At 60.4% G+C, this 57,671-nt stretch carries 49 protein-coding genes, 1 rRNA gene and 1 pseudogene (1 of these 51 running past the window's edge); 17 read left to right on the top strand and 34 right to left on the bottom strand.

What is annotated here, in order from left to right; genetic code table 11:
* Positions 1 to 228, top strand: partial view of a HopJ type III effector protein gene (locus tag HF257_RS31285; protein WP_185710368.1) — the 3' portion only. 114 nt of this gene lie to the left of the window's left edge; the window shows 228 of its 342 coding nt (coding positions 115-342); the start codon falls outside the window, past its left edge; it ends in the stop codon at positions 226 to 228.
* A gap of 181 nt (positions 229 to 409) precedes the next feature.
* Here HF257_RS31285 and trxB read toward each other — a convergent pair whose 3' ends face one another.
* Both trxB and HF257_RS31275 read right to left on the bottom strand, forming a co-directional pair.
* A complete protein-coding gene (gene trxB / locus HF257_RS31280) occupies positions 410 to 1,372 on the bottom strand; it encodes a thioredoxin-disulfide reductase (protein WP_185710369.1) in 963 nt (320 codons plus the stop codon).
* A gap of 128 nt (positions 1,373 to 1,500) precedes the next feature.
* A complete protein-coding gene (locus HF257_RS31275; RefSeq protein ID WP_185710370.1) occupies positions 1,501 to 1,656 on the bottom strand; it encodes a hypothetical protein in 156 nt (51 codons plus the stop codon).
* Between HF257_RS31275 and cysZ the strand changes: the two genes are divergently transcribed.
* Positions 1,655 to 2,419 carry a sulfate transporter CysZ gene (gene cysZ / locus HF257_RS31270; RefSeq protein ID WP_185710371.1) on the top strand — a complete coding sequence of 255 codons (765 nt, stop codon included), beginning with the start codon at positions 1,655 to 1,657 and terminating at the stop codon, positions 2,417 to 2,419. The two genes, HF257_RS31275 and cysZ, sit on opposite strands and share 2 nt — an antisense overlap.
* Positions 2,420 to 2,473: 54 nt before the next feature.
* Complete coding sequence (locus HF257_RS31265) at positions 2,474 to 3,676, top strand: glycosyltransferase family 4 protein (protein ID WP_185710372.1); 1,203 nt, start codon at positions 2,474 to 2,476, stop codon at positions 3,674 to 3,676.
* Here the strand turns inward: HF257_RS31265 and HF257_RS31260 are convergent.
* From HF257_RS31260 to rplU, 7 genes are all read right to left on the bottom strand, one after another.
* Positions 3,645 to 4,748, bottom strand: a complete 1,104-nt coding sequence (locus HF257_RS31260) for an NADH:flavin oxidoreductase (RefSeq protein WP_185710373.1) — start codon at positions 4,746 to 4,748, stop codon at positions 3,645 to 3,647. The two genes, HF257_RS31265 and HF257_RS31260, sit on opposite strands and share 32 nt — an antisense overlap.
* A 164-nt stretch (positions 4,749 to 4,912) precedes the next feature.
* Entirely contained in the window at positions 4,913 to 5,395 is a 483-nt protein-coding gene (locus HF257_RS31255; protein ID WP_185710374.1) for a glutathione peroxidase, read from the bottom strand.
* Positions 5,396 to 5,496: 101 nt separating this feature from the next.
* Entirely contained in the window at positions 5,497 to 5,961 is a 465-nt protein-coding gene (locus HF257_RS31250) for a CreA family protein (protein WP_185710375.1), read from the bottom strand.
* A 16-nt stretch (positions 5,962 to 5,977) separates the two neighbouring features.
* Positions 5,978 to 7,096, bottom strand: coding sequence for a glutamate 5-kinase (proB, locus tag HF257_RS31245; RefSeq protein WP_003176047.1), 1,119 nt, complete (start codon positions 7,094 to 7,096; stop codon positions 5,978 to 5,980).
* A 110-nt stretch (positions 7,097 to 7,206) separates the two neighbouring features.
* Positions 7,207 to 8,430, bottom strand: a complete 1,224-nt coding sequence (gene cgtA / locus HF257_RS31240; RefSeq protein ID WP_010206489.1) for an Obg family GTPase CgtA — start codon at positions 8,428 to 8,430, stop codon at positions 7,207 to 7,209.
* Between the two features lie 193 nt (positions 8,431 to 8,623).
* Entirely contained in the window at positions 8,624 to 8,881 is a 258-nt protein-coding gene (gene rpmA / locus HF257_RS31235) for a 50S ribosomal protein L27 (RefSeq protein WP_003176049.1), read from the bottom strand.
* Between the two features lie 34 nt (positions 8,882 to 8,915).
* Positions 8,916 to 9,230: a 50S ribosomal protein L21 gene (gene rplU / locus HF257_RS31230; protein ID WP_007950961.1), complete on the bottom strand. Its 315-nt coding sequence runs from the start codon at positions 9,228 to 9,230 to the stop codon at positions 8,916 to 8,918.
* 239 nt (positions 9,231 to 9,469) lie between these two features.
* Here rplU and HF257_RS31225 point away from each other — a divergent pair, with 239 nt between their 5' ends.
* From HF257_RS31225 to HF257_RS31215, 3 genes are all read left to right on the top strand, one after another.
* The gene (locus HF257_RS31225; RefSeq protein ID WP_185710376.1) at positions 9,470 to 10,438 is read left to right on the top strand and encodes a polyprenyl synthetase family protein; all 969 of its coding nucleotides are present in this window, start codon (positions 9,470 to 9,472) and stop codon (positions 10,436 to 10,438) included.
* Between the two features lie 117 nt (positions 10,439 to 10,555).
* Positions 10,556 to 10,897, top strand: coding sequence for a zinc ribbon domain-containing protein YjdM (locus HF257_RS31220; RefSeq protein WP_185710377.1), 342 nt, complete (start codon positions 10,556 to 10,558; stop codon positions 10,895 to 10,897).
* A gap of 161 nt (positions 10,898 to 11,058) precedes the next feature.
* Complete coding sequence (locus HF257_RS31215; protein WP_017735021.1) at positions 11,059 to 11,316, top strand: PA4570 family protein; 258 nt, start codon at positions 11,059 to 11,061, stop codon at positions 11,314 to 11,316.
* A 134-nt stretch (positions 11,317 to 11,450) separates the two neighbouring features.
* Here HF257_RS31215 and HF257_RS31210 read toward each other — a convergent pair whose 3' ends face one another.
* Positions 11,451 to 12,068: an FKBP-type peptidyl-prolyl cis-trans isomerase gene (locus HF257_RS31210; RefSeq protein ID WP_017477811.1), complete on the bottom strand. Its 618-nt coding sequence runs from the start codon at positions 12,066 to 12,068 to the stop codon at positions 11,451 to 11,453.
* Between the two features lie 177 nt (positions 12,069 to 12,245).
* Between HF257_RS31210 and HF257_RS31205 the strand changes: the two genes are divergently transcribed.
* The 3 genes and pseudogenes from HF257_RS31205 (at position 12,246) to HF257_RS33730 (ending at position 20,043) form a co-directional block, all read left to right on the top strand.
* Positions 12,246 to 17,957 (top strand): membrane-targeted effector domain-containing toxin, encoded by a 5,712-nt coding sequence (locus HF257_RS31205; RefSeq protein WP_185710378.1) that lies wholly within the window; start codon positions 12,246 to 12,248, stop codon positions 17,955 to 17,957.
* Positions 17,958 to 18,123: 166 nt separating this feature from the next.
* Positions 18,124 to 19,188: pseudogene (locus HF257_RS33735) on the top strand (methyl-accepting chemotaxis protein); the annotation flags it as partial.
* Positions 19,180 to 20,043, top strand: coding sequence for a methyl-accepting chemotaxis protein (locus tag HF257_RS33730; RefSeq protein ID WP_371923957.1), 864 nt, complete (start codon positions 19,180 to 19,182; stop codon positions 20,041 to 20,043). The pseudogene HF257_RS33735 and the gene HF257_RS33730, both read left to right, overlap by 9 nt.
* A gap of 52 nt (positions 20,044 to 20,095) precedes the next feature.
* On the opposite strand, the gene HF257_RS31195 is transcribed toward HF257_RS33730, so the two are convergent.
* The 4 genes from HF257_RS31195 to HF257_RS31180 are packed head-to-tail and all read right to left on the bottom strand — an operon-like array spanning position 20,096 to position 24,178.
* Positions 20,096 to 20,461 carry a glyoxalase superfamily protein gene (locus HF257_RS31195; RefSeq protein WP_185710380.1) on the bottom strand — a complete coding sequence of 122 codons (366 nt, stop codon included), beginning with the start codon at positions 20,459 to 20,461 and terminating at the stop codon, positions 20,096 to 20,098.
* A 29-nt stretch (positions 20,462 to 20,490) separates the two neighbouring features.
* Entirely contained in the window at positions 20,491 to 21,954 is a 1,464-nt protein-coding gene (locus HF257_RS31190) for an N-acyl-D-amino-acid deacylase family protein (RefSeq protein ID WP_185710381.1), read from the bottom strand.
* A gap of 1 nt (position 21,955) precedes the next feature.
* On the bottom strand, positions 21,956 to 22,816 hold the full coding sequence (locus HF257_RS31185) for a MurR/RpiR family transcriptional regulator (RefSeq protein WP_185710382.1): 861 nt from the start codon (positions 22,814 to 22,816) through the stop codon (positions 21,956 to 21,958).
* A gap of 12 nt (positions 22,817 to 22,828) precedes the next feature.
* Positions 22,829 to 24,178: a GntT/GntP/DsdX family permease gene (locus HF257_RS31180; protein ID WP_233081636.1), complete on the bottom strand. Its 1,350-nt coding sequence runs from the start codon at positions 24,176 to 24,178 to the stop codon at positions 22,829 to 22,831.
* 248 nt (positions 24,179 to 24,426) lie between these two features.
* Between HF257_RS31180 and HF257_RS31175 the strand changes: the two genes are divergently transcribed.
* On the top strand, positions 24,427 to 24,807 hold the full coding sequence (locus HF257_RS31175) for a lysozyme inhibitor LprI family protein (protein WP_185710384.1): 381 nt from the start codon (positions 24,427 to 24,429) through the stop codon (positions 24,805 to 24,807).
* A 4-nt stretch (positions 24,808 to 24,811) separates the two neighbouring features.
* On the opposite strand, the gene HF257_RS31170 is transcribed toward HF257_RS31175, so the two are convergent.
* The 5 genes from HF257_RS31170 to HF257_RS31150 all read right to left on the bottom strand — a co-directional run bounded on the left by HF257_RS31170 (position 24,812) and on the right by HF257_RS31150 (position 29,849).
* Positions 24,812 to 26,257, bottom strand: coding sequence for a SulP family inorganic anion transporter (locus HF257_RS31170; RefSeq protein WP_185710385.1), 1,446 nt, complete (start codon positions 26,255 to 26,257; stop codon positions 24,812 to 24,814).
* Between the two features lie 195 nt (positions 26,258 to 26,452).
* A complete protein-coding gene (locus tag HF257_RS31165; protein ID WP_185710386.1) occupies positions 26,453 to 27,346 on the bottom strand; it encodes an NAD-dependent epimerase/dehydratase family protein in 894 nt (297 codons plus the stop codon).
* A 103-nt stretch (positions 27,347 to 27,449) separates the two neighbouring features.
* Entirely contained in the window at positions 27,450 to 28,346 is an 897-nt protein-coding gene (locus tag HF257_RS31160; protein ID WP_185710387.1) for a LysR substrate-binding domain-containing protein, read from the bottom strand.
* A 30-nt stretch (positions 28,347 to 28,376) separates the two neighbouring features.
* The gene (locus HF257_RS31155; protein ID WP_185710388.1) at positions 28,377 to 28,967 is read right to left on the bottom strand and encodes an NAD(P)H-dependent oxidoreductase; all 591 of its coding nucleotides are present in this window, start codon (positions 28,965 to 28,967) and stop codon (positions 28,377 to 28,379) included.
* Positions 28,968 to 29,084: 117 nt separating this feature from the next.
* Positions 29,085 to 29,849, bottom strand: coding sequence for a sulfite exporter TauE/SafE family protein (locus HF257_RS31150; protein WP_185710389.1), 765 nt, complete (start codon positions 29,847 to 29,849; stop codon positions 29,085 to 29,087).
* Between the two features lie 188 nt (positions 29,850 to 30,037).
* Here HF257_RS31150 and HF257_RS31145 point away from each other — a divergent pair, with 188 nt between their 5' ends.
* A complete protein-coding gene (locus HF257_RS31145) occupies positions 30,038 to 30,934 on the top strand; it encodes a LysR family transcriptional regulator (protein WP_185710390.1) in 897 nt (298 codons plus the stop codon).
* Here the strand turns inward: HF257_RS31145 and HF257_RS31140 are convergent.
* Positions 30,880 to 32,286 carry an amino acid permease gene (locus HF257_RS31140; RefSeq protein WP_185710391.1) on the bottom strand — a complete coding sequence of 469 codons (1,407 nt, stop codon included), beginning with the start codon at positions 32,284 to 32,286 and terminating at the stop codon, positions 30,880 to 30,882. The genes HF257_RS31145 and HF257_RS31140 overlap by 55 nt on opposite strands.
* Before the next feature lie 165 nt (positions 32,287 to 32,451).
* Positions 32,452 to 33,702 carry a kynureninase gene (kynU, locus tag HF257_RS31135; protein ID WP_185710392.1) on the bottom strand — a complete coding sequence of 417 codons (1,251 nt, stop codon included), beginning with the start codon at positions 33,700 to 33,702 and terminating at the stop codon, positions 32,452 to 32,454.
* 144 nt (positions 33,703 to 33,846) lie between these two features.
* Here kynU and HF257_RS31130 point away from each other — a divergent pair, with 144 nt between their 5' ends.
* Positions 33,847 to 34,320, top strand: a complete 474-nt coding sequence (locus HF257_RS31130) for an Lrp/AsnC family transcriptional regulator (RefSeq protein ID WP_003176072.1) — start codon at positions 33,847 to 33,849, stop codon at positions 34,318 to 34,320.
* Positions 34,321 to 34,456: 136 nt separating this feature from the next.
* Entirely contained in the window at positions 34,457 to 35,857 is a 1,401-nt protein-coding gene (locus tag HF257_RS31125; protein ID WP_185710393.1) for an amino acid permease, read from the top strand.
* An 82-nt stretch (positions 35,858 to 35,939) separates the two neighbouring features.
* On the opposite strand, the gene kynA is transcribed toward HF257_RS31125, so the two are convergent.
* Both kynA and kynB read right to left on the bottom strand, forming a co-directional pair.
* Positions 35,940 to 36,797 (bottom strand): tryptophan 2,3-dioxygenase, encoded by an 858-nt coding sequence (gene kynA, locus HF257_RS31120; protein ID WP_185710394.1) that lies wholly within the window; start codon positions 36,795 to 36,797, stop codon positions 35,940 to 35,942.
* Positions 36,794 to 37,444 carry an arylformamidase gene (kynB, locus tag HF257_RS31115; protein WP_185710395.1) on the bottom strand — a complete coding sequence of 217 codons (651 nt, stop codon included), beginning with the start codon at positions 37,442 to 37,444 and terminating at the stop codon, positions 36,794 to 36,796. The genes kynA and kynB overlap by 4 nt, the downstream gene beginning before the upstream one ends.
* 295 nt (positions 37,445 to 37,739) lie before the next feature.
* On the opposite strand from kynB, the gene HF257_RS31110 reads away from it, so the two are divergent.
* Both HF257_RS31110 and HF257_RS31105 read left to right on the top strand, forming a co-directional pair.
* A complete protein-coding gene (locus tag HF257_RS31110) occupies positions 37,740 to 38,084 on the top strand; it encodes a cupin domain-containing protein (protein WP_010206533.1) in 345 nt (114 codons plus the stop codon).
* 143 nt (positions 38,085 to 38,227) lie between these two features.
* Entirely contained in the window at positions 38,228 to 38,911 is a 684-nt protein-coding gene (locus HF257_RS31105; RefSeq protein WP_185710396.1) for a hypothetical protein, read from the top strand.
* 72 nt (positions 38,912 to 38,983) lie between these two features.
* Here HF257_RS31105 and mmsB read toward each other — a convergent pair whose 3' ends face one another.
* Positions 38,984 to 39,871: a 3-hydroxyisobutyrate dehydrogenase gene (gene mmsB, locus HF257_RS31100; RefSeq protein ID WP_185710397.1), complete on the bottom strand. Its 888-nt coding sequence runs from the start codon at positions 39,869 to 39,871 to the stop codon at positions 38,984 to 38,986.
* A gap of 15 nt (positions 39,872 to 39,886) precedes the next feature.
* On the bottom strand, positions 39,887 to 41,404 hold the full coding sequence (locus HF257_RS31095) for a CoA-acylating methylmalonate-semialdehyde dehydrogenase (RefSeq protein ID WP_185710398.1): 1,518 nt from the start codon (positions 41,402 to 41,404) through the stop codon (positions 39,887 to 39,889).
* Positions 41,405 to 41,537: 133 nt separating this feature from the next.
* On the opposite strand from HF257_RS31095, the gene HF257_RS31090 reads away from it, so the two are divergent.
* The gene (locus tag HF257_RS31090; RefSeq protein ID WP_185710399.1) at positions 41,538 to 42,485 is read left to right on the top strand and encodes a LysR family transcriptional regulator; all 948 of its coding nucleotides are present in this window, start codon (positions 41,538 to 41,540) and stop codon (positions 42,483 to 42,485) included.
* Positions 42,486 to 42,799: 314 nt separating this feature from the next.
* On the top strand, positions 42,800 to 43,090 hold the full coding sequence (locus HF257_RS31085; RefSeq protein ID WP_025859400.1) for a DUF3077 domain-containing protein: 291 nt from the start codon (positions 42,800 to 42,802) through the stop codon (positions 43,088 to 43,090).
* A 45-nt stretch (positions 43,091 to 43,135) separates the two neighbouring features.
* Here the strand turns inward: HF257_RS31085 and HF257_RS31080 are convergent, their stop codons facing one another.
* The 9 genes from HF257_RS31080 to rrf form a co-directional block, all read right to left on the bottom strand.
* Entirely contained in the window at positions 43,136 to 44,083 is a 948-nt protein-coding gene (locus HF257_RS31080) for a LysR substrate-binding domain-containing protein (protein ID WP_185710400.1), read from the bottom strand.
* Complete coding sequence (locus tag HF257_RS31075) at positions 44,083 to 44,931, bottom strand: EamA family transporter (protein WP_185710401.1); 849 nt, start codon at positions 44,929 to 44,931, stop codon at positions 44,083 to 44,085. Before HF257_RS31075 ends, HF257_RS31080 begins: the two co-directional genes overlap by 1 nt.
* An 869-nt stretch (positions 44,932 to 45,800) precedes the next feature.
* The gene (locus HF257_RS31070) at positions 45,801 to 46,292 is read right to left on the bottom strand and encodes an OmpA family protein (protein ID WP_185710402.1); all 492 of its coding nucleotides are present in this window, start codon (positions 46,290 to 46,292) and stop codon (positions 45,801 to 45,803) included.
* Between the two features lie 4 nt (positions 46,293 to 46,296).
* Positions 46,297 to 47,559: a diguanylate cyclase domain-containing protein gene (locus tag HF257_RS31065; RefSeq protein WP_185710403.1), complete on the bottom strand. Its 1,263-nt coding sequence runs from the start codon at positions 47,557 to 47,559 to the stop codon at positions 46,297 to 46,299.
* Positions 47,556 to 48,122, bottom strand: coding sequence for a YfiR family protein (locus HF257_RS31060; RefSeq protein ID WP_185710404.1), 567 nt, complete (start codon positions 48,120 to 48,122; stop codon positions 47,556 to 47,558). The genes HF257_RS31065 and HF257_RS31060 overlap by 4 nt, the downstream gene beginning before the upstream one ends.
* A gap of 142 nt (positions 48,123 to 48,264) precedes the next feature.
* Positions 48,265 to 50,334, bottom strand: coding sequence for an exodeoxyribonuclease V subunit alpha (recD, locus tag HF257_RS31055; protein ID WP_185710405.1), 2,070 nt, complete (start codon positions 50,332 to 50,334; stop codon positions 48,265 to 48,267).
* The gene (recB, locus tag HF257_RS31050) at positions 50,331 to 54,005 is read right to left on the bottom strand and encodes an exodeoxyribonuclease V subunit beta (RefSeq protein ID WP_185710406.1); all 3,675 of its coding nucleotides are present in this window, start codon (positions 54,003 to 54,005) and stop codon (positions 50,331 to 50,333) included. The genes recD and recB overlap by 4 nt, the downstream gene beginning before the upstream one ends.
* Positions 54,002 to 57,454: an exodeoxyribonuclease V subunit gamma gene (recC, locus tag HF257_RS31045; protein ID WP_185712147.1), complete on the bottom strand. Its 3,453-nt coding sequence runs from the start codon at positions 57,452 to 57,454 to the stop codon at positions 54,002 to 54,004. Before recC ends, recB begins: the two co-directional genes overlap by 4 nt.
* A gap of 137 nt (positions 57,455 to 57,591) precedes the next feature.
* Positions 57,592 to 57,671 (bottom strand): 5S ribosomal RNA (gene rrf, locus HF257_RS33815); the annotation flags it as partial.

The following is a 57,671-nucleotide window of genomic DNA, read 5'->3' as shown; positions in this document are numbered from 1 at the left end:
GGCGACGTGAAAAACGCCGCCGGGCAGAATGAAGGCTCGTGCAAGACGTTGGGTTTGGCGTTGCTGGAAGGCTTGACTGACCAGGAAGCGTTGCTGGCGTTTGGCGAGCATTACCGTTCGGTGGTGGCGACGCCTGAGGGGAGTGACCATGGCAATATCCGTGCGTTGATTGCGCATGGTCTGGCCGGGGTGAAGTTCACGGCACAACCCCTGACCCGCAAGTCTTAAGTCGAACCTAAATCAAAATGTGGGAGCGGGCTTGCTCGCGAAAGCGGTGTGTCAGTCAATGAATTGGGCGACTGAACCACCGCTTTCGCGAGCAAGCCCGCTCCCACATTTGTTCTGCGGTGTTGCTGGAACCGTGGGCATAAAAAAACCGGCTTTCGCCGGTTTTTTTAGTTCAACAGGTTTAGAACGCAGCGTCCTTCAAACCGTCGAGGTAACGCTCGGCATCCAGTGCCGCCATGCAACCGGCGCCAGCCGAGGTGATGGCCTGGCGGTACACGTGGTCAGCCACGTCACCGGCAGCGAAAATACCTTCCAGGTTGGTCGCAGTGGCATTGCCTTCACGACCGCCCTGCACCACCAGGTAACCATCCTTGGCTTCGAGCACGCCTTCGAACAGCGAAGTGTTCGGGGTATGGCCGATGGCGATGAATACGCCGTCGACTGTCAGCTCGTCGAAGCTGCCGTCGTTGTTTTTCAGGCGGGCGCCGGTCACGCCCATGTTGTCGCCCAGGACTTCGTCCAGGGTGGCGTTGAGCTTGAGGATGATCTTGCCTTCAGCGACACGGGCGTGCAGCTTGTCAATCAGGATCTTCTCGGCGCGGAAGGTCTCGCGGCGGTGAACCAGGGTCACGGTGCTGGCGATGTTGGCCAGGTACAGCGCCTCTTCCACGGCGGTATTACCACCACCGACCACGGCGACCGGCTTGTTGCGATAGAAGAAACCGTCGCAGGTAGCGCAGGCGGAAACACCTTTGCCCATGAACGCTTCTTCCGATGGCAGGCCCAGGTAACGGGCGCTGGCGCCGGTGGCGATGATCAGCGCGTCACAGGTGTAAACACCGCTGTCGCCAGTCAGGCTGTAAGGCTTCTTGGAGAAGTCGACCTTGTTGATATGGTCGAAAACGATCTCGGTTTCAAAGCGCTCGGCGTGCTCTTTCATGCGCTCCATCAGCACCGGGCCGGTCAGGCCGTGGACGTCGCCCGGCCAGTTGTCGACTTCGGTGGTGGTGGTCAGTTGACCGCCCGCCTGCATGCCGGTGATCAGCAGCGGCTTGAGGTTGGCCCGGGCAGCGTAGACCGCAGCGCTGTAACCGGCAGGGCCGGAACCGAGAATAATCACTCGCGAATGACGGGTATCAGACATGACTCACTCCTATCGACCACCCGGACAACAAGGCGGCTGGAATAAAAAAGGACCGCGAAGCACTTGGGGAAGGCTTGAACTCGCACGTCCTGAAAAATAATGGGTGCAGCGTATAGAGGGGGGCAAGATTAAGGAAATACGGAATAACAATCCAGCTCATAGGTGGTCTCTATGCAGTCGAGTCGGTTGATCGACGCGTTTGTTACAGCTGATGTCGCCGCTTTCGCCTGTGTGGCAAAGCCGGTAAGGTCGGCGCGTTCGCCCCTTTGCTCGGAGTTTTCCATGCCCGCCCCTGCTCTTTCCGGCCCGCAATATCTGCGTGAAGGCCTCAAACTGGTGTTGAGCCCAGGCTTGCGGCTGTTTGTGTTGCTGCCGCTGGCGATCAACTTGGTGCTGTTCGTCGGCTTGATCTATTTCGCCGGCCATCAGTTCAGCCTGTGGGTCGATACCCTGATGCCGACGTTGCCGAGTTGGCTGAGCTTTTTGAATTACCTGCTGTGGCCGTTGTTCGTGGTGCTGGTGGTGCTGATGGTTTTTTTCACCTTCACCATGCTTGCCAACATCATCGCCGCACCGTTCAACGGCTTTCTCTCGGAGAAAGTCGAAGTGGTGGTGCGAGGCACCGATGACTTCCCGGCTTTCAGCTGGGGCGAGCTGATTGCCATGGTGCCGCGTACCCTGGCGCGCGAAATGCGCAAGCTGGGCTACTTCCTGCCCCGGGCCATCGGCCTGTTTATCCTGTCGTTCATTCCGGTGGTCAACCTGGTCGCAGCGCCGTTGTGGCTGCTATTTGGCGTTTGGATGATGGCTATCCAATACATCGACTACCCGGCGGACAACCACAAGCTGGGCTGGAACGAAATGCTCGCCTGGCTGCGCCAGAAACGCTGGCAGAGCATGAGCTTCGGCGGCATCGTTTACCTGGTGTTGCTGGTGCCGGTGCTCAACCTGCTGATGATGCCGGCGGCAGTGGCCGGGGCGACGTTGTTCTGGGTGCGTGAGCAAGGCGCCGAGGCGATGGCACGGCAGAATGTAGCCAAGTCATAAATCCATCATCCCAATGACACAATGACGACATGGCCCACGGTGACACTGTGGGTCATGACGACAGCCTCGCTTCACATCACTCTGATTACCGAAACCTTCCCGCCGGAGATCAACGGGGTGGCCAATACCCTTGGCCGTCTGTGCGAGGGGTTACGCGCACGCGGCCATCAGGTCGAGCTGGTGCGCCCGCGACAGGGCAGCGACCAGAGTCGCCCCAGTGACGACGAGTTGCTGCTATGCCGTGGCTGGCCTCTACCGGGTTACCCGGGCCTGCAATGGGGACAATCGTCGATGCATAAACTGCTGCGGCGCTGGACCCGTCAGCGTCCGGACGTGCTGTACATCGCGACAGAGGGCCCTCTGGGGCTATCGGCATTGCGTGCAGCCCGCCGCCTGGGAATCAGCGTGGTCAGCGGCTTTCACACCAACTTCCAGCAGTATTCGAACCAATACGGCTTGAGCATGCTGAGCCGGATGGTCACTCACTATCTGCGCTGGTTCCACAACCGTTCGACCTTGACCCTGGTGCCCAGTGCCAGCCAGCGCCTGGAACTGGAGCGACGACATTTCGAGCGCCTGGGGATGTTGGCGCGCGGGGTGGACAGTCAATTGTTCCATCCGGCAAAACGCGATAACGCGCTGCGCGAAAGCTGGGCTTTGAACAGTGGGCAAACCGCGGTGCTTTACGTGGGCCGATTGGCGCAGGAAAAGAACCTCGGTTTGCTCAAGCGCTGCTTCGAGACGCTGCAGGACACCTATCCATTGCGCCAGATGAAACTGATCATCGTCGGCGACGGCCCGCAACGGGCAACGTTGGAAAAGGAGCTGCCAGAGGCGATCTTCTGCGGCACCTTGCGCGGTGAAGAACTGGCACGGCATTACGCATCGGGCGATGTATTTTTATTCCCCAGCCTCACCGAAACCTTCGGCAACGTGGTGCTGGAAGCGATGGCGTCAGGGTTGGGCGTGGTGGCCTATGACCAGGCCGCTGCGACCCAGCATATTCGCCACGGTTACAACGGTGTGCTGGCAATGCCGGGTGATGAGGACGCTTTTTGTGATGCCGCCAATTGGTTGCTAGAGGACGCCGAAAGCTTGCGCCGCATGCGCCTGAACGCGCGCCAGCATGCCAGCCGCCAGGGCTGGCCGGCGATTATCGAGCAGTTTGAACGCCAGTTGCGGGGCGTGTGCAAGGACGGGCATCCACTGCCCGTCCTCTCGCCCATCACACCAGGGTCGTCAACGCCTCACGACTGAACGGCAAAATGTCGCTCTCGCGCCCTTCGCGCACTTTGACTGCCCAATCCGGGTCCACCAGCAGTGCACGACCCACGGCAACCAGGTCGAACTCGTCGTTGTTCAGGCGCTCCAGCAGTTTTTCCAGGCTGGCTGGCTGAGCGACTTTGTCAGTGTTGACCATAAATTGCAGGAACTCGCCGTCCAGTCCGACGCTGCCAACGGTGATGGTCGGTTTGCCGGTGAGTTGGCGGGTCCAGCCGGCGAGGTTGAGGTCGGAACCTTCGAATTCCGGCTCCCAGAAGCGACGGGTGGAGCAGTGGAAAATGTCCACGCCAGCGTCAGACAACGGCTTGAGGAATTCACCCAGCGCCTCAGGGGTTTGTACCAGGCGGGCGGTGTAGTCCTGCTGCTTCCACTGCGAGAAACGGAAGATGATCGGAAAGTCTGGGCCTACCGCTGCGCGGGTCGCCTGGATCAGCTCGATGGCAAAGCGCGAACGGTTGGCCAAGCTGCCGCCGTACTCGTCGGTGCGCTGGTTGCTGCCTTTCCAGAAGAACTGGTCCACCAGGTAGCCGTGGGCGCCGTGAATCTCCACACCGTCCATGCCGATGCTCTGGGCATCCTTGGCAGCCTGGGCGAAGGCGTTGATCACGTCTTTGATGTCTTGCTGGGTCATGCCATGGACGACCACGTTGCCGTCCTTGAGTTTTTCCATCGGGCCGTAGGCCGGCACGCTGGCGTCAGGCTCAGTACCGATACGGCGCACGCTGCCCACGTGCCACAGTTGCGGAACGATTTTGCCGCCTTCGGCGTGCACTGCGTCGACGACTTTCTTCCAGCCAGCCAACGCCGCTTCTCCGTAGAAATGCGGAACGTTGGGGTAGCCGTTGGAGGCTTGGTGGCCGACCACAGTGCCCTCGGTGATGATCAGCCCTACACCGGCGGCAGCGCGGCGGCGGTAGTACTCGATAACTTTGGAGTTGGGTACGCCACCTGGAGAGAACGAGCGGGTCATGGGCGCCATGACTACGCGGGTAGACAATTGCAATGCACCGAGCTGGAACGGTTTGAACAAGGCTTGGACAGGCATGGGGCACTCCACGTCAGAGGGATTTATGATGTGGATAATATGGAGAGTGCAACGTGTTGAGTAGCACTATTGATCTGGGTGATTAAGGTGCAAAAGCCGGACGCGGAGCGTCCTGGGAAGCGTTCCCACGCGGCGCGTGGGAACGATCAGAAAAGAAGCGATGTTTAGCTCAGGGCTTTTTCGATGGCTTGGACGATGGAGGGATCATCCGGAGCGGTACGTGGCGAGAAGCGCGCCAGCACTCGTCCATCCTTGCCCAGCAGGAATTTTTCGAAGTTCCAGGTGATATCGCCCGGAAACTCAGCGCCCTCACCCGCCAGCAAGCGGTACAGCTGATGGCGGTCATGGCCGTTGACGTCGAGCTTGCTACCCAGAGGAAAGGTCACTCCGTAGTTGAGGCTGCAGAACTCACGGATTTCCTCTTCGGTGCCCGGCTCCTGGCCAGCAAATTGATTGCACGGCAGGCCAAGCACGGTAAACCCCTGGCCCTTGTACTGCTGATAGAGGTTTTCCAATGCCGCGTATTGCGGGGTCAAACCACATTTGGAGGCCACATTCACCACCAGTACAACTTGCCCCTTGAAAGGCGCCAATGGCAGCTCTTGTCCGTCCAAAGCTTTGAGTTTCAGGTCGTGGAAAGCACTCATGACGAACTCCAGATATCCCATGTTCTTCGCATTGCGGCTTTTCGAGATTACAACCCGCAAGCCTGCAATCATAGACGCCGATTGCAAAACTCGCTCGCGGGTTACTGAGCGGTAGGCCAGGGCAGAATCGGAATCGCCGTCACTGCGTTTTGCGGGCTGCCTTCGATCAGGCGGTCGCTGTAAACCAGGTAAACCAGGGTGTTGCGCTTCTTGTCGAGGAAGCGCACTACCTGCATGGTCTTGAACACCAGCGAGGTGCGCTCCTTGAACACTTCGTCGCCGTCCTTGAGCTCGCCCTTGAAGCGGATCGGGCCCACCTGGCGGCAGGCAATCGAGGCTTCGGCGCGGTCTTCGGCCAGGCCCAGGCCGCCTTTGACGCCGCCAGTCTTGGCGCGCGACAGGTAGCACGTCACGCCATCGACCTTGGGATCATCAAACGCTTCGACGACGATCCGGTCGTTGGGGCCCACAAACTTGAACACGGTCGACACCTGGCCGATTTCCTCGGCGGACGCCAGCAGCGGCATCGCCAGTAGCAGCCCGATTAATCCTTTTATTACGCGCATCGTGTAATTCCTTTGCTTAGACCAGGATCAGGTTATCGCGGTGCACCAGTTCCGGCTCCGCCATGTAACCCAATAGACCCACAATCGCGTCAGACGACTGCCCAATGATTTTCTGCGCTTCGAGGGCGCTGTAGTTGGCCAGGCCACGGGCGATCTCACGGCCGTCCGGCGCAACGCATACCACCATTTCGCCACGACGGAAGCTACCCTGCACCAACTTGACGCCAACCGGCAGCAGGCTCTTGTTGCCCTGGGACAAGGCTGACACAGCGCCATCGTCCAGCACCAAGGTGCCACGGGTTTGCAGATGACCGGCCAGCCACTGTTTGCGCGCCGCCAGCATGCCGCGTTCCGGCGACAGCAGCGTGCCGATGCGCTCACCCGCCTTGAGACGATCCAGCACGCGCTCGATGCGCCCACCGACGATGATGGTATGGGCACCGGAACGCGCCGCCAGGCGTGCAGCGCGCAGCTTGGTCTGCATGCCGCCACGGCCCAGGGCACCGCCGACGCTGCCGGCCACTGCGTCCAGCGCCGGGTCATCGGCACGGGCTTCATAGATCAATTGGGCGTCGGGGTTGTTGCGCGGGTCGGCGTCGAACATGCCGTCGCGGTCGGTGAGGATCACCAGCAGGTCGGCTTCCACCAAGTTGGCTACCAAGGCGGCCAAGGTGTCGTTGTCACCGAAGCGGATTTCGTCGGTAACCACGGTGTCGTTTTCGTTGATCACCGGGATGACTTTCAGCTCCACCAGTGCGCGCAAGGTACTGCGGGCGTTGAGGTAGCGCTTGCGGTCGGACAGGTCGTCGTGGGTCAGCAGGATCTGCGCCGTGTGGCGGCCGTGCTCAGCGAAGCTGGATTCCCAGGCTTGCACCAGGCCCATCTGACCGATGGCGGCGGCGGCTTGCAGTTCGTGCATCGCGCTGGGTCGCGCGGTCCAGCCAAGGCGGCTCATCCCGGCGGCAACCGCCCCGGACGATACCAACACCAACTCGACGCCAGCCTCATGCAAGGCCACCATTTGCTCGACCCAGACGCTCATGGCTGCGCGATCCAGCCCCTTGCCATCTGCCGTCAGCAGCGCACTTCCGATCTTTACGACCCAGCGCTGCGCACCTGTCACTTTGCTCCGCATCATCATCAACCTTAGATTGAGGGCTGCGCGACCCAGCGCGGCCCATAACGTTATACCCGGATACTAAAACGCCGCTCTAAAGGAGCGGCGTTCAAGTTTATCGCAACGGATCAGTCGCGCACGTAAATGATTTCCGGGCCATCTTCATCATCCACGTCTTCTTCGTCCCAATCGTCGTCGCCGATGTCATGGACCGACTTCACGCCGCTGCGGCGCAGGGCACGTTGGTCGTCCAGGGCCTGCAACTGGGCGCGGGCTTCGTCTTCGATGCGCTGGTCGAGTTCGGCCAGTTCGGCCTTGAACACCGGGTCGGCGGCCAGGCGGTCGGCACGGTCTTCCAGGTAGCGCATGATGTCGCGGGTCAGGCGCTCGGTGCCTTCTTTGGCGATGGCCGAGATCACGTAGACCGGACCTTCCCACTCCAGGCGGTCAACGATTTCCTTGACGCGTTCCTCGTGTTCTTCTTCGAGGATCTGGTCGCACTTGTTCAGTACCAACCAACGATCACGCTCGGCCAGGGACGGGCTGAACTTGGTCAGCTCGCTCACGATCACTTCGGCGGCGTCCGGCGCGCTGGTGTCATCCAGCGGTGCCATGTCGACGAGGTGCAACAAAAGACGGGTACGCGACAAGTGCTTGAGGAAGCGAATCCCCAGGCCCGCGCCATCGGAAGCACCTTCGATCAGGCCAGGAATGTCGGCGATCACGAAGCTTTTCCAACGGTCGACGCTGACCACACCCAGGTTTGGCACCAGGGTGGTGAACGGGTAGTCGGCAACTTTCGGCTTGGCGGCCGAGACCGAGCGGATGAAGGTACTTTTACCGGCGTTCGGCAAGCCCAGCAGGCCCACGTCGGCCAGTACTTTCATTTCCAGCTTGAGGTCACGCTGCTCGCCCGGCTTGCCAGGGGTCGTCTGGCGCGGCGCACGGTTGGTACTGGACTTGAATCGGGTGTTACCCAGACCGTGCCAGCCGCCCTGCACAACCATCAGCTTCTGGCCGGCCTTGGTCAGGTCGCCAATCACTTCCTGGGTGGCCGAGTCGATGATCGTAGTGCCGACCGGTACGCGCAGCACCAGGTCTTCGCCTTTCTTGCCGGTGCAGTCGGTGCTGCCGCCGTTGGAGCCACGCTCGGCATCGAAGTGCCGGGTGTAGCGGTAGTCGACCAAGGTGTTGAGGTTTTCGTCGGCCATCATGTAGATGGAACCGCCGTCACCACCGTCACCGCCGTTGGGGCCACCGTTTTCGATGAATTTTTCGCGACGGAAACTCATGCAACCGTTACCGCCGTCGCCTGCTTTTACTCGGATGGAAACTTCATCAACGAACTTCATAACAAAACGCCTCTCGTCGCGTGGACGAGCTTAAGAAACCAAGACATAAGACTCTTGCAAAAATGAGCGCAGCGACCTCAATCAGCGACCGCAAATCCAGCGCCTGAGCCCATCACAAACAGCTTTGCAAGAGACTCACTCCACAAACGAAAAAGCCCCGTCGCAAGACAGGGCTTTTCCAGCGATCTCGCAATTAAGCTGCGACAACGCTCACGTAACGGCGGTTGAAAGCGCCTTTTACTTCAAACTTGATCACGCCTTCGATTTTCGCGAAGAGGGTGTGATCTTTACCCATGCCTACACCGTAACCGGCGTGGAATTGGGTGCCGCGCTGACGCACGATGATGTTGCCCGGAATGATTTTCTGGCCGCCATACATCTTAACGCCAAGGCGTTTGGCTTCTGAGTCGCGACCGTTACGGGTACTACCACCAGCTTTTTTGTGTGCCATGAGTCAATTCTCCTAGTGAGGAATTAGGCTGAAATTAAGCCTGAATACCGGTGATTTTGATCTCGGTGTACCACTGGCGGTGGCCCATACGCTTCATGTGGTGCTTACGACGACGGAACTTGATGATGCGGACTTTATCGTGACGACCTTGGGAGATCACTTCAGCCACAACGGTAGCGCCAGCAACAACTGGAGCGCCGATGTTCACGTCATCGCCATTGGCGACCAACAGAACGCGATCAAAAGTAACGGATTCGCCAGTAGCGACTTCCAGTTTTTCGATCTTCAGGTATTCACCTGGGGCGACCTTGTATTGCTTGCCACCAGTAACAATTACTGCGTACGACATGGTATTTCTCCGATAATCCTGCTCACCCAGCTCTTTATAAGAAGAGGTATTGGCTGGCATGGCTGCATGGGATGGACGTCCCGAATGCAATTGCGTAAGGCAGGTGCTGCCCAGGAAGTTCAGGGTGCGCGATTGTACGCAAGCTATAAGAGGCTTGCAAGGGGCCGTCCATCGCGCCTTGACACCCGGGGGTCAGGGTCCTAGCATGCCGCGCAACCCTTCTGGAGCGACTGTCGCTGATGCAACCCCAAGCTTTCTACCGCGCGGTCGCGGACGATTTTAGCGCCGTCGACGGCATCATCAAGAAGCAGCTGACTTCTAAAGTGCCGCTGGTCTCCAAAATTGGTGACTACATTACGTCGGCGGGCGGCAAACGCCTGCGTCCTTTATTAGTGTTGCTGTGCGGCAAGGCCTTGGGCCGTGAAGGCGATGATTTGCGCCTGCTGGCCGCCACCATCGAATTCCTGCATACCGCCACCCTGCTGCATGACGACGTGGTCGACATGTCCGGCATGCGCCGTGGTCGCGAGACCGCCAATGCCATGTGGGGCAACGCTCCCAGCGTACTGGTAGGCGACTTCCTGTATTCGCGCTCGTTCGAAATGATGGTCGAGCTGGGCTCGATGCCGGTGATGAAGATTCTTTCACAGGCCACGCGCATCATCGCCGAAGGCGAAGTACTGCAACTGTCCAAGGTCCGCGACGCCAGCACCACCGAAGAAACCTATATGGAAGTGATTCGCGGCAAAACCGCGATGCTCTTCGAAGCCTCCACTCACAGCGCCGCCGCGTTGTGTGGCGCGACTGCCGAACAGGCCGAAGCCCTGCGCACATTTGGCGACCACCTGGGCGTGGCATTCCAACTGGTGGACGACCTGCTCGACTACCGTGGCGACGCCGAAACCCTGGGCAAGAACGTCGGTGACGACCTGGCCGAAGGCAAGCCGACCTTGCCGCTGATCTACACCATGCGCGAAGGCACGCCGGAGCAGGCCGCCTTGGTGCGCAAGGCGATCCAGAAAGGTGGGATCGAAGACCTGGAAGCCATCCGTGCAGCGGTCGAAGCCTCGGGTTCGCTGGATTACACCGCGCAGTTGGCGCGTGATTTCGTGGCGCGTGCGATCAAGTGCCTGGAAGCCCTCCCCGCCAGCGAATACCGGGATGCCCTGGTTGAGCTGAGTGAGTTTGCGGTCGCGCGTACTCACTAAAGCGCGTGCCTGTGTGGGAGGACCCCCTCCCACATTTAGATTTCACACAACCTGTAAGACTGCAAAACCCTATACAATGTGCGCCCTTTAGCCATCCCTGACTCTCAAGGAGCCTTAGTGAGCACGTTGCCACCCTGCCCAAAATGCAATTCCGAATACACCTACGAAGACGGCACCCAGCTGATCTGCCCGGAATGCGCCCATGAGTGGTCCGCCAACGGCGAGGCCGAAGCGGCCGGTGATGAAACCGTGAAGAAAGACTCTGTGGGCAACGTCCTGCAGGACGGCGACACCATCACCGTGATCAAGGACCTCAAGGTCAAGGGCACCTCGCTCGTGGTAAAGGTCGGTACCAAGGTCAAGAACATCCGCCTGTGCGATGGCGACCACGATATCGATTGCAAGATCGACGGTATCGGCCCAATGAAGCTCAAGTCCGAGTTCGTGCGCAAAGTCTGATTTTGCTGTCTCCATCCCGCGCCTGCCGCGGGATGGCGTTTCGCCCTCTCCTTTGATCCCACGCAATAACCGCACAGAAAAAACCAGAATCCGCCAATAGGCACTTGCTATTCTACGAATAAGAATTATTCTCATTGAAACCCATCAAGGAGATGCGACTCATGACTTATTTGATAGATGCCTGGCTGGACCGCCCACACCCTTACCTTCGAATCCTGCATCGGGAAACCGGCGAAGTCTGTGCTGTGCTGGAAGAAGAAGCGCTGAATGAACTGCAGGACCAGGGTGACCTGGACGTGAATGGCCTGAGTTCGAGTGAACCTGGGGTGCTCAAAGAGGTGGTGCGTAATCTGTTTCTGTTCTGCTATGCCCGAGCGTTGCGCCCGGCGACTGAACTGCATGGCAAGTTTCATCCATGAGCCAATCCTGTGAAAGCGAGCTTCATGTGGGAGCGGGCTTGCTCGCGAAAGCGGTGGATCAGTCAGACTGACACGCCGTCTTCGCGAGCAAGCCCGCTCCCACACAAGCCATTTCCCGCAATAATCAGCAGGTCTTACAGAACGTCGAGCAGCTCGACGTCGAACACCAGAACACTGTGCGGCGGGATGCTGCCAACGCCTTGAGCGCCGTAAGCCAGTTCGCTCGGCACGTACAGGCGCCATTTGCTGCCGGCATTCATCAGTTGCAGGGCTTCGGTCCAGCCAGCGATCACGCCGCCAACCGGGAATTCTGCAGGCTGGCCACGCTCGTAGGAGCTGTCGAACACAGTGCCGTCGATCAGGGTGCCGTGGTAGTGAGTACGCACTTGGTCTTCACGGGTCGGCTTGGCGCCATCACCGGCAGTCAGCACTTCGAATTGCAGGCCGGAAGCCAGGGTGGTGATGCCATCGCGCTTGGCGTTTTCAGCCAGGAAGGCCAGGCCTTCGCCAGCAGCCGCTTCTGCCTTGGCAGCCGCTTCGGCTTGCATGATTTCACGGATAACCTTGAAGCTGGCAGCCATTTGCTCTTGGTCAACACGGCTTGGTTTGCCAGCGAAGGCGTCGGTCAGGCCGGCCAGGATCGCGTCCAGGCTCACGCCAGGCGGCGGGTTGTCGCGCAGTTGGTCGCCCAGTTGACGGCCAATACCGTAGCTGACGCGGGTTTCGTCGGTGGACAGATTAACTTCGGACATGAGGTGCTCCGCTGTAGGGCAGCACAATTTCCCGCGCCGCCCAAATCGAAAAGGGCCAGCAGACTAGCACACAACACCGCACCTTGATGAGCCCCTCCTCACCCTACCTATCTACCGCCGGGCACGCCCGCAGGCTCTCCATGCTGATGACTCATTCATCACCCTGGGACAGTGCCAATGAGTACGCCAACCCCCCCCTTTGCATTACCTACCCTGCAACAGGTCCACAGCCACCTGCTGGAAATCGATCCAACGCTGCGCCCTCACAGCAAGCGCCCCGTCACGTTGCCGCCCGAGCGTCTGGCGCTGGAAAAAATCAATGCCACCCTCAACCACGTCAACGGCGTCTATGCATCAAAGGCTTACGCCCTGTATCAAGACCTGGCAGACGCCGACCTTGCCCAGGCCAGCGGCCAGCAACTGCTTGAGCGCTTGAGCAGCGAACTTGTCACACAATTGCAGGCCCTGGATGAAACCAGCACCGTCGACGGCCAAAGCCGCAAAACCTACCTGAGCGTCACCGCCGGGATCAACGCGCTGGAACAGGAAGCCCGTCTCAACGCCAGCGACGCACTGCTATCCCCGGCTGACCTGTTGATGCTCGAAGACAGTTCCCGCGGGCCGAGCTTTCGCCCGGGCATGTACGCGCTGACGTTCGACTACCAAGACCAGCGCGTGGCGTTCGCCGGGGCCTTCGTTCTGGCGCGCCAGGCCAGCCCCACCGTCAACAGCTTGACCGACACGGCCGCCGTGGGCCCGGTGCTGTTATTCACCCCTTCCCGCGGCCTGGAGGCATTCGACACGCTCCACGACCTGGACCAAGGTCTGCAATCTGCGCTGGCCACGAGCGCCGGGCAGGCCGAGTTCAGCCGCCACCTCCCGACGCGTTATCAGCATCTGGGACCTATCGGCATTTTCCCGCTGGCCTTACAGCCCATTGAGGGCGAGCCGTTGTTCGAACAGGTGTACCAGGCCCAGCTCGAAAAACGCGAGCAGGACATCAACCACGCCCTGCGCCTCGCCAAGGCCGGACAGCTCAGTGCCATGGCGCTCAAGGTACATCTGGACGCCGCCATCCACGCCGCCCTGCCCGACCTGACCCCGCGCCTGGAATTCAGGGCACAGCGCTTGCTGGAGCGCGATTTATTCAGCAGCCTGCCCGACTGGTATCGCCGCGCCAACACGGCCCAGCGCAAAGCCCTCGACCAGCACTTGCGCAGCTATAACCACGCACGCGAAGCATTCATCGAGTTGTTCGGCCCCGCAGCAACGCCCCAAGCGCTGGCCCGGCATCAATGGGCCGAGCAACTAGCTGATGAGCTGGACATCCACGATCTGGACCCGGACCTGCTGACCATCACCACCCGCCGCACCGTCCCCCAGGTTGGCACGTACAGCCAGCAACGTTCGCTGGTAGAGCTGACCCTGCGTGGCCTGCATACCGGCGATAGCACACCTGGCTCGGCGTTTCTCGAGCACAGCACCTTGAGCTACGCCGGGGCGCCGCTCGGGCAAGCGTATGCCCACCTCACCGTGCCAACCTTGCTGACCTTGCTGCAAGACCTGCAACCGCGCCTGGACTTCGCCAACACCCAAAAAGCCGCCCTGGGTTCCCCGCCAATCAAACGGGCGGCGCGGGATTTTTTTGATCAGCGGCTCGTGGCAATGGCCTATATCGCCAAGCTGCAAGGGCACCTGAACCCGGCCGATTACCAGTTGTTCGAAGACCTGCGGGAACGCCCACGCCCACAATTGTGTGCCCAGACCGTGTTGCTCCACGGCGCACAGCTCCACGACCTGTGGCTGCTGCGCGAGGAAGATGCCGACGGCCAGATTAAACGGTTGTTGTTGTGTACACCCGATGCGCCAAGTGCCCAGCAGTTCATCGCGTTCAACACACTGCGCGAGTGCCAAAGCCACATCATTGGCTGGACAGATCGCACCGCGCGCATAAAAGGTCGCAGCCTCAGCGATTACCTGCAGGAACAAGTCCCCCTGCGGTTTCGGGCGAAGATGGGGAGTTTCCTACGGGACATCAGCCTGCGCCCAGACGCCGCCGAGCATGAGGAAGTGACCTTCGGCAAACCATGCAGCCATACCGATTGCCTGGATGCGATGGCCGCGCATCGGTTGGCGGTGCAACTGGATGATTACCAATTCAGCTCCCCAGCCTGGTACCGCGCGGCCTCGGCGGCCGAGCGCATGCGCCTGGCGAGCCTGGCCGATAACGCCGCTGGCGCGCTGCGCAGCTATGACGCCAGGCAGGATGCCGAGGCGCAGTTCCCATCATTTGAAAGTTACCTGCATGAAAAGGCTAAGCTCAGCCTCAATACGCTACTGGGCCGCCAGCAGAACGACGTTGACCCGGATAGCGTGTTTGCCTACTCGCCCAAACCGCTGATCGGTGCGCCACCACAGCCGGTGTCCTACACCACCCTCTACCGCGATGGCTACGCAGACGGTATTGGCTTTCTCGACGAAAAATTCTCCGCCGCCGCGACCTTTCGTGGCCCACCCGGTGTTGACCTGAGCCCACTGACCGCGCAAAACGTCGCCCGCTCCGTCACCGGGGTATGGATCGGTCAGCGGTATATCGATGAGGTACGTCGGCGTCTGCAACACAGTGAAAGTCCGGGCTACGACGAGCGACGCAACGCGGTCGTGGCGATCGAGCAATTGCAGATGAAAAACGCCGCACTGGAATCGCGCCTTCAGGGGCATATTGCCAGTGTCGACCTGGCGTGGCTCGAACGGGCTATCGATAGCCTGTCCGACAGCGGCACTACAGCGCGCAACACCTATAAAGTCCACCGGTTGTCCATCAACGGCGATTGGGTACTTGGCAACTACCTGTTCAGCCACGGCAATCACCCCGTGCTGCTCTATACCCCACAGGCACCGGATGGCATCGGCTTTCGCGAGGCCAGGTTGTTCAATTACCTGCTGAAAAAAGTCGAGGGCATGCCTGCCTACTGGTGCGCGCGGGTGCCGTTGCCGTCTATGGCGCGAATCGGGCTGTTCCTGAAAAACGCCAGCAACGGCTTGCCGGACGACATCAACCGCTCGACCCCAAGCATTGCCCGACATGACAGCACGCAGCACATCACGCCGTTGACCGACCTGCGCCATGAGTTTTACAACATGCGCCTGCAACGCAAGATCGACGACGTACAGGCCACCACGGTCAATCGCACGCAGATGATCACCGGCATCCTTTGGACCTGCATCGAATGGGTGACCGCCGTGGCCACGATGCCGTTCCCGCTGCTTAGCCTGACCCTGGGCGGGTTGCTGGCATTCAAGGACGCCATGCTTGCCCTCAATGCCTACCACCAGAATGACCAAGGCGGCGCACTGGAGCACTACATTGGCTACCTCACCAACCTCGGCGGTGCGCTGTTATTCGATGTACGCCCGGCCCTCAAGGGCGCCTTCAAATCACTGCGCCCGGTTATCCGCAGCAGCTCGCACGCCACAGACAACGCGCTGATCAGCCAAGTAGATGCACTCAAACCCGAGGGCATGCAGCCTGTGTTGTTCGAAGGACGCCCCCTGTGGACCTCGCACACCCCGGATGCACTGGGCCGCTACTTGCTTTACCGCCACGACCCCCTCACCGATCAATTGCACTCGACTGCGCGGTTGGTCAATCAAACTGCCGAAGGCCAATGGGTACGTACCGGTGTGGCGGGCGGCGGTCGCAAACAATACGAAAAACTGCTGGCCGACGAGAGCAGCGCGCTGGAGCCCTTTGACACGGCGCCTGACCAGGCCAAGACCTTCCGCAGCCTGCTAGACCCCCAGTTCAAGCAAAAACTGCAGAGCATGGAGCCTGGCTACAGCGGGGCAGCCCAGAGCAATGCCCTGACACAATCGGCCCCCCTGCGCACCGCTTACGTCAAACAGGTTGAACAGCTGACCGAGCGGGCCAATGCCTTCTTCCAGGCTTTACCCTCCCCGGCGCCCAGAGCAGCGCTGCCCTCGTTGGCGACGGATGCGTTGCACGCCGATATTCTCAAGACCCTGTTCAGTCGTAATAAACGCTTGATCATCGGCGCCGTCGACAACTCCATCGCCAGCAAGCAGCTGTTGATCGAACAACTGCCCGGCCTGGTCGATCAGGGCCTTAAGCGCGTGTATATCGAGAACCTGCCCCGGGACCTGTTTCATCGCAAACTGAAAATCCTCAACAACCAGCTCAGCGGCAACAAGGCCCATGCCCTGCAGCAAGTCGAAGAACACCTCAAGCTTGTGGATCAAGCCCTGGGGCTGGCAGCGGACGCGCCGTTCACTTATCGCAAATTGCTGCTGGAGACCCAGCGGCTGAACGTCGCCATCGACGGCCTCGATGGCAGCGCCTCCTACCATATGGAGCACGTGTTGGCCTTGGGCGATGGCCCACGCTTCATCCCCCGCAGCAGCAAACTGCGTAACTTCTACTCGCACACGGTGATCGAACAAAACCTTAAAAAAGACGCCGACGAAGGCTGGGTAGCGCTGGTGGAGCCCAACCGCCTGGGCACCTACGAACAAGTGGCTGGTTTATCGGACCTGCAAAGCGCCCCTGCCTTGCGTGTGGAAGACGCGGCAGCGGGTCAACGCACCGGCCTCTGGCCCGACACCGCCAGCAGCGCGCAATCGCGTGGTGATTACACCCTGGCCATGCCAACGGCTCACGCCGCGCTGCAACCACCGCGTGCGTCAGCGCCGCCACCGCAGGTAGCAGCGCACTATGCAGAGTTTGATATTCCCTACGACCAGCGTGCCGACATCGACCGCCTGAGAATGGAGCACCGTGGGCTGGATACTCGCTACGGCTCCAGCAGTTCAAGCACGGCGCGACAAACATTCATCCAGACCCGCCAGCGCTTGCAGGCCAGCGCCAAGGCCTCGCTCGCCGACTTCGCGCCTGCCCAACGAGGCCCCCTTACGGACATCGCCACAGCCACCCACGAACGGGTATTTATTGAGCGGGTGTATGCCCAAAAACTGGGATTGGTGATAGGTGAAGCGCACTCGGCCCAGTCCAGCAAGCGCCTGTTGATTGAGTACATGAAACACCTGAGAAAACAGGGGGTAAAAACCCTGTATATCGAGCACCTGTTCACCGACCTTCACCAAGGCGCGCTGGACACCTTCCATGCCACGTCGCGCATGCCCGCCAATCTGGCAACCTATCTGGCCCAACTGGACCTGGGCCAGATGCCGCTCTACAAAGGGTCTTTTACGTTCACCAATGTACTCAAGGCCGCCAACAAATACGGGATCCGCATTCGCGCCCTCGATTGCACGGCCAGCTATCACATCAAAGGGCTCGCGGGCATGAACGCACGTGGCGAACTGTTCAGCTACTTCGCCAATGAAGTGATCAAGGCTGACCAACTCGCCCAAGGGCCACACAAATGGGTCGCCTTTGTCGGCAGCACCCACACCGATATGTACCTGGGGGGGCCAGGCCTCGCCCAGTTGCAGGACGCCATCAGCCTGCATGTGCGCGACACCGCCCCCGAGCTGGCACGGCCGCTGCACGCCGCCACCTGGCAAGTCGTTGATGAAGGCCAGAGCGCAGCCTTGCGCAGTGACTTCAAGATAGAAATGGCAGTCGCCGGGCGCCCGGTACACCGCGCGCCACCGCCGCCGAGCCGCAGCCGACTGACGGCGCCTGGGCAGTTCATTATCGAACGTCCCAACGACAGCGAGATCAACCTGGTGCACTTTTCGCGCAGCAATGACGTGGTGAGTACGCCGATTCAAATAAATGAACAAGGCCAGTTTTTCGTTGAACGCTGGGAGCCACTCAAACCGCGACGGTTCTATTACCTGTCCCAACTTACTGAGATGCTCAAAGCCGCTCCTCCCATTGGCATGGGGATGACGCATCTGACCTGACTACTCGCCCCCCTGCCCGTTCATCGGGCAGGGGGGCGGTTTTTCATCACCGGTGCAAAAGCCATTTCAGATCCGCGTCGCGCTGCCGATACCCACCTACACACTTTGGCTGGCTCAAACAACAACACCGTCCAGCAGACAATCATCACTTTTTGCGGAGCATTCGATGAATAGCTGGTTCGGCAACATTAGCGTCAATCTCAAACTGGGCCTGGGCTTCGGCCTGGTGCTGGTCCTCACCTCGATCCTGGCACTCACCGGTTGGACCAGCCTGGGTGGCCTGATCGACCGCAGCAACTGGATGAGCGACATCACCCAGCTCAATGCGTCGCTGACCAAACTGCGTGTTGCACGCCTGCAGTACATGCTGGCCAACGGTGACGAAACCGCCGCGCAGAATGTGCAGACCAACCTGGACGCCTTCATCGCCCAACAGCAAAAACTGCTGAACAGTTTCAAGAGCCCGGATAACGTCAAGCTGCTCAACGAGCAGAAAGCCATCATCACCGCGTACCAGCAGTCCTTGAACAAAATGCGCGAGGCCTACCGTAATGGCAGCGCTGCGCGTCAGACCATGGGCGACAAAGCTGACATCGCCAATGCCCAGATCGACACGTTGGAAAGCAGCGTGAAGCAAATGCCCGACAGCTCGGAGCACTTGGCGCAGTTCCAGGCAGTGGCCGACGCCAAGATGCAATTCCAATTGTCGCGCTATGAAGTACGCGGCTACACCGGCAACGTCAGCGCCGACACCGAAGCACGCGCCGCCGCACAAATCGAAAAAACCATCACCGGTTTGAAGGACCTCAGCGCCGTATTCGGTGCCAGCCAGCAAAGCGCACTGACGGCGCTGGAATCGGCCCTGGGCGCCTATCGCAGCGCCGTACAGAACTACAAGGCGGCCAACGCCAATATCGTCAGCGCCCGTGCCGAAATGACGGTGCAAGGCAACGATATCGTCACCATCAGCGACAAGCTGTACGACATCCAACTTGATCGCCGCGACGCCGAGAGCGCCCAGGCCCGCAGCCTGCAATTGATCAGCACGTTGCTGGCCTTGCTGGTTGGCATCATTGCGGCCTTGGTCATTACCCGCCAGATCACTCGCCCAATCCAGGAAACCCTGGCGGTGGTGGAACGCATCGCCTCCGGTGACTTGAGCCACAACATCCAAGTCACTCGCCGCGACGAACTGGGCGTGCTGCAACAGGGCATCCAGCGTATGGGCACGACCTTGCGCGAATTGATCAGCGGCATTCGCGACGGCGTAACGCAGATTGCCAGCGCCGCCGAAGAGTTGTCCGCCGTCACTGAGCAGACCAGCGCCGGCGTCAACAGCCAGAAGATCGAGACCGACCAGGTCGCCACCGCCATGCACGAGATGACCGCCACCGTGCAGGAAGTCGCGCGCAACGCCGAGCAAGCATCACAGGCCGCAGCCGACGCCGATGGCCAAGCCCGAGCAGGCGACAAAGTGGTGGCCGAAGCCATCGCCCAGATCGAACGCCTGGCCGCCGAAGTGGCACGTTCCACTGACGCCATGACGCACCTGCAGCAAGAGAGCAATAAGATCGGCAGCGTGATGGACGTGATCAAGGCCGTGGCAGAGCAGACCAACTTGCTGGCGCTCAACGCCGCAATCGAAGCGGCACGTGCAGGTGAAGCCGGTCGTGGGTTTGCCGTGGTGGCTGATGAAGTGCGTGGCCTGGCCCAGCGCACGCAAAAGTCCACCGAGGAAATCGAAGGCCTGGTCGCCGGTTTGCAGAACGGTACCCAGCAAGTAGCCAACGTGATGAACAACAGCCGCAGCCTGACCGACAGCAGTGTCGAGTTGACGCGCAAGGCCGGTGTGTCACTGGAGAACATCACCCGTACGGTGTCGAATATCCAGTCGATGAACCAGCAGATCGCCGCCGCCGCCGAGCAGCAAAGCGCTGTGGCTGAGGAGATCAGCCGCAGCATTGTGAACGTGCGTGACGTGTCGGAGCAGACCGCTACGGCGAGTGACGAGACGGCCAAGTCGAGCGTGGAACTGGCGCGTTTGGGTAGCCAGTTGCAGCAGATGGTCAGTCATTTCCGGGTGTAAGAAACATCATTGTGGCGAGGGAGTAAGCTCCCTCGCCACCTAGTGCACAAACCTAGAGTTCCTCTTCGACAAACACCAACCGATTGCCGAAGGGATCCTTGATGCTCATCTCCCGCGAGCCCCAAGGCATTTCTTCCACTCCAGGTTTGGCATAACGGTAATCCTTGGCCAGCAACTGCTGCTGGTAGGCATCCACCCCTTGCGCCTGAATCCGCACCGCCGCGCCCGGTGAAGCATCGCCATGATGCTCAGACAAATGCAGCACACACTCGCCCAACGACACCTGCAAATACAGCGGGAAGTTCGCCTCGAAGCGATGCTGCCAGTCCACCTTGAAGCCCAGGAAGTCGACGTAGAATTCCAGCGCTTTGGCCTCGTCGAAAATCCTCAGGATGGGGGTGACTTTTCCTAAGTGCATGGCGACCGCTCCGTGTATGAAAACGCCCACTATAGAGACGAAAACCCACCACGCAAATCCCCACTACGCGCCAGAAATCGACCCGGCCGCTGGCCGTTCGCCTGCCCTTCGCTGTAACTCAACACGCCGTTGACCCACACCGCGTCAATCCCTTCTGCCGCCCGCTGCGGCTCTTTGAAATCAGCCACATCGCGCACCCGCAACGGGTCGAACAACACCAGGTCGGCCCAGTGTCCTTCGCGAATTTCGCCACGCTCCGACAAGCCGAAGCGTGACGCCGACAACCCGGTCATCTTGTGCACTGCCGTGTGCAACGGGAACAACCCCACATCCCGACTGAAATGCCCGAGCACCCGTGGGAAAGCGCCCCACAAACGCGGATGGGGGAACGGATCTTCGGGCAGCCCATCCGACCCGACCATCGACAACGGATGCGCGAGGATGCGTCGTACATCCGCTTCATCCATTCCGTAATACACCGCCCCCGCCGGTTGCAGGCGGCGTGCGGCGTCCATCAGTGAAACGTCCCATTGCGCGGCGATGTCTTGCAAGTCGCGTCCGCCCATCTCCGGATACGGCGTCGACCAGGTGATGGTGATGCGAAATGCATCGGTAACTTGCTTCAAATCCAACGTCGAAGAACTCGCCGCATAGGGATAACAATCACACCCCACCGGGTGGGTTTTCGCTGCCACTTCCAGCGAGGCCAACAACTGCGGACTGCGCCTCCAGTTACCCGCGCCAGCGCACTTGAGGTGGGAAATGATCACCGGGGCCTTGGCGTGTCGGCCAATCAGGAACGCCTCGTCCATCGCCTCCAGTACCGGCTCGAATTCGCTGCGCAAATGGGTGGTGTATACGGCACCGAATGCGGTCAGTTCTTCACTGAGCTGCAGCACTTCATCGGTCTCGGCACTGAACGCGCTGGCGTAGGCCAGGCCTGTGGATAACCCGAGGGCGCCGTCTTCAAGACTCTCGTGCAGTTGCACGCGCATCGCCGCGATTTCATCCGGCGTGGCGGTGCGGTGCAGGTCGTCCATATGGTTGCTGCGCAGCGCTGTGTGGCCGATCAAGGCCGCGACATTGACCGCAGGGTGAGCGTTTTCCACCGCCGCTCGGTAATCGGCAAAGCGCGGGTAAGTGAACGCCTCACGCGTGCCGAGCAGGTTCATCGGGTCCGGTGGGTCGCTGCGCAAACTGACCGGTGAAGCGCTGATGCCGCAGTTGCCGACGATCACTGTGGTCACGCCCTGGCTGAGCTTGGGCAGCATCTGCGGATGACGGATCACCACGGTGTCATCGTGGGTGTGCACGTCGATAAAACCCGGCGCCAACACGCGGCCACGGGCATCAACTTCATGTTCGGCGGTCGCTGCCGAGAGATCGCCGATCGTCTCGATGCGCCCGGCAAGCAGCCCCACATCGGCCAAATACCCCGGCGTGTTGCTGCCATCAATGATCAGCGCCTGGCGAATCAACGTGTCGTACTTCATATCAGTCTCCGAGCGGCAGGCTGTCAGGGCCGCCGCGATAATCGTCCAGGGCCAGCTTGATCCGGCGCAGGCGTTCCTGGTTGTCGTCCGGCATGGCCAGGGCCAGCTCGGTGGCGAGCAGGTCAATGGCCAGCAGCATTCCGTAGCGCGCCGCAGTGGGCTTGTAGATAAAACTGGTTTCGGCCGGTTGCAACGGCAGCACGACGTCCGCCAATTGGGCCAGAGGAGAATCGGCCAGAGTGATCGCAACGATGCGTGCATCGTAGTTGCGCGCCAACGCCACCACGTCCAACAACTCGGGGGTAAGGCCGGTCAGGGAACACACGATCAAGGCGTGCTCGGGCCCCAGGGTTGCAGCGGTGACGCGCATCATCACCGGGTCATGGCAGGCGGCAATCGGGTAGCCCAGACGCACCAGGCGCACCTGCAACTCGTCGCTGCACAGGCTCGACGGGCCGCCCATGCCGAAGGCGTGGATCATCCGCACCTTGCCCAGCAGGCTGACCGCATCGACAAAACTCGCCTGGTTGAAACCCGACAAATGCTGGCGCAAGGTCGCTTCGATATCCCCCAGAATCTGCCGATGAAACGCCGACTGTTCGGGCAACCCGGCAGGGTCGAGAAAGCGACTGCCAACACCACTGGCCTGCGCGAGTTGCAGGCGCAAATCCCGCAAGTCCCGACACCCCACGCTACGCGCAAACCGCGACAGCGTGGCTGTGCTGACCTCGGCCCGTTGGGACAGTTCTTCCAGGCTGGCCGACGCCGCAAACCCCACATCGTCGAGCATCAGCTTGGCGATACGCCCTTCGCCGGCGCTGAAGGAATCCTGGCGGGCGCGGATCTGGTAGAGGATGTCCATGGGGTCTCCGGGTTACAAAATGCAGGACAGACCGTACGTCAGACCGAAGGCGACCACTGAAATCAGGGTTTCCAGCACGGTCCAGGTCTTGAAGGTCTGGATCACCGTCATATTGAAGTATTCCTTGATCAGCCAGAAGCCGCCGTCGTTCACGTGGGAAAAGATCACCGAGCCCGCACCAGTGGCCAACACCAGCAATTCGGGGTGTGGATAGCCCAAGCCCATGGCCACGGGTGCAACCACGCCTGACGCGGTTGTCATCGCCACCGTCGCCGAACCGGTGGCGATGCGCATCAACGCGGCGAACAACCAGCCCATCACCAGCGGCGACAGGTGGAAGGCGTGGGCCAGGCCGAGAATTTCGTTGGTAACGCCAGCATCCACGAGGATACGGTTCAAGCCGCCGCCCGCGCCCACCAGCAAGGTGATGCTCGCGGTCGGCGCCAGGCATTCGTTGGTGAACTTGAGGATAGACTCGCGGTTGAAGCCTTGTGCCAGACCGAGGGTATAGAAACTCACCAGGGTCGCCACCAACAGCGCAATCACCGAGTTGCCGATAAACAACAGGAACTGGTTGAAACCGGTGCCCGGTGTGGAAATCACGTTGGCCCAGCCGCCGATCATCATCAGCACTACCGGCAACAGGATAGTGCCCATGGTCAGCGCGAAGCTCGGCAATCGGGTGCGCGGCTCACGGTCGATAAACTGGCGTTCCAGCGGGTTTTCTGCGGGCAGGTGAATACGCGGCACGATGTACTTGGCGTACACCGGCCCGGCGATGATCGCCGTAGGAATGCCGATCAGGATCGCGTACAGCACGGTCTGACCCACCGACGCGTTATACGCCAGCACCGCCATCATCGCCGCCGGGTGCGGTGGCACCAGTGCATGCACCACCGACAGGCCGGCGACCATCGGCAAGCCGACCATCAGAATCGACACACCGACGCGCCGCGCCACGGTAAAGGCGATGGGCACCAGCAACACAAAACCCACCTCGAAAAACAGTGGCAACCCCACCAGGAACGCGATGCACACCATGGCCCAGTGGGCGTTACGCTCGCCGAAACGGTTGATCAGCGTGCGCGCCACCTGCTCAGCGCCGCCGGACTCGGCCATCATCTTGCCAAGCATGGTGCCCAACGCGACCACCAGGGCGATATGGCCCAGTGTCTTGCCGACACCCGCCTCGTAGGAACCCATGATGGTGTCCGCCGGCATCCCGGCCATCAGCGCCAGGCCAATGGATACCAGGGTGATGACGATAAACGGGTTGAGTCGGTAACGTGCAATCAGCACGATCAAAGCAATGATGGCGATGGCAGCGTATGCCAATAGCCCGAAGCCCGGTGATGCGGCCATGCGGTACTCCTCGGAAAGGGTCACGTCGAATCTGTTGTGAAATTCATAAATCATTACCGAGGAGTATTTTCAATTTTTATGAAAGTAATTTTCGCCCACAGACAAGCGCTGTCGCGTGGGGATATGCCCGACAGCCATGCATGAAAATTCGGGGGGTGTTCTTACATGAAGATCAGAGGATGTCGGAAACTCAGTGGCCGCCATTCAGTCATAGAATGCGCAACCCCTCATGCCCAGGAAAACCGACCATGATTCGCACCTCACTCGCCGTCAGCGCCCTGCTGTTTGCCGTCTGCGGCACCGCCTCAGCCGCCGATAACGCCGCGCTGAAAAAATGCATGGACACCGCCAACACCACCGCCGACATGGTCAATTGCAATGCCAAGGAAACCAAGGTGCAGGACAAGCGCCTGAACACGGCCTACAAGACCGCCCTCGCCGCCCAGGAAGGTGCACGCAAGCAGCAACTGCAAGACGTGCAGCGCCTGTGGATAAAGTACCGAGACGCCAACTGCGCGTTTGCAGGCAGCGCGACCGGCGGCACCATCGACCAGGTCAATGGCTCCGGCTGCGTGCTGGACATGACTCAGACCCGCGCCCAAGAACTGGAAGACCTGGTCGGGCCGTGATCGATCAGTCGTGATGCACTCGGGCGCGCTTGAGCAACTTCTTGCAGCGCTCCGACAAGTGCAGCACCCGCAGGTGCTTACCCGCCTTGGCATAACGCTCGCGCAGGGTCATCAGCGCGGCAATCGCCGAGTAATCGACAAAACTCAGGTGACGGCAATCCAGCGTCACCTGGGCCGGGTCGTTGGCGGGGTCGAACTGGTTCAAGAACGGCGTGGTCGAGGCAAAGAACAACGTACCGTGCAGGCGATAGAGCTTGCTGCCATCGGCCTCCAAATGCTCATCCGCGTACAGCTCGCGAGCCTGTTGCCAAGCGAAGTTCAGCGCCGCAATCACTATCCCGCACAACACCGCCGTGGCCAGGTCGGTGAACACGGTAATCACGGTCACCGCAATAATCACCAGCACATCGTTGAGCGGCACCTTGTTGAGCACCCGCAAGGAGGCCCAGGCGAAGGTCTGTTGGGACACCACGAACATCACCCCCACCAGCGCCGCCAGCGGGATCCGCTCGATAAACGGCGACAAAAACAGGATGAACAGCAAGATCATCACCCCGGCAAACACCCCGGAAAATCGCCCGCGCCCACCGGAGCTTAAGTTGATCACGGTTTGCCCGATCATCGCGCAGCCACCCATGCCGCCGAACACACCCGAGACCATATTCGCAGCCCCCAGGGCCACGCTTTCACGGTCGGGGTAACCACGGGTCTCGGTGATTTCGTCGGTAAGGTTCAGGGTCAGCAGGGTTTCCAGCAGGCCGACCATGGCCATCAGGAACGCGTACGGCGCGATGATGCCGAGGGTTTCCAGGGTCCAGGGGATTTGCGGCAATGCGAAGGTCGGCAGGCCACCGGCGATGTGAGCCATGTCGCCGAGGGTGCGCGTCGGCAGGCCAAGCAGATACACCGCCAGGCCCACGCCGAGGATCGCCACCAACGCGGGCGGCACGGCGCGGGTGATGCGCGGCAGCAGATAAACGATGGCCATGGTCACCAGCACCAAGCCAATCATCACGTACAACGGCGTGCCGCTGAGCCAGTGCTCACCGCTCTTGAAATGCTCCAGTTGCGCCAGCGCGATAATGATCGCCAGGCCGTTCACGAACCCGAGCATCACCGGGTGCGGTACCATGCGCACCAGTTTTCCCAGGCGCAACAGGCCGAAGGCGATCATGATCAACCCGCCCAGCAGTACCGTGGCCAGCAAGTAGTCGACGCCATGCTGGACGACCAGTGCGACGATCACCACCGCCATCGATCCCGCCGCACCAGAGACCATACCCGGCCGACCGCCGAACAACGCGGTGAGGGTACAGATGATAAAGGCGCCGTAGAGCCCCATCAGCGGGTTGAGGTGAGCCACCAAGGCAAAGGCGATGCATTCGGGCAGCAGCGCAAACGACGTGGTGAGGCCGGCCAGGGCATCGGCGCGCAGACGGGTGAGGTTCATGAGGTACCAGGGTAATGCGGGGGATAAGGCGGGGGATGGTACGGAATTGCGGGGGGTGGGGCTAGTCTGGAAGACCGCGTCGCGCCCTTCGCGAGCAAGCCCGCTCCCACATTTGACCGCATTCCAAGGTTGGAACTCGGTCAAATGTGGGAGCGGGCTTGCTCGCGAAGGCAGCACCTCGGTCTCAAGCGAACATCACACCATCTCGTGGCGAATCCACTCGACCACCGACGTGCGCTTCGGCACCCAACCCAGCAATTCACGCGCATGCTTGCCACGCACCCGGCTGTTGGAGCCCAAGCCATAGTTGGCCATTTCATAGCCCCACTCGGCCTCGGCATCAGCCAACGGCCAATCCTGCGGCTCACCCAAGTTGAGTGCTTGGGCAATGGCGGTGGTCATGTCGACAAACGCCGCTTCACTGCTTTCGACAAAGTAGAAGGTGCCCGGCACATTCTTGGTCAGCGCCAGCAGATACAGCGCCACCACGTCTTCAATGTGCACGTTGGACCAAATGTTCTGCCCCGTCCCCACATGGCGCACCACCCCACTCTTGCGTGCCTGCTTGAGCAAGCGCGGCAATTGCACGCTGTCACGTTTCACGCCCAGGCTGTGGCCGTAGATGAGGGTGTTGCAGATCACCGCTGAGTTCACACCGTCATTGGCGGCAGCGAGGATCAGGTTATCGATGGCCACGCGTGCGGCCTTGTCCACCGTCGGCTCCGGCAAGTTGTCTTCGAAGTAGATAACGTCGCTGGCTTTGCCGCCCGACGCATCCCCCACGATGCTCGAACCGCTGGTGTGCAGAAACGGTTTTTTCGAGCCTTTCAAGGCAGCCAACAACGTTTCCACCGCAGCACGATGGTCACTGCTGGCGGCGTTGATCACCGCATCGGCTTTGTGCGCCTGCTCGGTCAATACAGCGGCGTCATCCAGCGTGCCAATCACCGGCGTGATGCCGAGTGAGGTCATCTCGGCGGCTTGATCGGCGCTGCGCACCAGGCCCGTAACGGAGTGGCCGGCCTTGACCAGGCCCGTTGCGATGGAACCGCCGATAAAACCTGCGGCGCCGGTAACGAATACGTTCATGGAAGGTGCTCCTGACGGGGTAAGTGATGGGCCCAGTATCAAGGAGCGATCCCCGACGAATAAGCCCGTGCCACCCAATTCAATCTTGCGTGACGGTCACGAATCAGCAGGCATACCGCGCCAGTTTGGCCTGAATAAAGTCCAGGAAACACTGGATACGCAACGCCAGTTGAGAGTTGCGGTAGAACACCGCATGGATCGGCTGGCGATACCCGCTGTTGAATGCTTCCAGCACCGGCACCAGCCTTCCGGCGTCGATGTCGTCGACGGTCATGAAGTTCGACAAGCAGCAAATACCCTGCCCTTCCAATGCCAACTGCCGCACGGTTTCACCGCTGGACGCAGAAACGCTGGGCTGGATCAACCAGCGGTCGCCTTCCACATGGCGCAGCGGCCAGTGGTTGAGGGTTTCGGTCTGGGAAAACCCGAGCAAGGTGTGGCCTGCCAATTCGGCCACCGTATCCGGTGTGCCGTATTGCTTGAGGTAAGCGGGGCTGGCGAGGATATGCAGCGGCGTGCACCCCAGCGAACGGGCATGCAAGGTTGAGTCGGCCAGCGCACCGATGCGGATCGCAATGTCGGTGCTCTGCTCCAGCAGGTCGATGATCAAGTCGTCGCTGTTCAGCTCCAACTGGATCTCGGGGTACAGGCTGCGAAACTCGGCGATGTACGGCACGATCCCATGCAGCATGAACGGCACCGCCGCATTGATGCGCAAGCGCCCCGCCGGTTTTTTCTGGCGCGACGACAGGCGCTCTTCCAGCTCTTCCATCTGCGCCAGGATCACCTTGGCCTGTTCGAAGAAGTACTTGCCCTCTTCGGTCAGGTCCATGCGCCGCGTGGTGCGGTTAATCAGCGTGGTGTCGAGCTTGGCCTCCAGGCGCGACAGCGTGCGGCTGACCGCAGACGGCGTCTGCCCGACCTGCTCGGCCGCGGCGGAAATCGAGCCGCACTCAATCACACTGACGAAGATTTGTAGCTCGTCGGATCGGGCTTTCACAGGCTGTCCTCGTTATCGGTTCGCAGCAGCTTACACCGAGAGGTGGAACACCTGCGCCAGATGCTGCTCGTAGCGCGCCACGTCGGCTTCGATGGTTGGGCGTTTCATCACGTCCACGCACAGGAAGGTCGGCAACGCGGTCATGCCAAGGAATTCGTTGGCCTTGTGGAACGGGAAATACACCGCGTCCACGCCCTTGGCTTCAAAGAAGTCGCTGGGGTCGTCGAAGGCTTGTTGCGGTGCGTTCCAGGTCAGCGACAGCATGTACTGCTTGCCCTGGATCAGGCCGCCGCTGCCATATTTCTGCGAGGCATCGGAACGGGTGCGACCATCGCTGGCGTACAGGCTGCCGTGGCCTTCGGTGAAGACTTCGTCGATGTACTTCTTGACGATCCACGGCGCGCCCATCCACCAACCCGGCATCTGGTAGATGATCACGTCGGCCCAGAGGAATTTGGCGACCTCTTCGGCCACGTCGTAGCCTTCGTCGATATGCGTAACCTTGACGTCGATACCGCCACGGTCCAGCACGGCCAGGGCGGCGTCATGCAGTGTGGTGTTGTAGCGGCCATCGGAGTGGGCGAACTTTTTGCCGCCGTTGAGCAGGAGTACTTTTTTCATGGGACGTTATCCAGAGGTTGAAAATGTCTGGATGCAGACTATCGACCTCAGGCCCTCGGAATAACCGGCGGCGCGGCAAAATACATTTGACCTGAATGCACGAATAGAGAGTTATTGTTAACCGCTGATCAGCAGATGACCACCCAATAGCGCCATACCGACGAAAAATACGCGCTTGAACAGCACCGCACTGATGCGCTGGCGCACCACTTGGCCCAGCCACATACCCAGCAGCGCCGGTATCAGCGCCAGCAGCGAAGCATTGATTTCGCCACCGCCCAGCGTGCCGCGCCAGGCCAGCCCGGCGGCCAGGGCCAGGGTCGACACGGTGAACGACAGCCCCAACGCCTGCACCAGTTGATCGCGATTCAAGCCCAGGGCCTGTAGGTACGGCACGGCCGGAATCACAAACACGCCGGTGGCCGAGGTGATTACGCCAGTGATCACCCCACACAACGGGCCGAGCCAGCGTTCGGTTTCAGGCTTGACCTTGAGCGTGGGCAGGAACAACCCGCTCAGCGCATACACCAGCAACGCCCCGCCCAACGCGTGAACGACCCAGCCGCCACCGTCCATGCCCAGCCATACCGTACCGAGCCCGGTGCCAAGAAAGATCAACAGCAGCATCGGCCACAGGCGCTTGAGCAAGGTACTCAGGTGGCCGCCGAACGCCAGTTGCCAGAGGTTGGTGACCGTTGAAGGAATGATCAGTAACGCCGCAGCCTGCGCCGGCAGCATAGCCAGGCCGAGCAGGCCCATGGCGACGGTGGGCAGACCCAGGCCGATCACGCCTTTGACGGTGCCGGCCAGCAGGAAGGTGCCGAATACCAGCAGGCTCAGGGCTGGGCCGATGTCTTGATAGAACGCTAGGAAGGTATTCATGGGGGGATTGTGGCGCGTGGCAGCGGATTCGGAAATTCGCCATATACTGAGGCAGCCTCTTGTTTTGTGTGAGGCTGATGCCGTCATCGCAGGCAAGCCAGCTCCCACATTTGATGTGTGAATACATTCAAGTGTGGGAGCTGGCTTGCCTACGATGAGGCCAGTTCTATCACTCGAGAACCCCAGCCATGCACTTTGACCTGATCGACCTGCGCCTCTATCTGCACATCCTCGACACCGGCAACATCACCGCCGGTGCCGCCCGCAGCCACTTATCCCTGGCAGCCGCCAGTGCTCGCATCCGCGCGATGGAAGCATCCTTGGGGATCGAGTTCCTCACGCGCGGTCGCCGTGGCGTCACCCCCACACCCGCAGGCGTTGCCCTGGCCCGTCACGCCCGCCTCTTGCTGCAACAAGCCGAGCACCTGCAACAGGACTTGGCCGAATACGCCAACGGCGCCAAAGGCCAGGTGCGCCTGTTGTGCAACACCACCGCCCTCAGCGAATACCTGCCGGAAGTGCTGGCGGACTTTTTGCGCGCGCATCCCAACCTCGATATCGACCTGCAGGAGTTGCCGAGCTTGCGCATTACCCAGGCATTGCGCCAGGGCACGGCTGACCTGGGGATCATCTCTGATGCGGTGGACACCCACGGCCTGCAGACCCTGCCCTTTCGCGATGACCCACTGGTGTTGATCATGCCGCTGGATCACCCACTGGCAGCGCAAAACGCGAGCTTTATCGACAGCCTGCAATACGACTACGTCAGCCTGGCTGCCAATAGCGCGTTGGCGGTGTACTTGGAAGAGCAGGCGCTGCACACAGGATTTCGCTTGCAAACCCGCATCCGCGCCGATGGGTTTGATGGGTTGATTCGCATGGTCGCCGGCGGCGCCGGGCTGGGCATCGTGCCCCAGGCCGCACTGGAGCGCTGGCCGGCAGAACGCCGTTTCAAGGCCCAACCCTTGCGCGAAGAGTGGGCCTGCCGAACGCTGCTGCTCAGTGCACGCTCGTTTGAGAACCTGCCCGGTTACGCCAAGGCCTTGTTCGACGCCTTGGCCCTGCCTTTGCGGAAGAACCCGTAGTACACCGCCGACAGAATCACCAGGAACGGCACCCCAAACACCAGCGTCATCTTGAACGCCTCGGTGAAGTACGTGGTGATCATCACCGCCCCCATCAGCACCAGCCCCAACAGCGTGCTGTAGGGAAACAGCCGCAGTTGAAACGACAACTTCGGCCCGCCGTGGCGCTTGCGATAACGGCGGAAGAACAGGTGCGTGAGGAAGATCATGAACCAGGTGAAGATCGCGCCAAACATCGAGATGGCCATCATCAGGGTAAACGAGCTTTCCGGGTACACCACGTTGAGCAGCGTCGCCAAGGCAATGCCCGAACTGGACAGCAACAGGGCATTCAATGGGATACCGCTCTTGCTCAGGGCGCCCATGGACTTAGGCGCAAAGCCGGCGCGGGACAGGCTGAACATCATGCGCGTAGTGATATAAAGCTGACTGTTCATCGCCGACAACGCCGCGATCAGGATCACGAAATTCATCACCCCGGTGGCACCGGGAATGCCGATGGTCTGCATCACTGTGACGAATGGGCTCTGGGTCTGCCCGGCCTGGTTCCACGGCACAATCGCCAGCATCAGCGCCAGGGTCAGCAGGTAGAACACCACCAGCCGCACGATGGTCGCGCGGAAGGCTTTCTTCACCGCCTGCTCCGGGTCGGCCGCTTCACCGGCGGCCACCGCGATCATCTCCACGCTCAAATAGCTGAAGATCGACACGATCACCGCGATCCACATGCCGCTCAGGCCATGGGGGAAAAAGCCGTCGTGGGCCGTGTAGTTCTGTACGCCGTATTCCGGATTGCCGGAACCGAACACCACGTACACCGCGAGGATGATGAAGCCGACGATGGCGCTGATCTTGATCGTGGAAAACCAGTATTCGAAGGTGCCGAAGGTCTTCACGCTGATGGCATTGAGCAGGATCAGCACGCTGGAAAACGACACGATCCACACCCATTCCGGCACGTTGGCGAACCAGTACTTCATGTACATCGCCACCGCCGTGACCTCGGCGCCCACCGCCAGCACAATCGCCGCCCAGTAGGCATAACGCACCAGGAACCCGGCCAGCGGGCTGATGTAAAACTCGGCGTAGGCACCAAAGGAGCCCGAGGTGGAATGCGCCACCGTCATCTCCGCCAGGCAGCCCATCAACAATAAGGTGATCAACGCGCCAATGGCGTAGCTCACCAACACGCTGGGCCCGGCATAACCGATGGCATAGGCGCTGCCCATGAACAACCCGGTGCCAATGGCGCCACCGATAGCGATCATGCTCATCTGGCCGGAAGTGAGCTGGCGCCGCAGGCCCAGTTCGCGGTGGGTGATCTCGGCAAAGCCTTGGTCTGGCGTGGTCACGTGGTGTGCCCCTTTATTATTGTGATTGCACTATTTTTGGCGGATGTCGCAGATCCCCTGTGGGAGCGGGCTTGCTCGCGAATGCGGTGGGTCATTCAGCACATGCAGTGCCTGATACTCCGCTTTCGCGAGCAAGCCCGCTCCCACATTTTGATCCGCGTTGGGTCAGGTCACGCTGTTACGCACTTTGAATTGCGGCTGGTCCCAGGTGCGCTTGTCGAGGATCTCGCCGAGGATTTCCACCGCGTCGAACACCTCAGTGAAGCTCGTGTACAACGGCGTAAACCCAAACCGCATTATGCGCGGCTCACGGTAATCACCAATCACGCCCCGTGCGATCAGCGCCTGGATCACCGCGTACCCTTCTGGGTGCTCGAAGCTGACGTGGCTGCCGCGCTTGGCGTGTTCACGTGGGGTGATCAGTTCCAGCCCGTGAGCTGCGCAACGCTCTTCGACCAACGCGATAAACAGGTCGGTCAGCGCCAGGGATTTGCTGCGCAGGCTGGCCATGTCGGTTTGGGCAAAAATCTCCAGGCCGCATTCCACCATCGCCAGCGAGGTGATCGGCTGGGTGCCGCACAGGTAACGCGCAATGCCGGCACTCGGCGCGTAGGACGACTCCATCGCGAACTGACGCGTATGTCCAAACCACCCCGACAGCGGTTGACGCACCACATCCACAAGCTGTGGATTGACCCACACAAACGCCTGGGAGCCCGGCCCGCCATTGAGGTATTTGTAGGTGCAGCCAATCGCGTAATCCGCTTCGGCCTGATGCAGGTCGATCGGCACCGCGCCCGCCGAATGTGCCAGGTCCCAGATGCTCAACGCGCCGCACTCGTGGCTCAACGCGGTCAGCGCCTGCATGTCGTACATGTAGCCGGTCTTGTAGTTGACGTGCGTGAGCATCACCACCGCCACGTCCTGGTCGATGGCTTGCGGCAGTTCGTCCGGGCTGTTGACCAACCGCAGGGAATAGCCCTGTTGCAGCAACTCAGTCAGGCCTTCGGCGATGTACAGGTCGGTGGGAAAGTTGCTCGCCTCACTGACGATCACCTTGCGATTTGGCTGGCGCAGGCGCTGCACGCTCAACGCCGCGCTGAGCACCTTGAACAGGTTGATCGACGTGGTATCGGTGATCACCACTTCGCCGTCGCGCGCGCCGATCAGCGGGGCCAGGCGATTGCCCAAGCGCTGGGACAGGTCCGCCCAACCGGCGCTGTTCCAGCTGCGAATCAGGCCATTGCCCCATTCCTCGGCGATCACCTGCTGCGCCCGCGCGAGCGACGCCACCGGACGTGCGCCAAGCGAGTTGCCGTCGAGGTAGATCACGCCGTCCGGCAAGGCGAACTGCTGACGCAATGGCGCCAGCGGATCCTGGGCATCGAGGGCTTGGCAATGGCTTCGAGTGGTCATGGTTCGTCCTGGTTTTTATAAGTAAAGATGCAGCAAATAATGAACGAAGCTTTAGAGAATTTTCGTGCAAAGTGGTGGGTAACAGGCTAATTAAGCCGTAGGAAATTCGAATTAAACCTCTAAACACGCGGATTTATTCTAACCATGATTCTCGACGCCACCGACCTGCGCCTCCTGCATTTCCTGCAACAGGATGGCCGAATCAGTAACCAGGAATTAGCGGAGAAAGTCGCCCTGTCGCCGTCCGCCTGCCTTCGTCGCCTGCGCTTGCTGGAGAGCGAGGGCATCATCAGCGGTTACCGTGCGGTGCTGAATGCCGAGCAATTGGGGATCGAACTGGAAGCCATCGTCCACCTGTCATTGCGCCAGGATGTAGAGGACTGGCATGAGACATTTATCAAGAAGGTGCAGGGCTGGCCGGAGGTGGCGAGCGCCTACGTGATCACCGGCGCGAGCAACTATGTGCTGCGGGTTCAGGCGCGCAACCTCAAGCATTTTTCGGACTTTATCGTGAACCACCTGAACCGCACGGCGGGGGTAATGGATATTCGTTCGGAGATCGTGCTGCAAAAGATCAAGGATCGGGATGAGGTGCTGGATTTGGTGGTGCGCAAGTAACCCCCTCGGCACGAACACGACGCTCAACAGTATTACGAAAAGTTTACGCAGAGTAATATCTGCCCCCTCAGCACTTCTGAGGGGCTGGTGCTGCGTGCAATCAACCCTCGCGAAAAACAAGTAGAAGGGAATGTTAATGGCGGATGACATGGTTAACCCGGTGGGCCTCAAGCGCGGCCTGAAGAACCGGCATATTCAGCTGATTGCCTTGGGAGGGGCGATTGGTACAGGGTTGTTCCTCGGTTCGGCAGGCGTACTCAAGTCGGCCGGCCCGTCGATGATCCTGGGTTATGCGATTGCAGGTTTTATCGCGTTCCTGATCATGCGCCAGCTCGGCGAGATGATCGTCGAAGAGCCGGTGGCGGGTTCCTTCAGCCACTTCGCGCACAAATACTGGGGCGGTTACGCAGGCTTCCTGGCGGGCTGGAACTACTGGGTACTCTACGTGCTGGTCGGCATGGCCGAACTGACGGCGGTGGGCAAGTACATCCAGTTCTGGTGGCCGGAAATTCCAACCTGGGTCAGCGCGCTGGTGTTCTTTGTCGCGGTGAACCTGATCAACACCCTGAACGTGAAGTTCTTCGGTGAGGCCGAGTTCTGGTTCGCGATCATCAAGGTGGTGGCGATTGTCGGCATGATCGTGCTCGGCTGCTACCTGCTGTTCAGCGGCACCGGCGGCCCGCAAGCGTCCATCAGCAACCTGTGGAGCCACGGCGGGTTCTTCCCGAACGGCGGCATGGGGTTGTTGATGTCCATGGCGTTCATCATGTTCTCGTTCGGCGGCCTGGAGCTGGTGGGCATCACTGCCGCCGAAGCCAGCGAGCCACGCAAGGTGATCCCGAAGGCGATCAACCAGGTGGTTTACCGGATCCTGATTTTCTACGTGGGCGCCCTGACCGTATTGCTGTCGCTGTACCCGTGGGACCAACTGCTGCAAACCCTCGGCGCGTCGGGCGATGCCTACAGCGGCAGCCCGTTTGTACAGATCTTCTCGCTGATCGGTAACGACACCGCCGCGCACATCCTCAACTTCGTGGTACTGACCGCGGCGCTGTCGGTGTACAACAGCGGCGTGTACTGCAACAGCCGCATGCTGTTCGGCCTGGCCGAGCAAGGCGACGCGCCAAAAGCACTGATGAAGCTGAATAAGCAAGGCGTGCCACTGCGCGCGCTGGCGATTTCGGCGCTGGTGACGATGCTGTGCGTGGTGGTCAACTACGTAGCGCCACACAGTGCGCTGGAGTTGCTGTTTGCGCTGGTGGTTGCCTCGCTGATGATCAACTGGGCGCTGATCAGCCTCACCCACATCAAGTTCCGCAAGGCCATGGGCGAACAAGGCGTAACGCCGTCGTTCAAGACCTTCTGGTTCCCGTTCAGCAACTACCTGTGCCTGGCGTTCATGGTAGTGATCATCAGCGTGATGCTGGCGATTCCGGGGATTCGCAACTCGGTGTTTGCGATGCCGGTGTGGGTGGGGATTATCTATGTGGCGTATCGGTTGCGCATGAGAAACACAAAAGTAGCTGTGGCGCAGTAACCTAATGTGGGAGCGGGCTTGCTCGCTCCCACAGTTTTGAATCATTCCAAATGAAAAGCCCCGGTCTTCCGGGGCTTTTTGTTTAGAGGGTGGAGCGCACGCGCCAGAGTTCGGGGAACAACACCGTGTCGAGCATCTTGCGCAAATACCCCACACCTTCGGTGCCGCCGGTACCCGGCTGGAAACCGATAATCCGCTCCACCGTGGTCACATGGCGGAAGCGCCACTGGCGGAACGAGTCCTCCAGGTCGATAAACTTCTCGGCCAACTGATACAAATCCCAATACCGGCTCGGGTCGCGATACACCTCGCGCCACGCCGCTTCCACAGACTCATCGTGCACCGTCGCCGCCGTCGGGTCGCGCTCGGCACGCTGCGGGTCAATCGCCAACCCGGCCTTGGCCATGAGGTTGATCGCTTCGTCATACAGCGACGGCGTGGCAATCGCCACCTGCAACTCCTGCAACAACGCCGGGCGATGAGCATGAGGCCGCAACAGTGCCGGGCTTTTGTTGCCGAGGATAAATTCGATCTCGCGGTACTGGAACGACTGGAACCCCGATGACTGCCCCAGGAACGGCCGGATCGCCTTGTACTCCGACGGGGTCATGGTCGCCAGCACCGCCCAGGCGTGCACCAGTTGATCGAAGATCCGCGACACCCGCGCCAGCATCTTGAACGCCGGCGGCAACTCGCCCAGGCGCACGTGTTCGCGGGCGGCCTTGAGCTCGTGGAGCATCAGTTTCATCCACAGCTCGGACGTCTGGTGCTGGATGATGAAGAGCATTTCGTTGTGGTCCGGCGACAACGGATGCTGGGCGCTGAGGACTTTGCCCAGGTCCAGGTAGTCACCGTAGCTCATGGACTCGGAAAAATTCAGTTCGGCGTTATGCCATTCTTCGGGCGGCTGATAATCAGCAGAGAACGGACATTGGCTCATCGCGTGGGCTCCTTGAGCGGGCGGAGAATGGCGCGGACCGGGCTCGCGTCGAGGTTGGCGAAACGCAGCGGCAGCGCGATCAGTTCGTAGTCACCCTCGGGCACGTCATCAAGCACGATGCCTTCGAGGATCGCCATGCCATGGCGCGCCACGGCATTGTGGGAATCCATGGTCTTGGACTGTTGCGGGTCCAGGGACGGGGTGTCGATGCCGATCAAACGCACGCCGAGGCTGGCCAGCAGCTCGATGGTTTGCGGGGCGATGGCGGTGAAATTTGAATCCCACTCGGTAAGCGGCGCTTGTGGATAAGTGCGCAGCAGCACACGTTCCGGCAGGTTATCCACACGGCCTTCCAGTTGATGCGGCTGCACCAGTGCGCCACTGTCCAGGCAATGCAGTACTCGGCACGGGCCCATGTACACATCCAGCGACACCTCGCCGATCGGCGCGCCATCCGCGCTGTAATGCAGCGGTGCGTCCACATGGGCGCCGGTGTGCGGCGATAACGTGACACGCCCCACGTTCACCGGGCACTCCGGGCCGAACTGCCATACGCGCTCTTCCTGGAACGGCGTATCCCCCGGCCAGGTCGGGGTCGCCGTACTCAAGGGCGGGCTGATATCCCACCACGTTTTTATTGGGTTCATTTCAAGGCTCTCACTCATTCTGGAGTGAATGATACGAGGGCCTGCTGCGAATTTTCTTGCGAATTCTGGCGTAAGACGGGAAATCTTTCGCACTTACTGCGAGGAAATGGCGGGTTAGCGCACAAATCTATCAGCCAGACCCAGTCGAACAGCCCACACAGATCTAATGTGGGAGCGGGTGTCAGAGGTTTCTCCTTGCGTTGCGCTTCTGAGCATCCCGATGTCGAGTTCAGACCACTGGCGCAACCCCCAAGGCCTTAGGGTGGATCTTTCCATTCCCTGCCTCGGAGACATCATGTCCAAGCCCATCACCGTACTGCGCGACACCCATCCCTTGCCGGTGCTGGACGCCTGCAAATGGGAAAAACTCGAAGGCGACCCGCACACCGTCAACCTCAACGCCTATACCAGCGAAGACGGCAGCAAGATCATGGGCACCTGGATCTGCACACCGGGCAAGTGGTACGTGGACTACGTGAAGTGGGAATACTGCCACTTCCAGGAAGGCTACTGCATCATCACCCCGGAAGGCCTGGAGCCGATTCACCTGCGGGCTGGGGATATCTTCGTGGTGGAACCGGGGATGAAGGGGACATGGGAAGTGGTCGAGACAGTGCGTAAGTATTTTGTGTTTGCCTGAGTCCTCATACTAGGGCGCTGATGACAGGTCAGCGCCGTATTTCCCGGCAACATACAGCCCTTTCCTACGCAAGCCCCGAAAGCCGACTGACATGATCTGCGCCTGCTTCCTTCACTGAATTGAAAGCTTGCCAGAGAACGTTCATGCCACACACCCAACAATCCACCTCTCGAAATGCAAATTACGCGGTTGCTCCAGCGCCGCGCAAACATCTTGCTAAAAGGCAGATATACCCCAACTCCTGCGGCGCAGCGGCCTTGTTGTGCGCGGCGAAAGAGCTGGGGATAAGCCAGATGCCTATGTACTCAGGGTCCATGTCGGAACAACTTGGGGTCGATACACTTGAACTGGACAATCGCTGTGAAAGTGACCTCTACAAGATCACCAGCGGTAGCACGACACACAGAAAGGGCGAAACCAATCTAAACAAAGCTGGGTACTCCATGCCCGATAACATCGTAATCGCGGGAAGGCTGCTGGGATTGACCATGAGAGTGGAAAAAGACCAACGCCTGCTTGCGAAGGCGTTGAACAGCCTCTATCCAAAAATCGAAGCCGAACTCAAGGCCATGGGCTGCCCTGTAGTACCACCACTTCACCCTCTCCGGCTGAACGAATTGAGACTTGAGGCATTAGCCGTATCCGTTATAGGAGTTCCGATAGGATTGCACTGGGTGGTCCTGCGTCCAGACGGAAGCTATATGGACCCGGGGACAGGGGCGAATTACACGGACTTTTCCGCGTTGAACAGCGGTGCCAAACAGGCCGTCAGCCGAACCGTTGGCTACTACCGGTCCGGCATTTCAATCGTTGCGACAAGGGATTGACCGACGCCCTCGAGAGGTTGTTGCGAGCATAAACGTCCGAGCCCTCAGGCATGGAGGCACTCGGATACGCCCCTACTCAGGCTTGCGATAGCTGTTGATAATCGCCGAGAAGTCCTTGCCCCCTTCCCCACGCTGACTCATCGATTGGTACAACTGTTGCGCCACGGCGCCGAGGATCACGGGTTGCTTAGCCTGGCGCGCCGCTTCAGTGGCCAGGCCCAGGTCCTTGAGCATCAGGTCGGCACCGAACCCACCGGTGTAACCGCGCGACGACGGCGCCGTTTCGATCACGCCCGGCCATGGGTTGTAGGTGTCGGAACTCCAGCAACGCCCGGTGGAGCTGTTGATAATGCCCGCCAGCACTTGGGTGTCGATGCCCAGCGCATCGCCCAGGGCCATGGCTTCGCTGACGCCGACCATGCTGATGCCCAGCAGCAGGTTGTTGCAGATCTTGGCGATTTGCCCAGTGCCCACATCGCCGCAGTGCACGATGTTGCGGCCCATCTGCGCCAGCACGGGTTGCAGGGTGGCGAACAGTTCCGGCGTGGCGCCGACCATAAAGGTCAGCGTGCCGGCCTGGGCGCCGCCCGTGCCGCCGGACACCGGCGCATCAGCGACAGTCACGCCTTGCTTGGCCGCTGCAGCCGCCACATCGCGGATGGTCTGCGGGTCGATGGTGCTGCAATCCACCGCGGGCACGCCTTTGCCGATGCCTGCCAGCACGCCGTCTTCACCCAGCCAAACACTGCGCACATGGGCCGCGGCCGGCAACATGGTGATCACCAGTTCAGCGCCGCCCGCCGCATCACGCGGTGAGTCGCTGATAGTGCCGCCCAGCTCAGCGAGTTCCTTGAGCACGGCCTGATTGAGGTCGAACAGGTTCAGCGCGTGGCCAGCCTTGATCAGGTTGCGGGCCATGGGCGCGCCCATGTTGCCCAGGCCGATAAATGCAATCTTCATGGTCGTCTCCCGGAATCAGCGCAGGTTGATGGTGGTGTTGACGCCATCATTGACCGTGTCGTCATCGAACCAGCGGCTGGTGACGGTTTTGGTCTGGGTGTAGAACTGCACCACTTGCTTGCCGTACGGGCCCAGGTCGCCGAGCTTGGAACCACGGGAACCGGTGAAGCTGAAGAAAGGGACCGGCACCGGGATCGGGATGTTGATGCCCACCTGGCCCACGTCGATTTCGCTCTGGAACTTGCGTGCCGCCGCACCGCTCTGGGTGAACAGGCCAGTGCCGTTGCCGAACGGGTTGGCATTGACCAGCGCGATGGCTTCATCGAGGGTCGCGACTTCGATCACCACCAGCACCGGGCCGAAGATTTCCTGGGTGTAGATTTGCATGTCAGTGGTCACGCCCGAGAACAGGGTTGGGCCGACAAAGTTGCCTTGCTCATAGCCCGGCACCTTGATGTCGCGGCCGTCCAGCTCCAGCTTGGCGCCTTCCTTCACGCCGCTTTCGATCAGTTGCAGGATGCGCGCCTTGGCACGCTTGGAAATCACCGGGCCGACATCCGTGCCCGCTTCGCTGCCCGCGTTGACCTTGAGCTTTTGCGCCAGCGCCTTGAGGTCTGGCAGCCATTGCTTGGAGGCGCCCACCAGCACCACCACCGAGGTGGCCATGCAACGTTGGCCCGCCGCGCCGAAACCGGCACCGACCAGGGCGTTAAGGGTGTGTTCGCGGTTGGCGTCCGGCAGCACCACGGCGTGGTTCTTGGCGCCCATCATCGACTGCACGCGTTTGCCATGTTTGCCGGCCAAGTCGTAGACGTGAGTACCGACCGCCGTCGAACCGACGAAGGACACAGCCTTGATGTCTTTGTGAGTGCACAGCGCATCCACCACGTCCTTGCCGCCATGCACCACGTTGAGCACACCCGCCGGCACACCGGCTTCCAGCGCCAGCTCTACCAGCAGCACGGTCGATAGCGGGTCTTGCTCGGACGGCTTGAGCACGAAGGTGTTGCCACAGGCGATGGCCATCGGGAACATCCACAGCGGAATCATCGCCGGGAAGTTGAACGGGGTGATGCCGGCACACACGCCGATAGGTTGGCGCAGGGTGTAGGTGTCGACGCCACCGGCGACGTTCTCGGCGAACTCGCCCATCTGCAAGGTGCCGATGGAGCAAGCGTGTTCTACCACTTCCAGGCCACGGAAAATATCGCCTTCGGCATCGGCAATGGTTTTGCCCTGCTCGTTGCTGAGGACCACGGCAATGCGCTTGGAGTGTTCGCGGATCAGGGCTTGCAGCTTGAGCATGATACGCATGCGTGCGCCGATAGGCGTGAGCTTCCAGGTCTGGAAGGCGCGATGGGCGGCGTCGATGGCGGCGTTGACTTCATCGGCAGTGGCGAACGGGACTTTGGCCAGCACTTCTTGGGTGGCGGGGTTGACGATGTCTTGCCACTCGGTGGTCTTGGACTCGACCCACTCACCGTTGATCAGCAACTTGACCTGTTGCACGGAAATATCGGCAGATGCGTTCATGTGGTCTCCAAATCTTATATTTATGCTAGAGAACCAAGGCGTTGAATCGCCTTGAAGAATGAGGCGTTCGGACAGTTTTTGGAGTATAGATGTGCAAATCTCTAATAAGAACGAACATAAAAGCCGGTCCAATATGCAAAAAAACATCACATCGCTGGGCTCCCTGAACTGGGATGACTTGAAGTTTTTCCTCGAAGTAGCCCGCACCCGCAAGGCCAGCGTCGCCGCCAAGCGTCTGGCGGTGGACTACACCACGGTGTCGCGGCGCATCAGTTCGCTGGAAGTGTCCCTCGGTACGCTGCTGTTCGAAAAATCCCGGACCAACGGCTTCGTCCTTACCCCCGAAGGCCAGCGTTTGCTGGGCTATGCCGAGTCCATCGAAAGCACTTTGCACATGGCCTGCGAGCAGGTGTCCGGCTCCGGCGTGGCGCTATCCGGCCATGTGCGCATGGGCTGCACCGAAGGTTTCGGCAGCTTCTTCGTCACCCCGCAGTTGAGCCACTTCGTCGATACCTACCCGGCGATCTCGGTGGATATCCTGCCCCTGCCCCACTTCATCAGCCTGTCCAAGCGCGAAGCCGACATTGTCATCGCCCTGGAACGTCCGGAACACGGCCCCTATGTGTGCTGCAAACTGTGCGACTACAAGCTGCAGCTGTACGCGACCCAGGAATACCTCGACCAGCACCCGCCCATCCAACGCCCGGCAGATTTGGCTGAGCATCCGTTTATCAGCTATGTGGATGACTTGGCGTTCAGCTCGGAGCTGCTTTACCTGGCGAATGTGGTACCCGGCGCCAGCGCCAGCTTGCGCAGCACCAGCGTGATTGCGCAGTACGTGGCGGCGCAGCAAGGTCGTTCGATGGCGATATTGCCGTGCTTTCTGGCGGCGCAGGATCCGCGCTTGTTGCCCGTGTTGGCGGAGGAGATAACGCTTACGCGGCAGTTTTGGATGTATTGCCGGGAGGATCTGAGGAAGTTGAAGCGGATTACGTTGTTGTGGGATTACATCCGCGAGGTAACGGAGCAGAACCAGGGGTTATTGATGGGGGAAACGCGGGAGATCAGGTTCGCGGATTAAAGGGCCATCAACGATGATTCGCTTTAATTTGCAGGACGTTTCCTAGAGAATCTCCGGCCTATTGTGCCTTAGGGTTCGAGTCATTAGCCTCCGTACTTCGCTGACATCAGCGAACGGGTTTAGCGACCCGAACCCGGACACAGCCTCCAACGGCAAGCGCTTCATGCTCGTCGTTGTCGTGTTATGGCGGCTGTGCGTGGGAGACCTTCGGGTCTGCCGGGTCCTGGGTCCGGTTCGCTAACCTGCGTACAGCTGCCACCCTTTCATGTTTAGCGACATGAGTGGGTGGCTCCCTAAACTCCCAGGTATAGATCATGACTAAAATCGTCCCCGATCCACCGCTTTCTTCCATCACCACCCTCGGCGTCGTCACCTTCGGCGACTACGGCGAAAACGAAAAACCCCTGTTCCGCGTCAACGCCGGCATGCCCATTGAGGAAGCGTTAGAGCACGCCTCCACCCTGCTTTTCTACTCCAAGAAACTCGCGATGGAAGCCGCCATGGATGTGCGCGGCGAGCAATACGCGTGGGCCGCGCATTACCTGTGTGAAATGGGCAAAGCCGTGGTCGATGACCTGACGCAAGCGATGACACCGGGCCGTTAAGCGAACACCTTTCGAATGCGGGAGGAGTCCTGCTCCTCCCCACATTTAAATGGCGGTGGTCCCGGCTATTTGCGGATACCGAGCCCGAACTTCGTGCAGGAACTCACCCGCACGGGTCTTGAGCCATCCAATCAGCCGCGCAATATCCGGCTCTGACTGCCGCCCATTTCGACAAATGATGTAGTAGGCCGCTGGGGACATCATCACGGGGCTTTTCAACGCAACCAATGCACCGTTTTCCAATTGGTCATACACCAACGCAGTCCTGCCCAGCGCAATCCCTGTGCCCTTTACCGCCAGACTGATCGCCAGGCTCGAATCCGGAAAGCGCGGCCCATGGTGATAAGGCGGCGTCGGCAGGCCCTGAAACGCAAACCAGCTTTCCCACCCCGGACACACCTGATCGTCCACCCTATGAATCAGTGGGTATTGGGCGACATCTTCCGGCGCAATATCTCCCTTCGCCCTTAGAAATTCCGGCGAGCAAACGGGGAACACCGCGTCACGCATCAGCAGTTCAACATGATGATCCGGGTAATCGCCATACCCCATCACCACCGCGACATCGTATTGACGCGCTTCCAGACTGGTGCTGTTGATGTCGGCGCTGGTCAACACCAGATCAAGGTTGAACGAAGCCTCAGTGTGAGACCCGTGCATCCTGGGGATCAGCCATGTCGAGCAGAGCGAGGACGTGCATGAGAGGTACAGCGGTCGGGATTTTGCGGGGTTGAGTGAATGCAGGACCCCATCCAGCGCCTGGAAAAATCCGTCGGTGACCGGCAACAAAGCCTGCCCTGCGGACGTCAGCTTGACGCCGCGCGAATGCCGCTCGAACAACTGCACGCCCCACCATTCCTCCAGGCCTGCAATTTGATGGCTGATGGCGCTGGCGGTGAGGTTAAGCTGCGACGCCGCACGCGCAAAGCTACCGGTTTGCGCAGCACTGACGAACGCTTGAAGCATCGGAGTGGGAGGCGGACGCTGGGCCATCAGGTGCTCACTTTGATCAAGATGATCCCGCAAACAATGACGAATGCCGACAGCATCCGTCGCCAGCCGAACCGTTCGTGAAAGAACAGCGCGGCAATAATGGCGCCGATAATAACACTGGTTTCCCGCAGCGCTGAGACCTTGGCCACCGCGTCCAGCGACAACGCAAACAACACCAATCCGTAAGACGCCAGGTAAAAAACACCGCCCAACAGGCCGACTCGCCAATGCCCACGTATCGCACGCATCAAGGCCAAACGCTCCCTGGAAAACGCCAGCACCGGGATCGGAATGCTCTGGAATACCGTCAGGTAGATGATGTATTGCAACACCGTTTCACTTGCTCTCACGCCTTTGGCGTCCACCACCGTGTAAGTCGCGATAAACGCCCCGGCACACACCGCCATCAGGATCGGCTTGAGCATCTGCGCCGTCATCCTGCGCACAAAGGTCAGGCTGATAATGCCTACACAAATCAACACCACACCCGCCAGCGCCTCGCGTGACAACTGCTCATGCAACAGAAAGTAGGAAAACAACGCGACCAGTACCGGCGGTATCCCACGCATCACCGGGTACACCTGCCCGAAATCTCCTGTTTCGTAGGCTTTGATCAGAAATAGCCGATAGACCGTATTGAGTCCCACGGAGACGAGAATGTAGCCCCACACCTCCAGGCTCGGCACGCTGACAAACGGCAACGCCAACAGGCATATCACCAGCGCGGTGCCATCCACCATGGCCAAGGTCATGAAGCGACTGCTGCCGGCGCGGACGACAGCGTTCCAAGTGGCGTGCATGAAGGCAGAGATCAAGACCAGCGTGATCGCGATATCGGAGTTGTCCATGGGGCTCGGCTTGTGACGGATAGTAGAGGATGTACGCTATGGGCATCGAGGTATCATTGTTTGCGCAACCACATCCGTAGCATGTAGCGATTTAGATCACTCAAAGACTCAGCATCATCTATCACACAACGTGGCGTATTCCTGTCAATGAAGTGCGTGCGAGTATGAAGAAACTTACTATCGGCCGAAATAAGTACCTGCCCTGGTTCCAGCAACACTCGCTGCTGAACGGATGACTGATCGAGAACAGTATCCAGAAAGTCCAGCGCTTGACATTGAGCCACCGTTAACGGCACTCCCGCCTTGATGTGCGCGGACTCAAGGTCTCAAGTTTCTCGACCTTAAAACCATCAAGAACCAAGACATGGCATTCATGGTCGATCATGGTTCGGATTCTATCTAGTTCCTTACTTAAGACGGATGATTGTAGAGAATTGATATAGGCAGTCTTGGTATCGAATCGAGCCCCCTGACTTTCAGATTCTAGCAACTCTCTTGCGCTCAAAAGTTCATCGAAGGCAAATTTTGAAAGTCTAACGTGGGACACTGCTTGCCGGAAATCACTGACATTTATGTTCATCGCAATCCTTTACGGTGGTTAGTTGAAGCGTTCATTTAACTAAGCCCACCATTTGCGAAAAAGCGAAACCTCGTCAGCCTAGCCATCAACATTCGTCATGGCAGAGCTTTCCTACGGAGAAATTACTTAGCAAACGCTGTTTCATGCACACCGCAAAACCAACTGTGGGAGCTGGCTTGCCGGCGATGGCTGTGTATCAGCCAGTACATCCGGTACTGAGACACCGCTATCGCCGGCAAGCCAGCTCCCACAGTTGATTGGGTTTCACATTGAGATTGGCGGGACGGGTTCAGTCCGCAATCACCACAATCGACACCCGCCGATTCTCCGTGCGCCCCGCCACCGTGGTGTTCGGTGCCACCGGCTCGCTGCTGCCCAGGCCGCGCAGTTGGATGTTTTCTTCCTTCATGCCCACACCAGTCAACACCGCCGCCACGCTTTTCGCGCGGCGCAAGGACAGTTGCTGGTTGTAGGTTTCCTTGCCCGACGCATCGGTGTGGCCGTCGACGCGCACGCGTTCGATGCCGACGCCCAGCAGGGCTTTGCCGATGCGTTCGACGATGTCGGTGCTGGGTTTGTTGAGCGCCTCGACATCGCTGCCGAACAGCACTTTGCCGGACAGGCCGAACGCCCAGCCCTCGTCGGTGAGTTCAAAGCCCTGCTGCTTCAACACGGCGATCTGCGCCGGGGTCAGGCCTTTGGGTGGCGCCGTTTGGCAGCCGCCGAGGGCGAGCAGCGCCACTAGCAGGGAGATAAACATAAAACGTGCGGTCGAGAACAAGGGATCAACTCCTGTGTTGAACGTTGACGACGGAGTTCTCCGACTCCGCCGTTTGCTGGCCGCCCGAAGACAAACGTTTGGCCTGGTACATCGCCGCGTCGGCGGCATTCAGCAAAGTGCCAGGCGTGGCGCCATGATCGGGGTAGATGGCGATGCCGATACTGAGGGAGGTCAACACCTGGGTGTTGCCCGGCACGGCTATCGGCACATCCATGCTGGCGATGATTTTGTCGGCGATGCGCTGGGCGTCTTCGACCTTGTGCAACGGTGCCAGCAGGATGGCGAATTCGTCACCGCCCAGGCGGGCCACCAGGTCATCTTCACGCAGTTGTGCACGTACGCGCTCGGCGACGGCCACCAACACGGCATCACCGGCGGCGTGGCCAAAGCTGTCATTGATCTCTTTGAAACGATCGCTGTCGAGGTACAGCACCGCGACCCGCTCATTGGCCTTGGCCGCACTGCGCAGGGCACGAATCAAACGGCCCTCGAAGAACGCACGGTTGGGCAAACCGGTGAGGCTGTCGTGATTGGCTTGGTGGGCGAGGGTTTCGTTTTCGCTTTGCAGGTGGTTTTGCCAGGCTTCCATTTCGCCGAGCAAGGCGTTGAAGTCGCTGCCCAAACTGTCCAGTTCGGCGATTTGCGCAGGCGGCACGCGACGGTCGAAATCGCGCTCGCTGCGAGCGGCGTGGGCGACGCTGGCCAAGCTCTGCAACGGGCCGGTAATGCCACGCAACAAGCGTCGCGCCAGAATCAGCGCAACCCAGGCACTGAGGGCGGTGCAGATCAGGATCCCGGCCAGGCCACTGATCAGGAAGCGCAGCAGGCTGCCGCCATGGCCAGTCAGGTGGATGCTGCCGATGACTCGCCCTTGATGCAGGATGGGTTGGCTGATGGGCTGTTCGAGCAACGTGTGCGCTATTTCCAGTTCAACCCGCGAGAGCATCCCGGTTTCCGGGCGTACCCACTGCGCCAGCAACTTGCCGTTGACATCGAAGACTTCGGCCTGGGCCACCTCTTCCGTGGAGGCAATCAGGCTGAGGGCCTCTGTGGCCGCTGCGCTGTCGTCGAACACCACCGCCGCTTCCACGGTGTAGTTGATGGAGCGAGCGATCAAATGCAGATTGTGTTCGGCATAGACCCGCAACGCCAATACACCGAGCAGGGTCAGGGAGATGCTGGCCAGGCTCACCGCCACCAAAGCCAGGATCAGGTGCCCCCGGCCGATGACCGAGCGCAGGGTCGGTCGTGCTTTCACGACACTCATGACGCAGGCACTCGGCGACGGGACAATTGCAGCACGCTGGGGTGAATGCGCACGCCACTGCGCGCCACTGAGTCGAGATTGACTTCAAACGACACCTGCTCATCGCCCACCCGCAGGCAGAACAGGCTACCTACCGTGCACTGGTCGCCGCCTTCACTGATGCTGAGCACCGGGTGGCCGATCAACGAAGCAAACAGCTGGCTGCGCTCATTGGCGCTGAGTTTGCCGATGTACACCGCGTCGCAGGCGCTGACGATATCCGAGTGGTCGGCTAGCAGGCGTTGCACGACTACCGGGCGGCCGGTGGCCTGGGTGGTGCCTTTGATCAGATCGTCGGTGTATTGCGTGGGCCCGATGATGCACAAGCGCAATTGCGCAGGCTCCACCGGCCAACGGGCGTAGCTGAGGATGCCGAGTACCACTTGAGTCACCGCTTGGGCGCGGTGATCGGCAGGGCTAGGTGCTTGGGCAAATGCACGCGGCGCGAGCAGGCACAGAACCGCCACCAGTAACATGCGTCTCCAGCTCAAACTGCGCTCTGTGGGCGAGACAGCCACGTTCATGCAGCGATTCTCTCAGGTGTTTTTTGGATGATGCCGCAACGATAGCACAGCGGCGGAAAACCCCGCGAAGAGTAGGTCTTCGCGAGGGCCGCTATTTTTTCAGAAAATTCAGACGGCTGAATCAGAAATATTGCATGACCTATCAGTCAGTTTTTCCCGGTTCATGCCCCAGCTCCAGCATCAACCCACTCAAGCGCTTGACCTTGCGTCGCACCGCCTCCTCAAACACGCCGCCACGGGGTTCGATCAGGCTGAACCAACGCTTGGCCCGGGTGATGCCGGTGTAGATCAACTCTTTGGTGAGTACCGGGTTCAATGCATCCGGCAGGATCAGCGCGGTGTGGGTGAATTCGGAGCCCTGGGATTTGTGCACGGTCATGGCGTACACGGTTTCCACATCGTTGAGCCGGCTGGGCAACACGAAACGCACACCGCCCTGACCATCGTTACGCGGGAAGGCCACACGCAACACCTGGGGGCCACCGTCGCTTTCCGGCAGCTTGAGGGCGATGCCGATATCACCGTTCATCAAGCCCAGGCCGTAATCGTTGCGTGTCATCAGCACCGGGCGGCCTTCGTACCATTGCTCATCGCCTTCGATCAACCGCACTTTGCGCAAGGCGTCGGTGATGCGCAGGTTCAGCCCTTCCACACCCCAAGGGCCTTTGCGTACGGCGCAAAGCAGTTGGAACGCGTCGAAGGCTTGCAACAGTTGTTGCGCCCAGTGGGTCCAAGCGTGATCCTCGCGCGGCGTGTCGAGGCCTGGCCGCGCGCTTTGCAACAGGTTGAGGTAGTAGCGATAGCCCTGGGCACCGTCGCCCTGGCCGTCCAGTACCAGGCGCTCCAATGCGGGGTCGTGCTCACCTTTGAGGCTGATGCAGAACAGGTCTTTATAGGTACGCGCGGCCAATAATTTACGGGCCTCTTCAGCGTTCTGCTGGTTGACCCAGCGCGCCAGCTGGCCAATGCCGCTGCCTTCGCCGAAACGCCGCGAGTAACGCAACATCACCACTTGTTGGGCCAGGGGATGAGTGCCGTCGAGGTCTTCCTGCAGCCCGCTTGCACTAAGGTCTTCACCGCTGACGGCTTGCAGCCATTGGCGAGTCTCGGGGCTGTACCAGCCAGCCTCGGCGTCGCGACACAAGTCACCGAGCACGGCGCCTGCCTCTACCGAGGCGAGCTGATCCTTGTCCCCCAGCAGCACCAGGCGTGCATGGGGCGGCAAAGCGTCCAGCAGGTTGGCCATCATTTCCAGGTCGATCATCGAGGCTTCGTCCACCACCAGCACATCCAGCGGCAACGGGTTACCGATGTGATGACGGAAGTGACGCGTGCCCGGTCGGCTACCTAACAGACGGTGAACGGTGGTGACTTGCGTCGGAATTTTTTCCCGCACATTGTCCGGCACCGTCAGCGATTGCACTTGCTGGCTGATGGACTCGGTAAGGCGTGCAGCGGCTTTACCGGTTGGCGCGGCCAGGCGAATGCGCAGCGGGCTACCGGCTTCCACGGCGGGTGCTTGCAGCAAGGCAAGCAGGCGCACCACGGTAGTGGTCTTGCCAGTACCGGGGCCACCGGTGACGATGCTGAATGCACCGCGAGTGGCCAGGGCGCAGGCGAGCTTTTGCCAGTCGATCACACCATCGGGCGGCGGTTGGTTGAACAGGCTATTGAGGCGCTGAGGCAGGTCGGCGGCGACGCTTTCCTGGGTGGCAAGGCGCAAGCGCAAGGCTGTATCGATGCGCCGCTCGTAGGTCCAATAACGGCGCAGGTACAGGCGCGTGCCGGACAGCACCAACGGACGACTCTGAGCGGACTCACTGCCATCGCCCGCCAGCGCAACCAGGTGACTGGACGCCAAGGCCTGGCACCAGTGGGTGCCGTCGAGGCCGTCGAGCAGTTGCGAGGGCAGCAGCATGGCGCCGGTTTGCAGGTCGCCTTCGGGCGGCAATGACAGCGCAAAGTCCGGTGCCTTTAGGGTTTCGAACAGGTCGAGGCACACGTGGCCGTGGCCCAATTGGTGGCTGGTCAGCGCCGCCGCCAGCAGCACCAACGGATCGGCCTGTGGATCGAGTTCGTGCAGGAAGCCGACGAAGGCTTTGTCCAAGGCGCGTAACCAGCCACGGTCAACCCAGCGTTCCAGCAGTTGCACCAGGTCGGCGGCGCGGCTGAGGGGCATCAACGCCTCAAGCGGTAGCGGCGACAGGCTCATAGCAGGACTCCTTGTTCCCAGGCGGGTTCGGCCTTGGGCGGGATGGGTTTGCCTTGGAACATCAGGTCCAGGCTCTCGATCAGTTCCCGTGGTGGACGGGTGAAATACGCGCCATGGCTGGCGGACTGAGTACCGCGAAGGAACAGGTACAGCGCCCCGCCGATGTGGCGGTCATAGTCGTAGTCCGGCAGCCGCGCCTTAAGCTGGCGGTGCAGGGCCAGTAGGTAAAGGACGTATTGCAGGTCGTACCGATGATCAAGGATCGACTGTTCCATGGCGTCCTGGGTGTAGGCTGAATCGTCAGGACCAAGCCAGTTGGATTTGTAATCCGCCACGTAGTAACGGCCGTCGTGCTCGAAAGTCAGGTCGATGAAACCCTTGAACATGCCGTTGAGCAGTACGGGTTCAGCGGCGACACGGGACACGCCATTGTGGGTGTGCTGACACACCCGTTTGTCGAGGGCGAGTACGTCGACTTTGTGGCTGGCGAACCAGAACTCCATCTCGATCTGGTACTGCTGCAGACTGCTGAGGGTGACGCGGTCGTTATCCACCGTCAGCGGCGTTTGCAGCAAGTGGCCCAGCCAGCCGCTGAGGGTGGGGATCCAGCCTTCCCAGTTACGTCGGTTGCAACGGGCGCCTACGGCGTTTTCGATGTCTTGCGGGGTGACGTTGAAGCCCTCTCCACCGGCCCATTCCAGCAGGCCATGAAGGAACGTCCCCGGGTTCGGACCGCGTGGGAAACGGTGAATATCGCCGCCGGACGCAGCCACTTCGCGAGGCGCGTCCGGGTCAAGACGCTCGTCATCGAACAGCTTCTGGGCCTGTGGGCTTTCCGGTGCCTCAAGCGTGGCGGCGCTCATGCTGTCGCCAATGCGCAGGGCGCTGTAGGACGCGATCCACCAGTTTTCAGCGGCCTTGCGTGTGGGTAGCAAGGGCGCGAGCAAGGTGGCTTCGTTACGGGGCGGATGGAACTGGATGTCCTGGGCGTCAGGCACCTGCGCGTAATGGATCGCCGGGCAGCCTTCCTGCAGATCCAGCAGCCAACGCGTCAAGCCAGTGGACTCGCCCAGTGATGCGCCGGCGCCGAGCAGGTAGCCCACGGCAGACAGATGCAATACCGAGCTGTTGCTGTTGCCACGCTTGAGGTCGGCGATGCCCAGCCAACAGGCGTGCTTGGCGCGAGTCAGCGCCACATAGAACAAACGCAGGTCTTCGGCGAGACGTTCATCGTCAGCCTGGGCGATCAACTCGGCAGTCGGGCGCAGGCTGACTTGGGAGCGGCCATTTTCATCGTGGTAGTGAAGGGGCAACCGGCTGCCATCCACCGGTTTGGCCGAGCAGATGAAGGGCAGGAAAACCAGGTCGTACTCCAAGCCCTTGGACTTGTGAATGGTGACGACCTTGACCAGTTGCTCATCGCTTTCCAGGCGCAGGATCTGCTCCTCACCGGCCTGCCCCGACAGCGCCAGGTGTTCGGCCAGGTGACGGATCAGCGCCTGTTCGCCGTCGAGTTCCGAAGCGGCCTGTTGCAGCAGTTCGCTGAGGTGCAACAGGTTGGTCAGCACGCGCTCGCCGTCGCTGCGGGCGATCAGGGTTTGCGGCAGTTTGAAGTCGTGAAGCAAGCGCCGCAGCATCGGCAGCACACCTTGGGTACGCCAGATCGCGCGGTAGCCACGGAACTGCATCACGCGGGTTTCCCACGCGAGCTCGTCCTGATTCAGACGCTCAAGCTCGGGCAGTGACAGGTTCAGCGTGACGCAAGCGAGCGCGGCGCGCAGGGGGCGCTCGACGTCAGGCTCGGCACAGGCTTTGAGCCATGCCAATAGGTCGTGGGCCTCTTGGGCGGCGAAGACCGAGTCCTTGTCGGACAGGTACACGCTGCGCACGCCACGCGCGGCCAGTTCGGCGCGCACGGCCTGAGCTTCCTTCCCGTCGCGTACGAGGATGGCGATGTCTGACGGCAGTACGCCGTTGAAGCTACCGTCGGGCTGTAGGAAACCAGCGCTCCCCTGCTGCCCACCGTTGAGCAGGCCAACAATTTGTGTGGCACAGGCCGCAGCCAGTTGTTGGCGATACACCACGTTGGAAATCGGCTGATCAGTGGGCAAGTGCCAAAGGTTCATTGCGGGCAGCGTTTGGCCATCGACTTGCAACTGCTCCTTGCGGCCTTGGGAGAGCACCGACTGGAACGGTACCGGGTTGGTGCCATCCGACTCGCGGAACAGGAATGCACCACGGCCGGTTTCCGCGCGCTGGAACACATGGTTCACCGCAGCGACCATCGCGTGGCTGGAGCGAAAGTTGGTGCCCAGGGTGTGGTGGCGACCCGTGGTGGACTGGCGTGCGCGCAAGTAGGTGTAGATGTCGGCGCCACGGAAGGCGTAGATCGCCTGCTTGGGGTCACCGATCAGGAACAGGCCACTGTCGAGGTGGTTTTCTTCGATGCGATAGATGCTGTCGAAGATGCTGTATTGCACCGGGTCGGTGTCCTGGAATTCATCGATCAGGGCCACCGGGAACTGCTCGCGGATCACACTGGCCAGTCGTTCACCACCTTCGGCCCGCAAGGCGGCATTGAGGCGGATCAGCATGTCGTCGAAGCCCATTTCTGCACGACGGCGCTTTTCCTCTTCGAAGCGTTTGCCGACCCAACCGGCGGCGTGTTGCAACACGGCGGCGTCGGGGGTTGGCAATGCGTCGAGGGCAGCCTTGAGGCCGGCCATCGCCTCGATGCCAGGGTGGTGCGGCGGCTCGCCCTTCCAGGCTTCGGCCATGCCGTCGGGCGTCAAGCGGGTGAAGCCGGTGCCGATATCCAGTTCTTCCAGGGATTCATCAGCGGCCCAGGCGCTGATCTTTTCAAACCAGGGTTCAAAGTAGCGGGCTTGCATCTTGCGCCCGTCCACCGCTTTGGCGGCCACGGCTTGCAGGCAAATGTCGCGCAACTCGATGGCCCACTGTTGCCAGGGCGCCTTGAGTGCTTTTAGCGCTTCACGGCGTTCTTGCAGGCAGGCGTTGATCAGTTCGGCAGGGTCGCGGGCTTCATCGGTGGGCCGATCACTGCCGAACAGTGCACGCACACGCGGCATCAACGCAGCAGGGCCGCCCCAGTTGTTGCGTACCCAGTTGAGCGCATCGTCGTGCATCGGGTAGCAGAACAACCGCCAGTAGTCGCGCAGCACTTCGCCGAGCAGGTCGCTGTGGTCGGTTTCCAGGGTTTGGGTGAACAAGCTCCCACTGTCGAATGCATGTTCGCGCAGCATGCGCTGGCACCAACTGTGGATGGTCGAGACGGCGGCCTCGTCCATCCATTGCGCGGCGATGTCCAGGTGGTTGGCACAGGCGGGCCATTGCTCCGGGAGGTATTGGTCGCGCAGGTCGCTGATGAGCGGGTCGAGCTTTTCGATTTCACCACGGAAGAACCGTGCAGCTTCTGCCAAGCGGATCCGAATGCGCTCACGCAGCTCCTTGGTGGCGGCGTCGGTGAAGGTCACTACGAGGATTTGCGGCGGTAGCAATTCGCGGCCGAAACCTGACTCGTCACCACCGTTACCGAGTACCAAGCGCAAGTAGAGCGCCGAAATGGTGAAGGTTTTACCGGTGCCGGCGCTGGCTTCAATCAGCTGGCTGCCTTTTAGCGGGAAGGCCAGGGCCAAGGGTTTGCTGCTCATGCGCCGGCCTCCTGGCTGGTGAGTGATCGCCATGGAGCGTTGATCAGGGGGCGGTACAGGGTTTCGCACCAGCCTTCGAACTCTTCGCTTTCAATAAGTGCGGCGTAGTCGGGAAATTGCCGGGTGAGCGCTGGGGTTTCACGGCGTTCGCCATCGGTGTTCACACCGTCGCCTTCGTAGGCTTTATGAGCGGCGGCTTCGGCCTTGGCGGGGTCGGTTTGACCGAGCCACGCAAACGCGGTTTTAACCGCGACAGGGAGCGGTTTTTTCATCCCGGCGTGCCAGGCCAGCAGCAGGTTGCCGAGGATGTCCTGGGCGATGGCTTTTTCCAGGGGTGGCAGTAGCAAGGTGTCATCGCTGGCTACCAAACCCGTGCTCAGCGGCAGGCCGCAGGCGCAGGCGACCACGTGATTGACCCAAGGACGAATCAGGCGATGCCACTTTCGGCTCTTGATCGAGCCGATACTGTTGGGGATGGTGGTGACACTTAGCAAGCCGCCATCACTGCGTCGGTGCAGGCCGCTGACCCACCCCTCTAACTGGATGCCTTGATGCTCGAAACTGATCGGCTCTGCGCCGGTGTGCGGCGTCGGCCAAAGGGCTAGCAGTTGTTGGTAACGCTGCAACAGATCGGGCAAGGGCTCGATCAGCTCGTTGCGCAAGCATTCGCCAAAACCAACCATCGGCAACAAGCCGCTGCCTTGCAGACGCCGAGCCTGGGCGTCGAGGGCTTGGTCGAGTCGGTCGGGCTGGCTCAATGCGGCGTTCAGCAGGCTGTCGCTCAGGCTGTAGCGTTGCAGTGCGTCGAGGACGAAGGGCTCTTCATCAGCCAACGGCACTTCGGCGGCTTCGAAGAACACTTTCAGACGTTGGCTGAAGAAATGTTTGACCGGGCTGCGCAGGAAGTCCTGCAGTTGGCCAAGGGTCAAGGGTTCTTCCTGATGGTGCTGTGGCAGCTCGTCTTCTTGTGGGCTGGCCTCTTGCGCTTCGTGGAGCAACTGCCATTCGCGGGCGTAGCTGAAGAGTGGGTCGCCTGCGTGGAAATAGCGGGCACTGAAAGGTTGCAGCGGATGCTCCTGGGTCATGGCATCGACCAGCGATTCGTCGCTGGTCGCAAGGTGCCAGCCACTGGCTAAGTGATCGCGCAGTTGGCCGATCAGGACCGAGGCCGGACGGTCACTGTTGTCGCGAATGCTACGGCCAACCCAACTGATGTAGAGCTGGTCGCGGGCGGAAAGCAGCGCTTCCAGCAGCAAGTAGCGGTCGTCTTCGCGGCGTGAGCGGTCGCCGGGGCGGTAGTCGCTGCCCATCAAGTCGAAGTCCAGGGGCGGTTGTGCACGCGGGTAATCACCGTCATTCATGCCTAGTAGGCAAACGAGCTTGAACGGGATCGCACGCATGGGCATCAAAGTGCAAAAATTGACAGCACCGGCGAGGAAGCGCTGAGACAAACGCCCCTGATCCAGGCCGGCCAACCACGCCTCACGGACTACGGTGAGCGGTAACTCATCCTGCAGTCCAACGGATTCGCAGGTTTCCAGCCATGTTTCCCTGAGCTGCTCAAGCTGGTCCAGCAGGTAGTCGTCATGTTCGCTGCTGGGCAGGAAGAACAACTGCATGAGGCGCTGTAGACGTTCGCCCCATTCGGGGGGCGACGCTGGCTGGGACAACGCTTGGTGTGCGTCATTGAGGGCGTCGAGTAAAGCTACCAATGGCCCGATCAGCGCGGCGTCGAGGCCACCGATTTCATCGTAGGGTTCTATGCCTTCGCAGGCTGCACCCGTGCCGACGGCGTAACCTAACAACATCCGGCGCAGGCCAAATCGCCAGCTGTTCTGCTCCAGTTCATTGGGTAGGCCAAGACCCGCGCGTTGCTCGGCGTTGAGACCCCAACGAATGCCAGCGCCTTCGATCCAGCGGTGCAGCGTGGGCAGGTCGCGCTCCTTGATGGCGAAGCGTTCACGCAAGGCCGGGACGTCGAGCAGGTCGAGAATTTCACTGACGGGGAAGCGACTGTCCGGGAGTTTGAGCAAATGCTCAACGGCAATTAGCAAAGGATCGCGGCCCCGCTGGCCTTGGTCTGTCAACGTGAAGGGGATGAAGCGGGGATCACTTCTTTCCAGTTGGCCGAATACAGCACGAATGTGCGGGGCATAACTGTCGACGTCGGGAACCATGACGATGATGTCCCGAGGGCGCAGTGCGGGGTTCGCGCTGAAGCGTTGGAGCAGTTGATCGTGGAGGATTTCCACCTCGCGCTGGGCGCTGTGGGCGATATGGAACCGGATGGAGGTGTCCTGCTCCAAATCGACGGCGGGCCATAGATCGCGGGTTTCATTAAGGGGACGCAGTTCGAGGATATCGTCCTGGAGCTGGTTTAGCAGCGTGGTGGGGACACTGTCACTGAACAGGTCGATGCGGCCATCACGGAATGCGGCGCGGTAGCTGCTGGGATCGTCGTAGCTGTCCAACAGGCTGATGTAGTCGCGACCTTGTTTGCCCCAGGCCGCCAGAAGTGGATGAGCGTGCTGGTGCAGGATTTGCGGGTCGATGGTGACCGGCATGCCGGCTTTGCGCGCTTGGCGTTTGTATTCATTACGCAGTAGGTCTTTGTCGGCGACGATGTCGGACCAGTGGTGGCGGCAAGGGTTGTGTACACACAGCAGCACTTGGCTGAATCTCGCTAGGCCGGCAAGGGCCTCCAACGCTTGCGCTGGCAACGAGGAAATACCAAAGACGATGACCCGGGAAGGCAGGCCTGGAGGGGCTTTCTCTAAGGTATTGATGCGTTCGATAAAACGCTGATGCACGCCCGCACGGCTTTCAGCCATGCCTTCTTCGCCCACATCCAGCAGCAGCGCGCGCCATAGTTCAGCTTGCCAGCAGTTGGCCGGATTGAGTGGTTTGGATTCACCGCGACCATTGCGCAGCTGGTGACGGCCCGCGGCCCAATCTTCCAACCAATCGGCGCGATAGACCTGGTATTGGTCGAAGAGGTCCGCCAGGCGCTCGGCGAGTTGGTAGCGTTTGCGCAGATCGGTGTCGTGCGTGAGGAAGCGCTGCAGCGGCTCGAAATGCGGCTGATCGATAAGCTCCGGTAGCAGTCGCATCAGGCGCCAGGTCAGTGGGGCCTTATCGAGCAGGGACTTGGGTGGAATTTCGTCACGTCCCAAGACCATACGATAAAGCTGCCACATAAAGCTGCCTGGAAGCTGCACGTCGATCGCAGCGGCAATGCCGCAGCCGCCCATGTCATCGTCTTCGGGATCTTCGGCCAGAGCGAGCTTGAGCCACTGGGCGATACCGTTGCTTTGCACCAAGGCGATTTCGTTTTCCAGCGGGGCCAAGGGATAGCGGCGCATCCAACTGACCACCAGGCTGCGCAGTTCGTCTAGGCGGTTGCCATGAACCACCATGAATCCAGCGCTTAGGGACGTTGCATCCGGCATAACGGCTTCCTTGGGAAAAGCAAAATCGAGGCGTGGACTTTAACATTTAAGGCCCACGTGATGAGCCTGTTCGCACTTTCCGATCGCCCAAAACAAAACCCCTGACTGCGTTAGCAATCAGGGGTTCTGGAATTTAATCTTGACGATGACCTACTCTCACATGGGGAAACCCCACACTACCATCGGCGATGCATCGTTTCACTGCTGAGTTCGGGAT

It is taken from the genome of Pseudomonas cremoris (genome assembly GCF_014230465.1).
Note: the sequence above shows the minus strand (reverse complement) of the source record. Positions and strands in the feature narration are given on the sequence as shown.

What these genes read in the sequence shown, in the direction of transcription:
- cysZ (WP_185710371.1), top strand. Translation starts at nt 1,655, where the DNA reads ATGCCCGCCCCTGCTCTTTCCGGCCCGCAATATCTGCGTGAAGGCCTC.
- HF257_RS31255 (WP_185710374.1), bottom strand. Translation starts at nt 5,395, where the DNA reads ATGAGTGCTTTCCACGACCTGAAACTCAAAGCTTTGGACGGACAAGAG.
- mmsB (WP_185710397.1), bottom strand. Translation starts at nt 39,871, where the DNA reads ATGAAGATTGCATTTATCGGCCTGGGCAACATGGGCGCGCCCATGGCC.
- recC (WP_185712147.1), bottom strand. Translation starts at nt 57,454, where the DNA reads ATGCCGGATGCAACGTCCCTAAGCGCTGGATTCATGGTGGTTCATGGC.
- HF257_RS31170 (WP_185710385.1), bottom strand. Translation starts at nt 26,257, where the DNA reads ATGAACCTCACCCGTCTGCGCGCCGATGCCCTGGCCGGCCTCACCACG.
- rpmA (WP_003176049.1), bottom strand. Translation starts at nt 8,881, where the DNA reads ATGGCACACAAAAAAGCTGGTGGTAGTACCCGTAACGGTCGCGACTCA.
- HF257_RS33730 (WP_371923957.1), top strand. Translation starts at nt 19,180, where the DNA reads ATGGGCACGACCTTGCGCGAATTGATCAGCGGCATTCGCGACGGCGTA.
- rplU (WP_007950961.1), bottom strand. Translation starts at nt 9,230, where the DNA reads ATGTCGTACGCAGTAATTGTTACTGGTGGCAAGCAATACAAGGTCGCC.
- HF257_RS31165 (WP_185710386.1), bottom strand. Translation starts at nt 27,346, where the DNA reads ATGAACGTATTCGTTACCGGCGCCGCAGGTTTTATCGGCGGTTCCATC.
- kynU (WP_185710392.1), bottom strand. Translation starts at nt 33,702, where the DNA reads ATGACCACTCGAAGCCATTGCCAAGCCCTCGATGCCCAGGATCCGCTG.
- trxB (WP_185710369.1), bottom strand. Translation starts at nt 1,372, where the DNA reads ATGTCTGATACCCGTCATTCGCGAGTGATTATTCTCGGTTCCGGCCCT.
- HF257_RS31265 (WP_185710372.1), top strand. Translation starts at nt 2,474, where the DNA reads ATGACGACAGCCTCGCTTCACATCACTCTGATTACCGAAACCTTCCCG.
- HF257_RS31145 (WP_185710390.1), top strand. Translation starts at nt 30,038, where the DNA reads ATGCACTTTGACCTGATCGACCTGCGCCTCTATCTGCACATCCTCGAC.
- HF257_RS31085 (WP_025859400.1), top strand. Translation starts at nt 42,800, where the DNA reads ATGACTAAAATCGTCCCCGATCCACCGCTTTCTTCCATCACCACCCTC.
- HF257_RS31080 (WP_185710400.1), bottom strand. Translation starts at nt 44,083, where the DNA reads ATGGCCCAGCGTCCGCCTCCCACTCCGATGCTTCAAGCGTTCGTCAGT.
- HF257_RS31060 (WP_185710404.1), bottom strand. Translation starts at nt 48,122, where the DNA reads ATGAACGTGGCTGTCTCGCCCACAGAGCGCAGTTTGAGCTGGAGACGC.
- HF257_RS31155 (WP_185710388.1), bottom strand. Translation starts at nt 28,967, where the DNA reads ATGAAAAAAGTACTCCTGCTCAACGGCGGCAAAAAGTTCGCCCACTCC.
- kynA (WP_185710394.1), bottom strand. Translation starts at nt 36,797, where the DNA reads ATGAGCCAATGTCCGTTCTCTGCTGATTATCAGCCGCCCGAAGAATGG.
- cgtA (WP_010206489.1), bottom strand. Translation starts at nt 8,430, where the DNA reads ATGAAGTTCGTTGATGAAGTTTCCATCCGAGTAAAAGCAGGCGACGGC.
- recD (WP_185710405.1), bottom strand. Translation starts at nt 50,334, where the DNA reads ATGAGCCTGTCGCCGCTACCGCTTGAGGCGTTGATGCCCCTCAGCCGC.
- HF257_RS31225 (WP_185710376.1), top strand. Translation starts at nt 9,470, where the DNA reads ATGCAACCCCAAGCTTTCTACCGCGCGGTCGCGGACGATTTTAGCGCC.
- HF257_RS31210 (WP_017477811.1), bottom strand. Translation starts at nt 12,068, where the DNA reads ATGTCCGAAGTTAATCTGTCCACCGACGAAACCCGCGTCAGCTACGGT.
- HF257_RS31175 (WP_185710384.1), top strand. Translation starts at nt 24,427, where the DNA reads ATGATTCGCACCTCACTCGCCGTCAGCGCCCTGCTGTTTGCCGTCTGC.
- kynB (WP_185710395.1), bottom strand. Translation starts at nt 37,444, where the DNA reads ATGAACCCAATAAAAACGTGGTGGGATATCAGCCCGCCCTTGAGTACG.
- proB (WP_003176047.1), bottom strand. Translation starts at nt 7,096, where the DNA reads ATGCGGAGCAAAGTGACAGGTGCGCAGCGCTGGGTCGTAAAGATCGGA.
- HF257_RS31110 (WP_010206533.1), top strand. Translation starts at nt 37,740, where the DNA reads ATGTCCAAGCCCATCACCGTACTGCGCGACACCCATCCCTTGCCGGTG.
- recB (WP_185710406.1), bottom strand. Translation starts at nt 54,005, where the DNA reads ATGAGCAGCAAACCCTTGGCCCTGGCCTTCCCGCTAAAAGGCAGCCAG.
- HF257_RS31205 (WP_185710378.1), top strand. Translation starts at nt 12,246, where the DNA reads ATGAGTACGCCAACCCCCCCCTTTGCATTACCTACCCTGCAACAGGTC.
- HF257_RS31260 (WP_185710373.1), bottom strand. Translation starts at nt 4,748, where the DNA reads ATGCCTGTCCAAGCCTTGTTCAAACCGTTCCAGCTCGGTGCATTGCAA.
- HF257_RS31180 (WP_233081636.1), bottom strand. Translation starts at nt 24,178, where the DNA reads ATGGCCGCATCACCGGGCTTCGGGCTATTGGCATACGCTGCCATCGCC.
- HF257_RS31125 (WP_185710393.1), top strand. Translation starts at nt 34,457, where the DNA reads ATGGCGGATGACATGGTTAACCCGGTGGGCCTCAAGCGCGGCCTGAAG.
- HF257_RS31065 (WP_185710403.1), bottom strand. Translation starts at nt 47,559, where the DNA reads ATGAGTGTCGTGAAAGCACGACCGACCCTGCGCTCGGTCATCGGCCGG.
- HF257_RS31095 (WP_185710398.1), bottom strand. Translation starts at nt 41,404, where the DNA reads ATGAACGCATCTGCCGATATTTCCGTGCAACAGGTCAAGTTGCTGATC.
- HF257_RS31185 (WP_185710382.1), bottom strand. Translation starts at nt 22,816, where the DNA reads ATGGACATCCTCTACCAGATCCGCGCCCGCCAGGATTCCTTCAGCGCC.
- HF257_RS31190 (WP_185710381.1), bottom strand. Translation starts at nt 21,954, where the DNA reads ATGAAGTACGACACGTTGATTCGCCAGGCGCTGATCATTGATGGCAGC.
- HF257_RS31275 (WP_185710370.1), bottom strand. Translation starts at nt 1,656, where the DNA reads ATGGAAAACTCCGAGCAAAGGGGCGAACGCGCCGACCTTACCGGCTTT.
- HF257_RS31215 (WP_017735021.1), top strand. Translation starts at nt 11,059, where the DNA reads ATGACTTATTTGATAGATGCCTGGCTGGACCGCCCACACCCTTACCTT.
- HF257_RS31250 (WP_185710375.1), bottom strand. Translation starts at nt 5,961, where the DNA reads ATGCGCGTAATAAAAGGATTAATCGGGCTGCTACTGGCGATGCCGCTG.
- HF257_RS31130 (WP_003176072.1), top strand. Translation starts at nt 33,847, where the DNA reads ATGATTCTCGACGCCACCGACCTGCGCCTCCTGCATTTCCTGCAACAG.
- HF257_RS31075 (WP_185710401.1), bottom strand. Translation starts at nt 44,931, where the DNA reads ATGGACAACTCCGATATCGCGATCACGCTGGTCTTGATCTCTGCCTTC.
- HF257_RS31195 (WP_185710380.1), bottom strand. Translation starts at nt 20,461, where the DNA reads ATGCACTTAGGAAAAGTCACCCCCATCCTGAGGATTTTCGACGAGGCC.
- HF257_RS31105 (WP_185710396.1), top strand. Translation starts at nt 38,228, where the DNA reads ATGCCACACACCCAACAATCCACCTCTCGAAATGCAAATTACGCGGTT.
- HF257_RS31150 (WP_185710389.1), bottom strand. Translation starts at nt 29,849, where the DNA reads ATGAATACCTTCCTAGCGTTCTATCAAGACATCGGCCCAGCCCTGAGC.
- HF257_RS31090 (WP_185710399.1), top strand. Translation starts at nt 41,538, where the DNA reads ATGCAAAAAAACATCACATCGCTGGGCTCCCTGAACTGGGATGACTTG.